Source organism: Parabacteroides sp. AF14-59, from assembly GCF_003479515.1.
Taxonomy (GTDB): domain Bacteria; phylum Bacteroidota; class Bacteroidia; order Bacteroidales; family Tannerellaceae; genus Parabacteroides; species Parabacteroides faecis.
The window spans coordinates 57,672-115,342 of record NZ_QUHH01000020.1; the positions used below are offsets into that span (position 1 = coordinate 57,672).

The following is a 57,671-nucleotide window of genomic DNA, read 5'->3' on the forward strand; positions in this document are numbered from 1 at the left end:
TAATCAAAGCTGCACGACCATTGGCACCTTCACCTGTCGGTTCTTCCGAAGAAAAATCAATTATTTTCCAAACTGTTCTGTCCAATTTCGGATATTCAGGGAAATTATCATCCAAAGAACCATCTCCGACATAATAGGTCGGAAACTTATCGACAGGAGAATCCAGTTCAAACTGATCCAATGCATCTTTTTCAGGTAAAAACATTGTTTTGTAATAGTACTCACCCCCTAATACATAATCGTCAATCACAGTCACAGTCTCCGAAGCCGGAATATCAATTGTTTTCTTCTCCCCGGTTTTATTCGTATAAGTAAATAAAATACCCGAAGAACTTCCGGCATCACCCCAATACAAATTGACTTTATCCGCCAATGCTTCCACTCTCTTAATTTTTCTGGGACTTAAAGTCGATTTATAAATATCCCCGTAAATAGTACCCGGTATTTCATATCCTATAGATAAACTATTATCCATCCCGACATGATACAAATTAAAAATAAACGTACCTTCCGGCATATCATCCAAAATATGAGTGAAATAACCGTCTTTATCTATTAAACCTCTGTCAATTGGGAAACTAATCGAATCCTGTTTATCATTCCAATAAATTTTACCTGAAGTAATACGCGGATCCGTATTTATTTTCCACATAAATTTGATCCGATTGATTCCTCCCATAGCAGTAGCGGAATCCGCTCGCCCGATATAATTTATTTCTCCCCGGTCCAAATATTCCTTAATATTATCATTCATTCCATCGCAGGCAAGCAGGAATAAAAATGAAAAGCAGTATAAAATAATATTTCTATTCATAATTCTTATTTAATTGGATAGTTCATTCTTTTATTTCACCCCAGAAAGAAATTTCCGAAATGTGCATCATATCACCTCCACTCCAGGTCGACTCTACTTCGAACCGGATATAGCGGATAGGGGGAGAATCCAAGGGGAATTCAAATTCAAATCCTTGTGCTGCATATTCTACATCTTCATTAGTTATAGGGCCGTCTTCACCCGAAGGTTTGAAACTATAACAATCCATCATATAATTCCAATCATTTTTAAATCCTCCCTGTACCCAATAACTGTTTTCATGGTTATCAAGCTTTAAACTTGTGGTACCATAAATCTTCCATCTTTTCAAATTATGATGCTTAAATTCATAACCGATTCTAGGCCATAATGTATAACGGCTTAATTTGGCAGTCACTCCCAAATCAATAGTAAAATACATGGGTGTTTTACCTGAACTGGTATGGAATCCCTGGTCACCGACAATGTCGTCAAACATTTTGTTGAATTCCCAACCACCGAGGTTTGTCTCATTATCACCCATCAGAATCTGGCGGTTAAACTTCGACTTATCCAGTTTCATTTCAAAATAAGGAGTAAAGAAACCTTTCAATGTATCTGAATAATTATCCCAACGGTCACGGATCACAGTTGCATATTCACGCTTGGAATCATCAAATCCGTGCAAAGAATATTTGCCTTCAGTCGCACTGGTATAAACAACATCCGCCACATTCAGATCGCCGACAGAATCAGCTGCAAGCACATAAATCGTCAAATCCGATTTATTTTCATTTTTCCATTTCAACTGTACGCCGCCAAATCCTTTTTCCATAGTCATTGACTGAAAAACCAACTCAACCGGAGGTGTTGTCGGATTAATAGTGACTTCTACCGGGTCGGATTGATTGTTACTGCGGTCTACACAGCATAATTTAATTGTTTGTGGATCTGTCGAACCAAACCCTTCTACCACTAATGAATTAGTATACATAGACGAAGTTGTATTTTTTTCCACTCCATTAATTGTATAATAAGCTTTTACACACAGTAGATCATCATCTTGCGGTAAATCATAAGTTATTTCAGCTCCGCCAGGCAAGTTCTCCACCCTAGGATTCCTGATCGACCCGGGAGCAACGTTATCAGTGGCAGGCTGTCCCACAAACTCTTCCTTACAGCCGTTAAACAAAACGACCAACAAGAAGGTAGTAACAATATATAATAAACGTTTCATTCTTGAATCTTTTAAATTTAGTGATCAAATTAATTCGAAGTTCCCCAGCCAAAATTCTGAATAAGATTAGGATTGACATCCAGCGAGTTTTGTTTGATCGGGAAAAGATAATTCTTAATACTGAATTGAGGTTGAGTCAGAACTTTCACTTCATAGTATTCAGTCGTATTTTCACCTTTCACATTCCATCCTGTAATCGGCTTCTTAAATTCACTTTCCGCTTCTTTCCAACGCAGCAGATCCCAATAAGGTTCGCCCTCAAAAGAAAGTTCGATCATGCGTTCACGATGTATAATCTCACGCATGCCTTCTTTTGTATTCACTTTAGATGAATTGGTTGAATACTTAGTCCAACTTTCTTTCACCCCTTCCAGTCCGGCACGTTTCCTTACTTCGTCAATCCAAAAATAAACGTCGTTATCGGGAGTGCTTTTCGACTCATTCAATGCTTCAGCATACATCAGGTAAAGATCGGCCAAACGGATTACTGGAAAAGAATAACGTTTGGAAGTCCAGTTACTCCCATTAATAACACTCTCCACTCCCACCAGTTTCTTGGGAAGATAGCCGGAAGCCGAATATTTCTCAGCAGCTGTCATACCACCAGTCTGTCCTTTTTTCATCTGGGCATAATTCAGTTTCGAATAGTCCTGATCACCAACAACACCATTACCATAAATGATACAACCATCGAAACTTAACGACGCATAAAACCTCGGTTCACGTTTCATATGAAGATTAGCAGTTTCATAACCTTCTTTCAGATAATAACGTTCCTCTTGCGATACAATACCTGTTTTATAACGGTTGGCATAGTCCCATGTTTTATCTTCCTCAATAGGTACACCATGGTTACTATAAAAACGCTCAGCAACCTGGATAGTCGGCGACATCATAGAAATAACAGGGGCAGAAGCCGGGGCATTTTGTAACCTTACGGCAGCCACTTGTTGCAGAAAATTATCATTCTTTGTGGAACCCCATAGAATTTCCTTATTCCATCTTTCCGTAACAGCACCGCGTACATTTAATTTTATACGAGTAGAGTCACTAATCGGATCAAATCCTTGATAATAATAAAGGCCTGCACCATGGCTTTCTGCAAAATCGATCGCTTGCTTTATTGCTTCGGCAGCTACAGTCCACTTTGCAGGATCATAAGATGTTGAAAATAGGCTACGTCCTTTATTATCTTTTATATTCGTATAGAAAGGATTGCCATTAAAAATGGGACTGGCACATAAAATCAAGGCTTTGGCTTTTAATGCCAATGCGGCAGATTTGGTAATTCGTCCCATTTCCTGTGTCTGATTTTGGATATCATCGGGAAGATCTTCCAAACAATCATCCAACAAATCTGCTATGTATTTGACAACATCGTCTACAGGTTCACGATATACGCGTACCTCTTCCGGGGTAGAAGAAACAGGTAGATTTTCATCCACGATTGGAATCGGTCCATACTTTCTCAATAAATAAAAATGATAATAAGCTTTTAAGAATTTGACTTCAGATACCCATCTGACTTTCTCATATTCTTCCAGATCGACCGGTTTGTCTATATTTTCAAGGAAAATATTACAATCACGTATAGCAATAAACAAATTACCGGCACCATTTCCTCCATCCCAGGAGTTTAATAGAGGATCGTTCGAATTCTGACCGTCTCTTGCTAATTTCCAGGCATATAGATTATTACTATTATCAAAATACCACCATCCTTCCGGAGCGATCCAACTTTCATATCCTCCCAATAATGCTTCATTTGCATTAGGATCAACCGGATTAGGCAAGTAAGAATAACAAGTAAACAAATATTTTTCCGCGTTAACCCGATTATTGAACGCATGGTCAATTGTAGGAATATTATCAGGAACCACATCCAGATAATCACTGCATGAACTTAATGTGGTTAAGCTTATAAAGAGCAATAATGCATTAATTATTTTCATATTTTACATGTATTATAAACTAACATTAATACCTAAATTTATAACCCGCTGAACAGGATATCCCAATCCGTTACCTGCCATTTCCGGATCCCACAACTTGAACTTACTGAATGTAAGCAGATTGGTTCCACTGACATAAACACGGATCATTCCTATATGAATCTTACGGGTAATCTCTTTGGGTACAGTATATCCTAACTCAGCTGATTTTAAACGGAGAAATGAACCGTTACGCATGAACCAGGTACTTCTCTGGTTATTATTGTTGACAACATAGTCAGACAAACGAGGCCAAAAAGCATAAGGATCACGATTATCTTCCGACCAATGACTTTTTGCAATTTTATCCAGTAATGCATTTTGAGAAACGACATTACCGTCGTCATCCGTATCAGCAAAAGGAGACAAGTTTTTCGTGTCGATCCAAAACGAAGAGCGGGCAGACCCTTGGAAGAATGCGGACAAATCAAAGTTTTTGTACCCCAGGGAGAAACCGAAACCATAAATAATTTCAGGAGTAGTAGGATAGCCGATAGGTACTTTATCCTGATCGTCAATAATTCCGTCCCGGTTAATGTCCTTATACTTGATATCACCGGCCTTATATTCACCATATTGTTGTACTGGAGAATTTTTTACGTCTTCATCATCGACAAAAAGACGTTCCGCGATCAACCCCCATTGTTGACCGAGACTCTGGCCAATATGTGAACGCCAGGGAGCTTTTGCATAATCTGGTTCTTCATACACCCGAAATTCACTGGTTGCATACGTAAAGTTTCCTCTGACCGAAGCCCAAAGATCTTTATTAAAAGACTCCGAATAGTCTACGGAAATATCTATACCCGAACCGAAGCTTTCTCCGATGTTTGATTGCGGACTGGCCTGAAGTCCCATTGTCGTAGGGATAGAAGAACGGCTCTGTAATATATTTTTTCTGTTTTCACGGAAATAATCAGCCTGAATCTCTAATTTCTCCAATAACCCCAGTTCAATACCATAATTTTGCTTATACGCTTTTTCCCAGGTAATATAAGGATCCTCATAACGGGAAATAGATATACCGTTTAATGAATATCCGAAATCAGTACCGAATGTATATCCCCGGTCGCCATTATCCAAATTCACGTTAGACAGATAAAAGAAACGATCCTTATCCTCACCGATCGCATCATTACCGACAAGCCCGTAAGTTGCTTTTAATTTCAGTTTACTGACAACTTTGCTAAATGGTTCCCAAAACTTTTCATTAGAAATAAGGTAACCAGCTCCCACCGAAGGGAAAAATCCGTAACGTTCAGAAGCTGCGAAACGTTCAGAACCGTTATAACCGAAGTTACCTTCAATAAAATAACGGTTATCGTATCCATAGGTAAGACGTCCTGCCAATCCTACATTTCGATAAGGGAGAGAGAGTTGTAAATCACCGGCATTCCCTTTTAATTCTTCCCGGGTTGTAAATACCAGCAATGCACTTGTCGCATGTTTCTTATTGAATGTCCTGTTATACTGGGCTGCAGCTTCAAAATAGATCGTACTGTTCACCTCTTTTTTCCCTTCAGAATAATCAAGATACTCTTTTCCTTCCTTCTCATTCAATGGCATAAGAACATAGTTGTCATTCTGTTTATCATACATCCCGATCTTATAATAAAATGGCGTATAATAGCGTGATACATCAAAATAGGAATACCGGGATGTGTTAAATAACCCTCTCACAGACAGACCTTCTGTAATAAAACTCAAATCCTGTTTCAACTCCAATTGAGCCAAGACCAGTGTTTTACTATAGTCTTTATAACCTTTCACCATATCGGCATACGGGTTGATATGTTTCGCCCCATCATAATTACCGAACAAAATATGCTGAGAATATTTATTCGCTTTGTCAGCAGGATAATAGGCTGGGAATAAGACAGGATTCGTTCTCATTACCTTATTATACAAACCCGAACCGCCATCTATTGGTCCTGTATAATCATCGAATGTCCCATGTAAACGGACAATCAACTCTGTCGTAGGAGTTACATTTATATTTACATTGGATCGTAGCAGATATTTCTTCAGGTCAATATTACTATTAAAATTATTTCGTTTATCAACCCGAAGTATACCGTTATCCTGATTGTAGGATGCAGCTACATAATAACGAGCAACTTTACCGCCCCCGCTAATATTTAAATTAAGCCGTTGATTAGTCGTGAAATTTTTGAACATTGTCTTTTTCCAATCAGTAGCAGGATATACATATGGATTAAGGCCTTTGCCCGTATTTGCTATTTTTTCATTCGAATAAGGCAATATACCCAGCGGATTACGTGTTCTAATAGCCTCATTATGCAATTGCATATAGGTGATCGGATCAGCCAACTCCACTTCACTTGCCGGAGAAGAAAAAGAATTCTCAAAGCGGACGGAAAATTTCGCCTTACCTTCCACACCTTCTTTTGTAGTAACCAATATGACACCATTTGCACCACGTGCTCCATATAATGCCGTAGCATTCGCATCTTTCATAATTGAAAAACTAGCAATATCGTCTGTATTCAAACGTGCCAGATCTTCTGAAGATAATTCAACGCCATCGATCAAAATAAGCGGATTCGCCTTCCCTGTACCGAACGTCGTAACACCACGAACAAAAAAATCGGCATTATCCTGTCCTGGTTCTCCGCTACGTTGATACGAAATAATACCGGACATTCTACCGGCAAGCGCTGTAGTAAGATTACTACTCGGTACTTTCAACTCAGAGGGTTTAACAGTCGTTACCGAAGCTAACACACTTTCTTTTTTCTGTTTAGCGAACGCAACAATAGTAACTTCTTCCAATTCATCGGTCTTTTCTTTTAAAGTTACAAATAACTGTTTTTTATTAGCAACACCCAATTCCTGATCCTGCATTCCCAAATAACTGAATACTAATATATCCGTTTCTTTTACATCGATAGAAAAAGAGCCGTCAATATCAGTTGTTACACCACGCGGTGTACCTTTCACCTGGATGGCCACTCCGGGCAACGGTTCCCCTAAATCATCGACCACTTTACCAGTAATCTTTTTTTGCTGTAGAGTAACCGGAAGATTTGTTTTTATTTCTTCTTTCTTATTTTTTTTCGTAATATAAATTTGCTTGTCTACAATATTGTAAGCATTATCAGTTCCTTCAAACAGTCTATCCAATATTTTATCGACCGTTTGATCTTTTACACTAATTCCAACTCGCTTACCGGCATCAATCACTCCTTCATAATAGAATATAACGAACTCACTGTTCCGTTCAATCTCTCTGAAAACTTCTTTTAGCGTCCTGTTGGTAAGATTCAAGGATATCTGGGTCTTTTGTGAATAGGCCAATTTTACAGAGAATTCCATGGCCCAACAAGATGTCGCAACCAGACATGCGACTACAATACACCATAATCTTCTAAACTCACGTATTCCTACGTTAATTATTCGTTTGTTTTTCATACATTTGTACTGATTTTTGATTTAACTGGAAAGAATTCTGCTAAAATTCTTTCTTTCAAAATTACGGCCGGATAATACCCACTATTATCCGGTTCTGTTTTTTCATTCTTCTTTTACTTCATAATTATATTATTTTTGAGGTTTAACAATAACTGATATATATTCTCTCTCTATTGTAAAATCGATAGGCATCGTCGATCCCAAGCCTGTCAATACTTTTATCATATCTTCATCCAGATTCAAGGAACCGGAACAACGCAAAGAACCTACTGCACCACTATATGTGATCTTTTTACCATAATAATTAGACAATTTATCCAAAACGATTGAAAAGCATTCATTATCAAATGTGTAAAATCCATCCTTCCAGGATATATAATTCTCTACATTCACTTTTTTTATATCAGTAGTACCCTTCTCATAAGTGAGCCGATCAGACGGATCCAACACTGTTTCTATAGAATTATCAGTCCGTACATTCACCTTTCCTGAAACCAGAACAACCGATACTTCCTGATTGGATTCGTACGTCGAAATATTAAATTTCGTCCCTAACACCTGAACATCCATCTTCTTTGATTTAACAATGAACGGTCGTTCCTTATCCGGATAAACTTCCATATAGACTTCACCGTCTACATATATTTCCCGTTGTTTTTCATCGAATGTAACCGGATAGACGACTCGTGTATTTGCATTTACCCAAATTTTTGAACCATCAGCCAACTCTAGGAAAGATCGTTTTGAAGACGGAACGATCAACTGATTGTAAACCGGCTCACTTTTATTATTAGAGTTTGTCTGCGGTTTACGTGACGTGTTCAACTTTTGAGTATTAATATGTAGCTCTCCCTCTTTATTATACTGTAAATGCGAATTATTATCTTCAATAGTAACTTTCTTTTCATCTGCCAAAATTAATTGGATTGTTTCTACCGGACATTCAGGTTTTTGCACTCTTTCAATCGCAGTCAATTCAGGGCTTTTATGATATTTAGCATAATAAAAACTTCCCGTTGCCATTAATAATAGAAATATTGCAGCAACAGAAGAATACCAATATTTACGTAATCGTTTTTTATTATTTGTTTTGGAAATACGCTTCCAAAGAAATTCTTTATCCTCAGAAGAAAAAGTGGATTTACGGTAAGGAACAGAACAAAGAATAACTCTCACATATACAATTTCTTTAGCAAGAACTTCATCTTTATGAGCTTGTTCTTGCCAAAAAGCTTGTGATTCATCAGTCGGATGAAAAAATGACTTCATAAAAAAATCATCTTCCAACAACTGTTCTGCCGAATAACCAGTATAGTCTTTTTCTTTCATTCTCAATTGTACCTAATAGGTTTTCCTATGGAGAATACAATCGAATGAAAATTTTATACTCAGCAAGAATACATTTTTTTGTATAAAATGAAGAAAACAACAAGGACGGGAAAAGACTCCCGTATTTTTTTAATCGAACGTTGTATGGAATTCTGTACCGATTGATAATTCATATCCATTAAAATAGCGATCTCTTCTATCGAAAGTTCTTCCATATAACGATAATAGATTATTTCCCGCTGCCGGTCGGTCAACATACTCAGAACTTTTCGAACTGTTTGTTGTAATTCTTTCTGATTTAATGTAACTGTAACCTGTTCTTCCGCACACGGATCCAGATATTCACCTTCTTCCAGATCGACTTTATCAAAAAACAATTCCCGCTTTAAAAGATTATACAGGTGGTTTTTCAAACAAGTAAATAAATAGAATTTGATATTAACCTCCGTTTTTAAACGTAGTCTATCATTATATAGTTTTACATAAACATCATGGATTGCATCTTTAACCAGAGACTCATTAGAGGTGAACTGAATACCATACCTAAACAAAATATCTGCATAGTTTTTATAGATGAGTTCAAAACTGTCATTATCTCCGTTTCTGAAACTCTTCCAAAGAATATTTTCTGATTTACTGCAATTCATTTCCATATGAGGCATCAAATTTAGGAAAACATTTGAATCCATCAATCCTCTGACTGGATAATAAATAAAAAGAGGCGTGAGGACTGTTGATATATCTAACATTGAGGCCTTCGACTGCCCTGCTCATTGATATAAACAACAGCTCACACCCTTTTATTTTGAATATTTCCATATGCAAAAACATAGGGATATAACAAAAACAAGCATGTGAGCGTTCGCTGTCTACTATCCAAAGAGCATGAAAGTGTCGAAGTTTCAATGTTAGGATAATATCATAAAAACGCTTCTCATAATAAATAAAATCACCTCATAGCTTAAAATGCCAGAGATTGGTTTACAAAAGTAGGAAGAAGCCTTTAGTTCCACAAATTATGAGAAACGTTTTTTCCTATTTAACTTCAGGCTTCTACAATCTAAATATTCCCATTAAATTCTTTTACCGCATCAAACATCGCGATAATATTCTCCGGCGGAACATCCGGTAGTATATTGTGTACGGTATTAAAGACAAAGCCACCTCCAGACGACATGATCTCCAAACGCTCCAGGACTTGTTCACGAACTTGAGCCGGTGTACCGTTATTCAGTGTACCGACGGTTTCTACACCACCACCCCAGAAAGTACAATCCTGTCCGAACTCTTTTTTCAGAAATCCGGGAGACATGTCCATGGCATTTGTTTGCACAGGGTTGAAGACTTCGATCCCTGCCTCGATCATATGGGGCATCAATGAAGAGATAGAACCACAGGAATGGATAAAGGTGTGCATCTGACTATGCGATTTTACATAATCACACAACTGTTTATGACGAGGTTTGAAAAGGGTTTTATAAGTATCAGGATCCATAAACGGACCGGTTGTCATCCCGAGATCATCCCCGAAACGGATAATGTCAACTATATCACCGACCGAAGCACAGACCTTTTCAAGTGTTGCCAGGTGACGTTCCAGTAACTCATCCAATACGCGTTCCACCTGGTCCGGATCACAAAGCAGGTCCATCAGGAAATTATCCATCCGGCGCAGGAAAGTTCCCCATTCAAAAAGATTGCAACCGCAAACGATCATCAACGCCTTATCCGTTGTCTCCCGCAAATGCAAAGCATTTGTTCTCAACTGTTCCCAGAAACCGTCATCGGCAGCATGATCCCAGGGACTGTGCACATAACGCGACCACAGGACACGCCCCATCTCTTCATCCAGGCCGTCATAACTATCAGGATAACCATCCACATAAGGGAAATAGGACTGGTCAAAGAATGTGGCACCTTTCGGCATCATTGCCAACAGGCGTTTACCGTCGGAATCATAACAATGCCAGGAACCGTTGGGTTGTTCTATGGGATTGAACCAGGCGGGATACAGAGCTTTATCGCCATTAGCCAGTATTGTCTCCTGCCAGTCAGACGCGTTCACATTAAACGTACGGCCGATATCGAGGACATCGATACCAAACTGATCGATCAACGACATATCCGGTTGTGCCAATTGCTGTACGACATCGTATATTTGTACCGGTAAGTCGGTCCGTCCCAACTGTTTCAACAAATTGGAATAGGCAATTGCCGAAATACCTGAACTGGGAGTTGCTCCCATATCGACCGGAACACGGTCGGACTCTTTATGAGCTATAGCTGATAAAACACGTTCTCTTGAAGTCATAATTTTCAATTCTCAATTTTTAATTATCCTCACTCTCCTCCACTCATTCCTATAATGAAAGAGGCAGCAACCAATACGACCAGTCCGGCATACATCCATACTTTTGTCTTTGTATCCGCAGCCTTCCATTCACCCCGGTACAATCCCCAAAGGGTAGCAAAAACAATAGTCAGCGACATCAATATTCCCCAAGCCGTAAACGAAAACTCCCCCATCCGGCTTTTCCCCATACCGTAAAAGATAAAGTTGACAAACCAGAGAAAACCCGCCAATCCGCAATACAGGTAGTTGCTTGACACTGCGATATCCTTTGTCTTTACAAAAGCCTTCAGGTTATTATTCTTTTTCGACAGGAACAAACACCAAAGTGCAGTCGCCAGAAAAGAACCACCGAACAACACGAAAAAGACAGGTAACGTCTGAAATAGCGGATCGATTCCCGAAGCGACCAAAGCGGATGAAATACCCGTACCCTGTTCTATACCCAGGGCTTGCGAAGCACCGGTTATTCCGACAAAGAAAACCAGCACCAGTCCTTTTCCGAAATTAAGTTCCGGGTTCGCCTCCGGTCCGGCACCTTTATCTTTCCGGTAACCGGCATATCCACTCAAGGCAATACCGACTGCGGCAATCAGCAAACCGGCTATCAACATAGTCCCTCCGGATTGTTGCAAGAGAATATTCAAACGCCCGTCGATAGCCGGAGGAATGATCGTTCCCAGTATCATCATCAATCCCAGAGAAAGCGAGAAGCCTAACGAAAGGCCCAGATAACGCAGGGAAAGTCCGAAAGTAAGATTACAAATACCGTAGATGATCCCCAGTAAAAAGATCCATCCCAATGTCTGTGCCGGGACACCGGACAGCACATTCATAAAGCCCGGGCAAAAAACATAACATGCCACCAGCGGTACGATCACATAAGCAAACAAACTATATATCAGCCAATAGTTTTCCCACGCCCAGTTACGGGTCTTTCCAAAAGGGATCGAAAAACTTCCCGACGAAAATGCCCCGATGGCTATCAGCCCGATTCCGAATAATAATTCAAATGTCATAACTCTTATTGGTTTTTTCTTCTAATATTCCGATATGCACAAGAGGCGCTGTTACAGGCTACGATTAATTCCAACCAGTTGATATTATCCTGCGGATCACGGGCATAAGCATCCGCCCCGATCCTCTGAGCAAAATCCGCATTTAACGGTGCGCCACCGACAACCACTTTGGTATCGGGATATTTTGCACGGATACTGGCGATCATCGGTTGCATATTGCTCATGGTTGTAGTCAGCAAGGCAGACATGCCGCAAACAGCTCCGGGATGCTCGTCCAATGCCTGGATATATTTCTCGGCCGGCACATCTGTCCCCAGGTCGATCACCTCCCAACCGGAACCTTCCACCATCATGCCCGTCAAGTTCTTGCCGATATCGTGCAAGTCGCCCATAACGGTACCGATAACAAATACACCTTTCCGTTTGATCTCTCCGTTCTGAAAATAGGGTTTCAGATGCTTCATGGCACTGTTCATCGCTTTAGCCGATAACAGCATTTGAGGTACGAATATTTTCCCTTCCGTAAACTTATTGCCGACCCGGTTCATTGCCGGTATCAAGGCGTCATTCAATACGGATTGAGGAGATAAGCCGCTCTCCAATGCTTCCCGGGTCAATTCGTCAGCACCCGGTTGTCCTTTCATTGCCGGTGGATAGGGCGATGCAAGACTGATCTTGCCGAATTCCACGCATTCGCCAAGTTTAATAATGATGTCGTTCATGTTCAATAATATTTAAAGCCTATTCTATTTATACGTTATTCAGTCTGTATGGAAAACCTCTTCCATAGCCGCCCACCATTCTCCGGGAGCACGGTTTTCTACCGGTTGCTGGCAGGGATCGGTGAGCTTCCACCATTCTTGTGTGACCGGATCGGCAGCCATTCGCTGCATATCCTTTTCATAATCATTTCCGATATATTCATAATAGCTGTACAACATTCCGTCTTTGTAATAAATAGAGTAATTGCGGATATTACATTCGCTGATCATAGCCAGCACCGCAGGCCATACAGCTGCATGTAATTGCTTATATTCTTCCAGTTTTTCAGGCTTTACGCCGATAACATTTCCATAACGTTTCATATTCTTCCGTCTATTAGATTAAGTATGAGCAAAAATAGCAGAAGTAAAAGAGTTGAAGTTTTCAATTTGCGTGGTTCTTTTGACTGTTTCCGAGATTTGAACAATACTATTCCTATAAAAGGATTAACTGTAAAAGAGGGAGTGACAGCGTATGACATCATAATGGCACAACAGTGCCACCCTATTGGCATTGTTGTGCCATAGTAGTGACACTGGAGTGCCAATACGGTGGCACTACCTTTAGCATAGGACAAAAGATTCCGTAAGTAGCAGACTTTCCGGTTTACAGCCCTACTTTATCTGTCATCTTAAAACGGAGCGTTCCCCCGTTCAGTAATTCATCGAAAGTAATATATGTCCGGTCGAGTGAACGATCATTCAACCAGACTTTCTCTACATAGATATTTTTATCGGACAGATTCTCGGCTGTTATGACAAATTGCCTGCCTGACGACAGGTTTATCACCGCCCGGTCAAATAAAGGAGCACCCAGTTCGTAACGACCGGATACTGGGTCCATCGGATAAAAACCTAACGAACTGAAAACATACCAGGCACTCATTTGCCCCGTATCTTCATTCCCGCAGATTCCCGTCGGAGTCGTATCATAAAGAGTTGTCAATACCTCATTGACATACTTCTGTGTCTTATGAGGGTACCCAACCTCATTATACATATAAATAGTATGGTGCCCCGGCTCATTGCCATGTGCATATTGACCGATCAGGCCGCTGATATCACCGGATACGGTTTCTCCTTCCAGCGATGAATGCATCGTAAATAAAGAATCCAGGCGAGAAGCCAGCACCTCTTTACCACCCATCAACCCGGCCAGCCCGTCTATATCATGTGGGACAAAGAATGTCCACTGCCAGGCATTCCCTTCGCAATAATCATCCGACCGGTGTTCCGAGCGCAGAGGATAAAAAGGTGTACGCCAAAGACCGTCTTTAGTCTTTCCCCTTGCAAGCAAAGTGACAGGATCGATCACATTCTTATAATTCAGGGAGCGGCCCCGGAACTCTTTACAAATATCGGGATGATTTGTCAGAGAGGCGAATCGGGCAATAGCCCAGTCGTCGAATGCATATTCCAACGTACGGGCTACCGACTCCATTTCCATATCACAGGGCACGTAGCCATATTTCTTATAATTCTCCAACCCGACAAAGTACCCCATCGAATAGCCGCACGTATCTTTCATGGCTGATTCGACCATTGCCAGCATTGCCAGTTCCGTATCAAAGTTCCTGACACCATTCATATAGGCATTAGTTATCAGGGGCATGGAATGGATACCCGTCATCTGGTAAGTCTCAACGCCTGCCAATGTCCAGATAGGTAACTGCCCGGCATATCTGAAATGTTCCAAAGCTGTCCGGATATAATCCTCCATCACGTCAGGACGCAAGACAGCGATCAAAGGACAAGCGGCACGAAACGTATCCCATAATCCGATAACTGCACCATAATAGGCAAAGCCATCCGTCTGATGTACCTGGCTGTCGGAACCACGAAACCGGTTATCCACATCAGAAAAAAGCATCGGATACATCATTACATTGTGTAAGGAGGTGTAAAAAAGTTCTTTCTTTTTCAAATCATTTGTCTCGACTTCTATCTGGCCCAATACCGGCGTCCAGCTCTCTTCCGCTTCTTTTTTCAAGGAATCGAAATCCTTATCCGCCGCTTCTTTCCGGTGATTATCCTCAGCACCCTTCATATCGACTGCAGATATACCTGTTTTAACATCCAGTATCTTTTCCGGATTCTCAAAGGTTAGGATCGCTTTCACATTACGTCCTTTCAGGGCAAAGGTCTCTTCTACACATTCGTTATCCAGGAATAACCGACACTCTTTTATCGGAGAAGAAAATGTCGTATAAAAATAAACATGTTGTTCCGGAGCCCATCCGTTAGTCAACCGGTATCCGCGGACCGTATAATCATCTACTTTTTCAAAAGACGCAGAAAAGACCGTATCCACATCGTGTTCACGCTGGATTGTACAAGCTCCCTGTGAGCCGTATTCCAGATCTATAATAACAGGGACGGAACCTGCAGACTTATATTTATATCGTTGCAGTCCACAACGTAAAGAAGCGGTCAGTTCCACATTCAGATCGCCGTTATAAAGATCAACCGAATAATATCCGGGTTCTGCCCACTCTTTCTCATGGGAAAAATCAGCCTGATAATACTGGGAATATAACTCCGTAAGGCTATCTGTCTTATAGTTCAGGGGAAGAGGCAGAAATAAAATATCCAGAAAGTCGCCACAGCCTCCGCCGCTTTTATGCACATGGCTGAAGCCGATCAGACTCGTATGGTCATAATGATATCCTGAACTGTTCGCATGTGTATCAGCCCCTATCTGTACCATTCCAAACGGGACAGAAGCGACAGGAGTGACACATCCGTTCAGTCCGGTTCCAATAAATTTGTTCACATACTGATTATTAGACTGAGGCTGCTCCGTTTGGCAGGAGAATAACAAGGTAACCAACAGTAGTGAGAATAATCCGTTTTTATTTAATTTATTCATAGTGCATTCATTTTATAATCTCCACAATATCATGTATTTTCAAGTCAGGGACTACAAAAGTAACCTTCCCGTCAACGTAATCGAACCGTAATGACCGTCCATCCGGTTGTAACAATACCTTCTTCGGTCTTTCTTCCGACCGGACTACGACGTTGAAATCTCTTAATTCAGGTATCTCATCAATGCCCTTCACACTCCGGTTTGCATGATCGCCGGATGTATTGACCAATTGGATCAACATACGTCCGTCCTTTTCCGACGGGATCACATGAACCCGGTGAGAACCTTTCACAGAAACCAGAGGTTCAGGGAAGAGGTTGCCGATCAGCTCTGACAGGAAGTCCCTGAATACAGGAGAAGTCGTTGAAAGATAAGATTCGCCGATATTCATATAAACACCGGCAACTTTGCCTTTACCGTATTTATGAATCGTTGCGGCACTACCTGATGGGAAACGGAAATCATTCGTCTGATACAGCTGGGCAAGTTCTTCAGTTCCCTGCTCACAACGAACCTCCCGGAATTTACCTTGTATATCGACAAAACGGTTATCAAACCCCAGGCAGGATGTCCCTCTTTCACCGACTCCCTGCACACCTAATATATCGTCAAAAAGAACGGTCGCCTCCGAACCTATAACGAGTAGATTTCCTCCTTTTTTCACATATTCCTTCAACCTGGAGATCATTTCCGGTTCCATAACCTCCCACTCGGGAACAACAATGACCGGATATTCTTCCATCCTTTTTTCCATGTGGTGGGTCATTAAAACCTCAACAGCCTGCTGACCGTCCAGAAGAGCATTCATAATACCTCTAATCCCATTCACACCAAAAGGTCTGTAAATATCATTCACCTTTTGTTTCCAACCTGCCGTAGAATAGAACAAGGCGATTTGCGGGATAGGTTTTATTCCTTTACAATAGTCTCTTCTCGGCAAGACAAAATCAGCAACTTCCCGCATAATATCAAATGATGCGGGTTGAAAAGACATATCCTCGTTTTGCCTGAAATACATCTGGCAACCGCCCCCCAGACTGATTACGGCTGCCGCCTCCTGACAGAGCTGTAAGGCTGTTTTAGGAACCGAATGACGGACAAAACTCCATGCCATCAGGTCGTAAGGCAATCCTTGTCCGGCTAAACAACGGGCATTCCAGTTGGCAGTGTTCAAGGCATCATCCGGATCATAATCGCCGGAGAGGAAGTCCAGTTTTATTCCGACCGGAACCGGTTCCGGCATCAAGGCACTAAAAGCCCAATTCGAGCATAACTGGAATTGCGGAGCTACTTTTTTCAATTCTGCCGTATAATGGTCTATATAAGCTATAAATTTCTTCCGGTTGAATTCCAGCAGTATCTTGTAGTTCGGGTCTTCCGGCACACTCGGCATATAACTCAAGCCAGTCACCTGTTTAAATTCCTCCTGAGCCTTCGGGTGGTAATCAGGATAAACCGCCCAGCTTTCTCCGTCGATCCATACACCATCCACTTTATATTTCAATGCCAGTTCCTTGAGCTGGGGGATCAATAAGCGGTCGGCATAATTACCCCAAAAGCTGGTATTTTGTCCATCCGGTTTACCGTCCGGTGCTCTTCTACCCTCTTCCGGATACAACCGTACATAGTTTATATCCATTACTCCTGAATGATGTACATACAATGCCACATTTCTTTTGAAGGTAACCTCCCGGATCAAAGCCAGAGGATCTTTATCATATCCGTCAGCCTGTTGTCCAACCACCGTCGGATAAGAAGAGACTCCCGGATGCCCTTTGCTATCCACCTGAATATAGTCAGGCCGCACGGCCTTTAACATGGAGTCGATCATTCCTTCGGTCAATGTTTTCCCCAGATGTTCATCCGTTAACTGGGAGTGACGGTCGAAATGAACACCCCAAAATGATTCAGAACGTGTTTTTATCTTATCCTGTGCGTTGAGCGGTAGAGTCAACGTTACAAAAATCAAGACATATATTATATTTTGCAGACTTCTCATGTTCTTTTATTTGATTAAAACAGACAATAAAAGGGCATCCGGGAACAGCAATTCCCGGTATGCCCTCATATACTCTATAAATTTTAATAACCCGGATTCTCCGGAGCCAGGTTCGGATTATTGGATATCCTACCCGGAGTAATCGGGAAATAATAGTGTTCTTCCTTAAATACGGAAGGTACACCCCCCATCGCATTTTCGTTCATTTCAATCCTGAACTTCCCGGTTTTCACATCATAGAATGTATAAATACCGGAGAAATTACGGGTTATGGCATCAACTGCCGTGTGCCAACGTCTCAAATCCCACCAGCGCTGGTCTTCAAAGGCAAGTTCCACTTTTCTTTCATGGCGGATCGCATCACGGGTTATATTCGTCAGCAAAGCGATACCAGCTCTTCCCCTTATCTGGTTTACAGCATCCAAAGCTTCAGAACTCTTACCTAACTCAAATGCTGCTTCCGCGTAGTTCAACAGAATCTCCCCGTAGCGGAAAACGATAAAGTCGACTTTTGTCTTGCCGGCATCTACCGGCACCAAACCGTCATCCAAATATTTTTTGACATTGAATCCGGTAATTGCTCCTCCAGCATATCCCGCAGCAGAGTAAGAACGCCCCTGAGCAGGTTTTCCCTGATAAAAGCCTGTTGTAACCTTGGTCCCGTTTTCCGTGATAATACCGCCCCAGTTCTCTACGGCTTCTCCTTTCCAGATAGTTCCTTCATAATAAACGGAAGCAAAGAAACGGGGATCTTTATTCTTAAAGAATTCATTCAAATCCCAGGGCTGACTCAGAGCCAAGACCCTGTCGAAAGTTCCCGGCGTTCCATCTATATTCTCAAAAGACTCTACCATTTCCAGATAAACGGACGTATTACTACCTCCCCATCCGGGACAGAACTGGAACGGAGACATGAACAAATCATAGTTGCTACCCACTTGTTCGCCTGTCAACTGTTTAGAGAATATTACTTCCACATTATTCTCATCCAGGAACAACTTTCTGAAATTCTCTGCCTTATCATTAGGTAACTGATTATATAACGCAAAAACATTCGAGTCGATAATCTCTTTGGATGCCTCGTAAGAGGCTTTCCAGAAACGTTCTGCCTCATTCGCCGGAATACCTACCAGGCCATCGATCTGAACTTTACCCCAGGTTGCAATACTGGCAGCATACATGGCAGCCCTGCTCTTCAATGCCAGTGCAGCATATTTAGTCGGATAACCGACCTCATCGCTACTATAACTCTCCGGCAGATCTTTTGCGATCTCATCCATTTCATTTATAATGAAATCATAAACATCGATCTCTTTATCCCTGGAAACCAGCAATTCTTCCATCGGAGCATCTATCGCCTGTGCCTTTGTAATAACAGGAATGCCACCGTACCTTTTTACCATGAAGAAATAGGTAATCGCCCTGGCAAAACGGATCTTACCGGACAACACTTTCTTTTCCGGTTCCGATACGGCTGCGGATGTCTCTATCTTTTCAAGAAATTCATTCGTTTTACGAATGGTTCCATAACGCCATTGCTCCAATAAACCGCCATCTTTATTCAGAAAACCGGCTTTCCATGTTGAATACAGAGGATGCCAGTCCCGCCCTTGACGTCCTTCGTCTGATAATCCGGAAGTAGGGTCTACCTCTTCATAACCGGAACCGTCACGGATCAGAAAATCCAATTCACTGTAGACTCCGCTGATGTATGAATTTATCAAAGCCTTATCGTTCCATACAGCCTCCTCGGATATGATATCCAACGGTGCCTTATCCATTATATCGCAGGAAAAACTTCCACAAAAAAGTAATAAGTAGATAAAATATTTTGCTTTCATAACCGTACTATTTAAAAAGTAACATTTAATCCTAAAGAGACTGATTTGGTGACAGGATATGACCAACCTCTGGTTGCATCCGGTGTTTCCGGATCCAGTCCGTATTTACGCAATGGATTTATTGCAAATAAGTTTATTCCGACAACAAACAGACGCAAATTCTCCATTCTTAAGTTACGTATCAGGCCCTTATCAAAAGTATACCCCAAAGTGAGATTTTTCAGACGCAAATAAGATGCGTTTTTATACCAGTAGTCAGAATTCCAGTTATTGGTGGTCTGACCGATCTTTTGTCGCGGGATAATTGCGTTCCGATCATTATTCTCAGGTGTCCAACGTTCATTCCAGATAACTTTGAAAGGAGTTCTTACGCCATCGATATTGATATTACCGGATTGCAGTTGCACATAATAATCAGCAGCTCCCTGTGCAAAGACACTCAGGTCAAATCCTTTGTATTTCATATTAAGATTGATACCGTAAATGATATGAGGAGTACCGCCGCTTCCAATAGTGCTGGCATCCCGCCAGTCTACTTCTCCGTCATTATTCAAATCGAGTATCTTTATGTCACCCGGACGAAGGGAGGTGTTTCCCATGCCATCCATATCATATTCCAGATTGTCTATTTCTTCCTGGCTCGTAAATAAACCGTCCGATTTATAGGCATTATAGACATCGATCCATTGACCGGACTTTTTCTTCAGACGGATGTCATCCGGATCTGTATAATCAGGTTCATCATAATGGATCCATTTCGAGCGTGACCAGGAAACATTTCCACTGATGTCATAAGAGAATTCTCCGAAATTACCCCGGTGACCGATCAGGACTTCAAAACCTCTTGTACTCTGGCTATTGATATTCTCACTCGGAAGAGTCGCTCCAAAGGTATTGGGTAATGACACGACACGGGTTCCTAACATATCATCCCGCTTTCTATAAAAGACATCGATCTCCGAATACAATTTATTATTCAATACGGATAAATCCAATCCTACATTATATAATGTCATCGTTTCCCAGGATATATTTGTATTGGCAATGCCAGTAGTTGTCAAACCGGGTACCTCTTTTCCTCCCAGTACATTATAGCCTTCAAACTTATACCCTGTAAGATACTGGAATGCACCGACGGAGTCAAAGCCTGTCTGGCTCACACCGGCACGTAATTTCAAATTATCGATCCAGGCCAGGTTATTCTTTATAAAAGCTTCTTCCGACATACGCCAACCGGCAGAAAGGCTGGGGAAGAATCCCCATCTTTTATCCTTCGGGAAGTTCGGAGAACCATCGTAACGAGCCGTGGCTTCCAACAGATATTTTCCCTGATAAGCATAATTCGCACGAGCAACGAAACTGGCTCTTCCGGATACCGAAGCACTACCGTTCGCCTGTTGATTGATGGTACCCCCTGCAAATAACTGGTCGATCGCACTTGTCACATAATTCTCCCTATAGGCCGAAAAGTTTCCATTATTATAATCTATAATCTCAACCAGTGCCAAACCATTTATTGCATGGTCTTTGTTAATCACTCTATCATAATTCAAAGAGAACTGGCCTGTTATAACCTGATTTTTATGAAACTCCTGTTTCAGGGATGTCGGCATCGACTTACCATATAAAGTATAAGTATCCGTTGCATAATCATAATCCCAGATATCATTTTGCTTCGTCCAGTTCTTCCGGTCGTAAGAGACCTGCTGATAGTTCAACTTCAACTTGGCACTCAATCCCGGAACAGGGCGCACTTTGTAATTAACCGTAAATGCTCCGTTCAATGTGTTCTTATATGTTTTATCATATCCACCCAAATCTTCATGTGTATTTATTATGGCATTGAACGGTCCCGGACCTATATGGGGAACCTTTGTCGGATCAGGAAATGAAGCATGAGAGGTCGGCGTACTATCGAAAAAGTCCATCCAGAACCACTCTTCGGAAGCAGGCCGGTTAGATTGACGGACATCGTCTTTAATCGCAGAAAGATCAAGAGAAAATGTCAGGTCGGAAGTCAGATTTACATCCAGATTCGAACGTACGTTGAATCTCCGGTAACCGGTATTTCCTCCTTTAAACATACCATCCTGACTGAGATAACCTAAGAAAGTATAATACTTAACAACATCGGTACCACCTCTGATCGTCAGATTATACTGTTGTTGAAGTGCTGATTTTTTCATAATCTCATCGTACCAGTTCGTACTAGGATACTGAGGATCGTTCCCTTCAAAATATTTTGCAATATCTTCTTCGGAAAATTTAGTCTGATTCTCAGGGATACCTGAATTGATCTGGGCCTCCCTGAAAAGAGTTGCATATTGGCCGGCATTAACCGGTTCCGGGAAATTCGTATAACTTTGGCTAGTCAACGTTCCGTTAAACGAGATATTCGGCTTACCAGACTGGCCGCGTTTCGTAGTAACCAGGATAACGCCGTTTCCTGCTCTGGCACCATAAATAGCTGCAGATGCATCTTTCAATATAGAAACTGATTCTATTTCATTTGCATCTATATTATTGAACGATTGTTCTACGCCATCTACGATGACAAGTGCGCTTCCGAAAGAACGGATATTTATATCCGCAGCGTCAAAACCGGGTTGCCCGCTTTTTTGCTTGGCTATTAATCCGGGCAGGCGTCCGACTAAAGCGTTCGTCGTACTTGCCACCGGACTTTTAACCAGCTCTTCATTCTTTAAGGTAGCAACAGCGCCCGTCACATTCAATTTTTTCTGTGTTCCGTAACCGACAACAACAACTTCATCCAATGATTGAGTATCTTCCGTCATCCTGATCGTAAACGTTTTTTGACCATTCACCGGTATTTCCTGGGTATTGAATCCTATATATGAAATTTGTAGGGTTGCTTTATTCGGAACTTCCAAAGAAAACTCTCCATCCATGTTGGTGATAGTTCCGTTTGTCGTACCCTTCTCCATTACATTGGCTCCAATAACACCTTCACCCTGATCGTCAATGACCTTCCCTGTTATTTTCACAACATCTTTCTGTTGGTTAACTGTTGCCAGAGACAAGACAACCTGATGGTTCGCTTTCAAGACATAGGAAACAGCAGCCTGTCGTGCAATCAGTTCCATAATGTCTTTAATATCACCGTTCTTTACATCGATAGATATGATTTTATTCAAATCCGATAGTTCATCATTATAAAAGAAACGATAATCACTCACTTTTTCTATTTCTTTGATTACCTCACGTACCGCCCGGTTCTTCATTGTGAGGGAAATCTGGCTTATTGCTGCGATACTTGAAGAAACAAGTAGTATTCCACACAAAAAAGCCCGTATTAAAAACTGCTTGATGTTACTCATTTTTAAGTGTTTTTTTAATAGTAAATGGATTATAAATAGTAACTTTACAAGCTAAAATCGGATATAAAGATTCCCACGCGGTCAACCCGCCAGTTGACTGTGTAATAAGTATGATTTATAAACTCCGATTTAAGCTAAAAAACTTTGTATAAGGGGCAGCTTTCATCAGAAGTTGTCCCTTTCTTTTATTCTCTTTATCTATCTCATAAGCAATTTATTTAAAGTTAACAATACTCCGTTAATTCACTCTATTTTCTCTCACTCAGGAGAATCGTGTCTCCAAGTGATTCGTACATGATCGGGGATGTCAGGCTGATGATCTCAAATACGTTATCCAGGCTATTATTTTTAATGACACCGGAGAAGCGGTACTGTTTGATCTTTTCTGACTTGAATTCGATCTGCACATTATACAAGCGGTTCAAACGTATAGCAATATCATTCAATGTTTCCCCTTTAAATGCCAGTTCATTATCCCTCCACATGCTTGCATAAGCTATATTCTCCGGACTATCAACTACCAATGTTTCACTTTTCCGGCTAAAAGCAACCTGTTGGGCAGGAGACAATACAGCTGAGTGTTTTCCTGCCGTTGCCCGAATACTACCGGAAAACAATGTGGCAATAACATCGTCATCTTCTTTATAGGCTTTTACATTAAATGTAGTACCCAACGCTTCGACATCCAGTCCTCCGGCTTTTACGATAAAACGATGTTCCTTATCTTTTGCAACTTCAAAATAGGCTTCTCCACGCAAATCGACAACCCGATCCTCCACACCATAATTAGTATTATATATTATTTGTGTATGAGAATTCAGCCAGACTTTCGTACCATCCGGTAAAGTAACACTTGCCCGTTGTCCTTTTTCAGCTTCTACCATATACTCTTTAACCTCCGCCATAGACTGCCGAGTATATAGATGAGAGGTTATACCGACTACTACACATAAAATAACAGCCGCCGCATATTGTCCCCAACGAAGCAAACGTCTCCTGTTTTGTTTCCGATCGTTCTTCTGCAGTACAGTCTTATCTGTATTTATCCGGTCTCTTATCTGATTGAACATCCGGAGCTGAACCTCTTCGGAAATCTCCTTTGTTGCAGATTCATGCCAGCGCTGGCGATAGAAAGTCAAAATATCTTCCTGAGAATCAACCTCCCGGAACCAGGCCAACAACTGTTGTTCTTCTTCCGGCGAAGTTTCTCCCCGCATAAAACGATCCAGTAATAATATCTTAGTGTTATCCATCATCTTCATTTTATATTGTATATCCTAAAATCGTACTGTTCCCTTACAAGGGATACAAAAAAAGGATGTCTTTAACATCCTTTAATCATCAAAAGCATCAATATCGCCAAATTAGTATCGTCCGAAAGCTTTTGTTTTATAAAACGCAGCGCTCTATACAATTGCGTTTCAACTGTTTTTTCAGAAATAGACAAACGGGCTGCAATCTCTTTATTCGACAGATGATGACGTCTGCTTAAATGAAAAATATCCTTTCTGGAAGGGGGAAGTTGTTCAACCAATGTATCGATATATTCCTTTAGTGAGTCTGCATCTATATTCTCTTCCATCAGTGATTCGGTCTCTATAGACCGATCTTTCAAAGCAATATTGACTTGTTCTGATTGCAGACGATTTTCTGTTTCTTTATATACCAGATTCCGGGCAATGGCAAAAAGATAGGAATCAAACCCCAGTTCAGGATCTATACTTGTGCGTTTCTCCCATATTTTCAGAAAAACAGTTTGCGTCAGATCTTCAGCCAGGGATTTATCATATAGAAGAGACTGGATAAAATTAAACACCCAGGAACTATATTTCCAGTAAACAACCTCAAACGCTTTTTCATCTCCCTGCTTCAAACGAAGCAAAACATCCGAGTCTATTGTGGCTATTGCGTGTTTTTTCATCTCTCCTCTCCGTTGACATTGACAAAGATAACATTTTATCCTTAGTTCATAAAGGACTAAGTCACTTTATATCTAACGAGGAAATTATATGAAAGAGGAACCATCTGAATTGATCATAAAATATCTGCAAGGGCAATTGGATGAACAAGGGATAAATGATTTCTATTCCTGGGTGAATGAGAATGCTGAAAACAAAAAAGTATTCTTTGAAACTAAGGCTATCTATGATGCCTGCCATTCCAATAAAATGCATGATGATATAGATTTAAGCTGGAACCGTCTTTTGAAAAAGAAAAACAATCGGCAGAAAAAAATCAAATGGCTTCAGTTTGGCAATTACGCAGCTGTTTCCTTCATCACGGTCTGTCTTACTTCGTTATTTCTGACTCTGAATAAAGAGGAAGATAAAATAGCTACACGATATATCGGTGGGGATGGCCTGAATGCAGACATCGTCGAACTTCCGGATGGAACACAGGTCTGTCTAGGATCAAAAACCGTATTCTATTATGAAAATGACTACGGCAAAAGGCAAAGAACTGTCTATTTGGAAGGAGAAGCCTATTTTGTAGTTGCCAAACAAAAGGATAAACCTTTTATCGTAAAAACGAAGGAACAGAATATTGAAGCATTGGGTACTAAATTCAATGTCACTGCCTACGCTTCCGACTCCCTGCTTACCACTACATTACTGGAAGGTGTTGTTCGCCTAACAACAGACAACATTTCCCATCGAACCGTATTAAGACCGAATCAACAATTTATCTATAACAGAAATACACATCTGACCGATATTAAAAAAGTGGATGCCAAACAATTCACAGCCTGGACAACAGGATATTACTATTTCCCGGAACAAAGTCTGGAAGCCATGTTATACCGTTTGAGCCATGTTTACGGCGTACAGTTCACTGTCGAATCTGATGCTCTGAATAAACGAACTTTTACAGGTACTTTCTACCGCGGACAAAGTATAAAAGATATTATGGAGATCATCAACCTTTCCATTCCAATCAAATACAAGATTGACGATCATCATATAACCGTTTCTGAAATATAAATAATAGCTAATCTTTAAATTATGATAAATATGAGTGAGTAAAGTGGTAAAAGAAAAAAGAAGAGAAAATCTTGCCGGATTCTCTCTTCTAAAACGTGTGAATCAATTAAACTCCCATTGCCGTGGGATCATGTTTAATCTTAAAACATTCAAAAGTATGAATAATCAACATATAGTTGTTTCTGTAAATCTGAAAAGAACTATAAAAATTATGAAATTAACCGTGTTAATGCTAACCGTTTGCCTGTCGCAAATGGTCGCCGCAACTTATGCGCAAACAACAAAACTGAATGTTTCCGCTAAAGAAGAAACATTAGAGAATGTACTGAAACAGATAGAAAAACAATCGGAGTTCCTGTTTTTCTATAATCTGGAAGAGATCAACAAAAATGAAAAAATCTCTATCAGTAAGAAAAATGCCAATATCCAGGATGTCTTAGAAACTATCGCTACAAAGACAGGCTTGAGATATACTATTAAAGACCGTCACATTGTGCTGACTACAAAGCATGCTTCAATGTCTGCCATCTCACAGCAATCACAGAAAGTAACAGGTGTGATTAGTGATGCTATGGGACCTGTCGCCGGTGCAAATGTCATTCAGAAAGGAACTACCAACGGTACAACGACTGATATCGATGGTAAATACTCTATTGACGTACCAGCCAATGCAACATTAGTCGTTTCTTTTATCGGTTATACACCGCAAGATGTAGCAGTAAAAGGCCAAAGTGTTATCAATATTCTTTTAAAAGAAGATACACAGGCTCTGGAAGAAGTGGTAGTTGTCGGTTATGGTACGATGAAGAAAAAAGACTTGACAGGTGCTGTAGCCTCTGTCAAGATGGACGATACCCCAGTCGGAACCGTTTCTACCGTCAGCCATGCTTTGGCTGGTAAAGCTGCCGGTTTGCAGGTAAGTACGATCAGTGCACAGCCGGGCGGTCAGTCTACTTTTCGTATCCGTGGTGCAGCTTCCTCCGATAAAGCAGGAAACGACCCATTGATCATTATCGACGGCTTCCCGGTAAGTGCACCGGATGGATTGGATAGTGGTAACCAGTATAAAGATGGTAACAAAGACAACATCCTGGGCTCTATCAACCCGAATGATATCGAATCTATCGAAGTTTTGAAAGATGCCAGTTCAACTGCTATCTATGGTGCACGTGCCGGTAACGGTGTGATCATCGTAACGACGAAACGCGGTAAAAGTGGAGCTGCTAAAGTACAGTATTCCGGTTCTGTGTCTGTTCAGGATATCGCCAAGTCTTATGAGATGCTGGATGCTTCCGGTTTTATGCAGGCAACAAACAACTATAACCGTGAGTTGTGGTTACGTACGAACGGTGTCGGTATTTATGGAGGAAAGTCTGAATCTGAAATCGGAACTCCTTTTGTCCCGACTTATACGGTTGACCAGATTGCCAATCCGGCAAACAATACAAACTGGTTTGACGAGATCTCTCGTTTGGGTTTCCAGACTTCACACAACTTATCGATTACAGGCGGTAACGACAATACAAAGTATTTGATTTCCGGAAACTATTTCAAACAGGACGGTGTGATCAAGAATAATGCAATGGAACGTTATTCTGCCCGTGTTAATCTGGATCAGAAATTGAGCAAATATGTGAAAATGGGTGTGAATCTGAATGTTTCACGAAATGAATATGACAATATTCCATTAGGAGACGGACAGAATGAAAATGCAGGTATTCTGGTTTCCGCCGCTCAATTCAATCCGGCATTACCAATCCGTGACGAAAATGGTGATTATTCGATGAACTCCGACGCTTCTTTCCTGCCGAACCCTGTATCTCTACTGGATATTACAGATAAGACAACAAAAGAACGTCTGTTAGGAAATGTATTCTTTGAAGTCCGTCCGATCCAGGATTTACTGCTGAAAGCAAACTTCGGTATCGATCGTAACTACCAGAAACGTAAACAGTACATGCCGACTACCACACTTTACGGAGCCAGAGAGAATGGTTCTGCATATGTAGCTCAGGCTGATAACTCGGATTACCTGATGGAATTGACTGCCAACTACTCCAAACAGATCGGTGAACATAACTTTGGTGTATTAGCTGGTCATTCATATCAGTTGTTTACGTACGAAATGTTGTCAGGTAAGAGCAATGACTTCATTACAGACGGTTTCTTATATAATAACCTGGGAGCAGGTAACGCCAAACGCCCGACCGTCGGTTCTAGTGCAACAAAATCCCGCATGGCATCTTTCTTTGGACGCGTAAACTACTCTTTTAAAGATCGCTATCTATTGACCGCTACGATTCGTACAGATGGTTCTTCCAACTTTGCAGAAGGAAACCGCTGGGGTGTTTTCCCATCTGTTGCTGCCGGTTGGAGATTCCTGGAAGAAGATTTTATGTCACCATTGAAAAACGTTCTGTCCAATGGTAAATTACGTTTAAGCTATGGTGAAACCGGTAACTCCAATGTAGGCGATGTGGCTTACAGCTACTATAAAGTTAAAGACCGCAATAATATATTCGGAGGTTCTATGATCAACGGTGTTTATCTGGATCAGTTGGGTAATGGTGCCCTGACCTGGGAAACAACACGCGAATGGAACGTTGGATTGGATTTGGGATTCTTGGACGGACGTGTCAATGTAACAGCTGAATATTATCATAAGAATATCTCGGATCTGCTGAATGAACGTACTTTGCTTTCTTATAACGAAGTAAACAAAATCATTGCAAACGTTGGTAAAACACAAAGCCAGGGTTTTGAATTGACTATCAATACAACGAATATCCGTAATAAAAATTTCGAATGGACTTCTGACCTGACCTTCTCTTTGTATCGTGACAAATGGAAAGAACGCGATCCGAACTGGAAGCCGAAAGCATATGACGAATATAACGGTTGGATGCGTTACTATTCCGGCTATCTGTCAGATGGATTAGTTCAGCCAGGTGAAACAATCGACCACATGCCGGGCGCATTACCTGGACAGGTAAAGATCAAAGACATCGATGGTTATGTATATGAAGCTGATGGTTCTATCAAAGTAGACGAACACGGTATCCCGATGAAGACAGGCAAACCTGACGGCAAGCTGGATGATGCCGATAAGGTGATTTACGGAAGTAAAGACCCGGGATACTTAATGGGATTCAATAATACATTACGTTATAAAAACTTCGATTTCAATATCTATTTCTACGGCCAGTTCGACAAATTATCTGCCGGCAGTTACAAGAAGACTTGGATCAGTAATAACGTAAACGACTTGCGTCGTGGTTATAACCAGCCGACTTCCATCAAAGATATCTGGAGTTCAGCAAACCCGAATGGTACACTGCCTGGTTATTTCCAGACAGAAAGTGCATATGGTACAGGTGATTATTATTACGAAAAGACCTGGTTTATCCGTTGCCGTAATATTACGTTAGGTTATAATATCCCGCTCAAGACCAGTAAACACATTTTGTCGAACGTACGTGTTTACTTTGATGTGAACAATCCGTTTATCATTACTCCGTACACAGGTCTTGATCCTGAAACCGATGTCTCAAGTGACAAGACCGATGCAGCACAGTTGCAATGGGCTTATCCGAACGTTCGCACATATAGTTTCGGTTTGGATATTACATTCTAATCAGTATAAACAGATAAAAACAAAGATAAAGTCATGAAAAAATTATTATATACAGTAATGTGCTGTTGCGCATTAGCCTCATGTACTAATTTGGATTCGGAGCGATACGATGCGATCAATCCGGACTTCTTCCCGACAAATGAAAAAGACGCAGAAGCCCTTGTTGTAGGAGGTGTTTATGCTCCTTTCCGTAGCGCGGAATATAGCGGTGTGTTCAGTACGGCTCATAGCTTCCAGGTTATCGGAGATATGTCAACCGATATTGCAGTCTGTTGCTGGGTAAATGACAGCTGGATTCCACTGACAACTCACAACTGGACTCCGAACCATAGTTATACTACTCTTAATTATACGGATTATGCGAAATACCTTGGTACAATGACATTGACATTGGATCGTGTTTCAAATGTAGAAATGAGCGATGAAAAGAAAGCATTACTGGTATCGGAAACTCATCTCGGCCGTGGTTGGCTGGCATTTTTACTATATGACTTCTACGGTCCTATTCCAATCCCGACCTTAGAAGATTTACAGAATCCGTTGGATGAGGTGATAGAACCGCGTGCAACCCAGGAAGAAATGACAAAGTTCATCGAAACAGAATTGACCGAATCCCTGAAAGGCCTGCCGACCCGTACAACACAATTCGGACGTTTCGACAAAGGTTTGGCATATACTGTTCTGATGAAATTCTATATGCATGAAAAGAACTGGGCGAAAGCAGAAGAATGTGGTCGTGAACTGTTGAAAGCTGAATACGGTTACGGATTAATGAGTAATTATGCAGACATCTTTACACTCGAGAACGAAGGTAATAAAGAAATTATCTTTGCTTGTACGGAAGAAAGAGGTACGAACCTACAGTTATGGCATGACCATGCTTTACCCGGTAACTATCCGACACAGAATACTGCTATCCAGAAATGGGATGGTTATAAAGTGCCATGGCCTTTCTATCGCACATTTGAAAAAGGCGATGACCGCTTGACTGTTTTAGTCGGTGAATACGTAGGTACCGACGGGGTCCTTTTCAATGAAGAATCTGATATCCAAAAACATGGAAATCTCTATTCGGGAGCAGTTCCCGTAAAATATGGTGAAGATCCCGAGTCTACGGGTGACGGCAGCCAGATCGACCTGGTTGTTTATCGCTATGCAGATGTCCTGACACTGCTTTCAGAAGCAATTGTCCGTAAAGGCAACGCTGTTACCTCAGAAGCACTGGATTTGTTGAATCAGGTCCGTGTTCGTGCCAAACTGAATCCATATGTAATGGGTGATGTGAAGGGTGTGGATGACTTCCTTCAGAAAGTATTGGATGAAAGAGGACATGAACTCTGGTTTGAAGGAGTTCGCCGTTCCGACCTGATCCGTCACGGACAGTTTATCCAGAATGCGAGAGACCGTGGCTGTACGACAACGAAAGATGAATTCGTATTATTCCCGTTGCCTCAGGCTGTTATCAACGAAGGCAAAGGTAAAATTATTCAGAACCCCGGATATTAATTCGCTGCTTTGAAGAATAAAAACTATATTTGCATTTTAAGAAAAGGCCGCTTTAACTGCGGCCTTTTTTTCTCTGATAAAAAACTAAATATCATGAAACATTTGTTTTATACATTTCTCTCCGGTTTACTTTTTATAAGTAATATACTGCCTTCCAATGCCCAGGACTATCCTCCCAATCCTTTGGAAAAAGAAGGATACCGTTTAATTTTCCATGATGAATTTGATGGTAAAGAAATTAATACCGATAAATGGATTCCGGAGTATTTGCCGTCATGGCCTAAAGACAGATCCGTTTGTACCCCAACTTATGAAATGAAGAATGGTATTATCAGACTTATCATTGACAAGAACTCAAAAAATGAATTTGATAACGGCATGTATATTTCCGGTTTCATGAGTGCCAGTCGAACCGGACTGCATCATTATGATCCAAAGAAAAAAGCACTTCACCAGATAAAAACCGAAGCAACTCAGATCAATCAGTACGGATATTACGAAATGCGTGCCAAGATGCAGGATGGCGGAGGTGTTCATTGTGCCTGGTGGCTCATCGGTTTCGAAGACGATCCGAATCAAAGTTGTGAAATCGATATATTCGAAATATTGGGAACTGATGTCAATCGTATTTGGGCTACAGTACATAGCTGGAAAGATTCTACCATTCAATATCATACGAAACATCCGTGGTTTGCCAATAAAAAACTGGCAGAAGAGTTCCATATATATGGCTTCGACTGGACACCAGAAGGTGTCACTGTTTATGTCGACGGTATAGAGGTAATGAAACACAAAGCAGCAATTACTTATCCGCTTATCCAGATCATTTCTTTCTATGATAATCGGAAAGCTAAAGATGGCTGGACAGGTACTTATGATCCGTCCGTTCCTTACCCTAAAAGTTTCGATATCGATTATATACGCATGTATAAAAAAATACCGGAAGGATATAATGCTGTTCCGGAGAATAACCTGTGCATCGCTTCTATAGAACCTGCCCGTTTACAGATAGCGGAAGGGGATGCCGTTCTACGAAACATTGACGGACACATTACCCGTGAGCTGTTATTTACTCCTTCATTTGTCAACGTACATTATAACGATGGTACTATTACACAACAATTTGTCGAATGGGAACCGTTAAGTGACGAAGCCTTCGGGAAAACTCAAAAAGAAGGAACTGTCATTATCGACGGTCGGATCAAAGGACTACCGGAGGCATTACTGAAAGGACAAAAAGCTACGCTAATCATTACTATTAAATAAAATTAATTCAATGAAAGTAATTCATCTCTTATGCTTACTGTTCATCACGGTGATAGCCGAAGCCACATCACCAGTCAAGGCTTTATTAGAGCGTATAGACAAAGGGGCTTCCGATAAATTTCTTATCGAACAGGTCAATTCTCCGGTCGATTTCTTCGAACTGGATCAGAAAGGAAACAAAGTCGTTATCCGTGGAAATAATCCGGTAAATATTGCGACGGGATTAAACTGGTACTTAAAATACTATGCCGGAATCCATCTTTCCTGGAATGGCATGCAGGCCACGCTTCCGGAAATTTTGCCTGCCGTCACCCAAAAGGAACGCCATGAAACAGAAGTGAAATACCGGTACGATTTTAATTATTGTACCTATTCGTACACTATGGCTTTCTGGGATTGGGAGCGTTGGGAAAAGGAAATTGACTGGATGGCCCTGCATGGGATCAATCTGCCGCTTGCTATGGTTGGAACAGATGGTGTCTGGTATAATGTGCTTAAAAAATTAGGATACTGTAAAGAAGAGATCGACGAGTTTATTGCCGGTCCCGGTTTTCAAGCCTGGTGGTTGATGAACAATCTGGAAGGGTGGGGAGGCCCCAATTCGGATAATTGGTATAAACAACAGATAGCTCTCCAGCAACGCATTTTAAAACGAATGCGTGAATATGGCATTGAACCCGTGCTCCCGGGTTATTCAGGCATGGTTCCTCATAATGCCAAAGAAAAATTGGAATTGAACGTATCCGATCCGGGATTATGGTGCGATTACCGCCGTCCGGCATTTTTGCTGCCGACCGATCCCCGTTTTCATGAAATAGCCTCGCTTTACTATAAAGAAATGAACAAGCTCTACGGCAAAGCCAACTTTTATAGCATGGACCCGTTCCATGAAGGAGGAAGTGTTGCCGGAGTAAACCTGGATGCTGCCGGAAAAGCAATCATGCAGGCTATGAAAAAAAATAATCCGAAAGCTGTTTGGGTCGCTCAGGCGTGGCAGGCAAACCCACGTTCTCAAATGATAGAGAACCTGAAAGCCGGTGATATGATTGTTTTGGACCTGTTTTCAGAAAGCCGTCCGCAATGGGGAGATCCTAAATCTACCTGGTATCGGAAAGAAGGGTTCGGACAACATGACTGGATTTACTGTATGCTGTTGAATTACGGAGGGAACATCGGATTACATGGAAAGATGAACCATGTGATCGATGAATTCTACAAAGCCAAGAAAAGTCCTTTTGGCAAAACATTGAAAGGTGTCGGCATGACCATGGAAGGAAGTGAGAATAATCCTGTCATGTTCGAATTGCTTACCGAACTACCCTGGCGTGCAGAAAAATTTGATAAAGACCAATGGATAAAGAATTATACGTTTGCCCGTTATGGGAAAACAAACAAGACAGTACAGGATGCCTGGATATTATTAAGTAATTCTATCTATAACTGTCCGCCCGAAAATGTGCAGCAAGGTACTCATGAATCTATTTTCTGTGCCCGCCCTTCCGAGCATCCGTATCAGGTATCCAGCTGGTCGGAAATGGAGGACTATTACGATCCGGAAGATGTGATACATGCGGCAGCTATGCTGGTTTCTGTGGCTGATCAATTTAAAGGGATTAATAACTTTGAATATGATCTGGTAGATATCGCTCGCCAGGCAATCGCAGAAAAAGGAAGGCGGATTGAAAAAGTGGTCGAAGCGGCTTATATTTCCGGTGATAAGTCTCTTTATAGAGCTTCCACAGAGCGTTTTCTGGCATTACTCCTGTTACAAGACGAATTGTTAGGGACTCGTCCGGAATTTAGAGTCGGTAACTGGATTCGACAAGCCCGTTCCATTGGTAATACTCCGGAAGAAAAAGATCTTTATGAATGGAATGCCCGGGTACAGATCACAACCTGGGGAAACCGGAATGCAGCAAATAACGGAGGGTTACGGGATTATGCCCACAAAGAATGGAATGGCATTCTGAAAGACTTTTATTATATGCGCTGGAAAACCTGGTTTGACCATCAACTTCAAAAGCTGGAAGGGAATAATCCTGCAGAGATAGATTTTTATGCATTGGAAGAACCTTGGACAAAAGCAACTAATTTTTATACCTGGAAACCGGAAGGAGACTGTATTCCAACTGTAAAACGTATCTTTGCGGAAGTATTTGAATAAAAACTTTTAATAATAACGCTATGCACTTAAGAAAAACACTTCTTCTATCCTTTCTGACTGTATTTTTTACATTATCATGTTGGGCCGGAAGCAAATACGAATCAAAAATCGCATCTTTAGAAGGTGAAAAATGGTGGGGAGGTATGGTTGCCTTAGGATCTCAAATGCCTTTTAAAGACAATCTCCGTCTATTCGATCTTGCCTCTGAAAACCTGAACAATCAGAATGTTCCTCTTCTTTTATCTTCTGAAGGAAGATATATCTGGAGTGAAAAACCGTTCTCTTTCAAGATAGAGAATGGCAATTTACAAATCTTTTCAGAGTATGAAAGCTTGGAACCTGTATTGGCTGGTAATACATTAAGAGATGCTTATCTGGCTGCCTCAACCAAGTATTTTCCACCTTCGGGTCAATTGCCGGATTCTTTGTTTTTCTCAATGCCGCAGTATAATACATGGATTGAACTGATGTACAATCAGAACCAGGAGGATATACTGAAATATGCAGATAACATATTGAAAAACAAATTTCCGGTAGGAGTTTTTATGGTAGACGATAACTGGCAGAAACATTATGGAAATTTTGACTTCAAGCCGGAACGTTTTCCCGATCCGAAAGGAATGATCGACCAATTGCACAAAGACGGATTCCGCATTATGTTATGGATCTGTCCGTTTGTAAGTCCGGATAGCCCCGAATTCCGTGAATTGCAGCAAAAGGGATATCTGATCAAGAAAAAAGGTACCCAGCAAGCAGCGATAATCCCCTGGTGGAACGGGTATAGCGCTTGTTACGATCTTAGTAATCCGGGAGCGGCAGAACATTTGAAGCAACAGTTACGCAATATGCAGGAGAAATACGGTGTCGATGGTTTTAAATTCGATGCAGGCGATATAGGTCATTATAATGATCCGAATCTGGAGTTTTATGATAAAGCAGCTACATCGGTCGATATGTGTGAATACTGGGCGAAAATAGGATTGGATTTTCCGTTTAACGAATACCGTGCCGGTTGGAAAATGGGAGGACAGGCTTTGGTCCAGCGTTTAGGAGATAAGGATTATTCCTGGAATGCTGTAGGGCTTCTTATTCCTGACATGATTGCAGCCGGCTTATTGGGATATGCTTATGCTTGTCCGGATATGATTGGCGGAGGCCAGTTCGGTTCTTTTTTGGGTGTCGATCAAACCAAACTGGATCAGGAACTGATCGTTCGTTCCTGCCAGGTCCATACATTAATGCCTATGATGCAGTTTTCTGTAGCTCCCTGGCGTATTCTTGATGAGAAACACCTGGCTATTTGCCGTGATTATGCTCATTTACATGAAAAGATGGGAAGTTACATTCTGGAACAAGCCCGCCAATCAGCTCAGACAGGCGAACCGATCCTCCGCCATATGGAATACGCATTTCCACATCAGGGATTTGCGGATTGCAAAGACCAGTTCATGCTGGGCGATAAGTATTTGGTAGCCCCGATCCTGACCAAAGAACATACCCGCAAAGTTATGTTGCCCAAAGGACAATGGAAAGACGATACAGGCAAAAAATTCCGTGGACCGAAAACGATTGAGGTGGAAGCTCCTTTGGAGAGGTTGCCTTGGTTTGAGAAGATAAAATAATCTGTACTATACAAAATGAGAGTGATTGGATACCGAATCACTCTCATTATACATTTTACTCATTATACGCTTCTACAAGTAAATGGTAATTTCCCTTTTCTAATAGAGTTGTATCAAATTCGATATCAATATCTTTTGTCTCACCTCTCAACAGAGTGAAATAATTATCATTCATCATTATTGGAAGGATACGTTCCCCATCACCTGAGCGGACAGGAGTGACCCTGACACAGAAAGCAACGGAAGAACCAACATTTTTTATAGTTGCATGAATAATATTTTTTTCTCCCTTTTTTTGTTTTTTTGATTTTACCGCTAATTTTGCTTTAGGCAAGTTATTCAGAGCCCGGTAATCTCCTTTTTCAGTCCCTTTCCAATAAAAATTATCCGAAAGAACTATACCCTTATTATCTGTCAGTTTCAATTTAATAAAATAGACGGGGGACAAGTCCGACTGTTGTTTTTCGGTTGGCAGCAAGAGATTAAAAGCGAGCGATGCCGTATTGGAAGGAGAGTTAATATCTGCTATCCGATTATATGTTTTTACCAGCGAACCATTCAGGTTATAAATCTCGGCAATAGCTTTTAATCCTGTATAATTGTAAGAACTACTATTGATTACTTTTACTGAATTATCTACCGGACTCCACTGGATATGCAAAGGTTCACAAGCTTTTTTCACGCCCCAGTAAGCGCCGTTCAAATCATAATAGTAATCATATGTCTGCCAGACGAATGAAGGGTAAGCTGATTGGCTCATCCATGTCAATATTCCGGAAGCATCTTCCCACATATGATGCTGCCAGCCTTCATACATCGCTTTGTTTACTTCGAGGTTAAGAAGTTGTGCCTTCCGGCAGAAATCTTTTATACCGGTAGCATCGCCATAGTTTTCATTTACAGTAGAGAAATATTTGTCAGGGCTGGCATTTCCTGCAGATGGTCCGAAGAAATGTTTATTCCACATTTCATTTCTAGGCCACCAATACTCTTCCGGTATGAATTTCTTGAAACTTTCAAATGTAGTAAATACAGCGGTTCCTATTTCCGTACGGAATCCCCATCCTTTCTGCGCATGGTCCCCAAAACCTCCCGGATATTTAGTGAAATACCATTCAGGTGTCCCATTAGTCCATGGACCGCTACCCGACAAGTCGAATTCGCGCGAATTAGCATGATAATAGCGGTCGTTACCATCATAGACTGCCACGTTTTCCTTTAACCAGCCATTTAACGGAGGTAAAGGAACTCCCTCATTATCCCCACACCAGACGGCTATACAAGGATGATTCCTCAAACGTTTGATTTTTTCTACGGCATTTTTATTGAATGCAAATACATCGTCCGGTAGATTCGGATGCGAATTTAACCAAAAATCATCCCATACCATAATACCATATTTGTCGCATGCCTCATAAAATTCCTCATCAGTGGTGGAGCCAATCCAGTTGCGTATCATATTATAGTGCATATCTTTGTGTAACTTGACTTTCAGGTCATATTCTTTCCCACGGCAACGAAGCATATATTCGCTCATGCCCCAGTTTCCACCTTTGACATAAATACGGGTCCCATTTACAGACAGATGAAATACACCACCTTCGTTGTCGTAGGAATATTCCCGGATACCGAAACTAAACTCCTGTTGGTCAGAGACCTTATCATTTATGACATATTGAAGATCACAAGTATATAAGTTCGGTTCTCCATATCCGTTCGGCCACCAGAGTTCAGGTTTGTTTATATGCAGCTGTTCGCACCATTTACTATCTATTTGAAATGTCCGCTGTTTACCGGCATCAATATTAAACTCCTGAGAGAATTTAATATCGCCAGGCTGAATAACACCTTTCAATATACCTTTTTGCTTTTCTCCCGTATGATTTTTTAATTCAAATTGCAATGACAGGTCTGCTTCATCCGGATTAGGGACCTTTGTCCGGACCCACGGATCGATTAAGGATACCGGACCGGAAGTCGAAATATATACATCATCCGTTATGCCGCTTAATAATCCGGGGACATAAGGCATCCAATCCCAGCTGGCACTCGATATATAAGTCGGACTTGCATAGTTTGGAATTGGTAAAGTCGGCCAGTATACCAGAACAGCCAAAACATTATTCCCTTCTTTCTTCAACAAATCAGTAATATCAAATTTACCTCTCTCCATAAAACCATCGAGTTCTCCAATGCAGTTTTCATTAAAGAATATCTCAGCCTTTCTATTTATCCCTTCAAAATTTAGCCAGATTTTTTCGCCAGCCGGTAATGAAGAAGTTGCAAATTCAGTTCTGTACCAGAAATTTCGGTCGTACTTGGACTTATCCACATTATAAGCATTATCTGCATAATTAGGATCTTTTTCCAGTCCGACTTCCACATACGAACCGAACACTGTTCCCGGAACAATCGCTTTTACCCAAGAGGAAATATCATACCCTTCTTTATAGATGGAAATACTGTCTTTTCCTATTTCTACTTGTGCTTTAACACGCCAATCGGCTATTTCTGCGGCACTATTAAGTGATAGCTTATCGGCTGTTGCCCCAGCTGAAAGTAGCGGGAGCAACATTCCGATAAAACCAAAGAGATGTTTTATCATATAAATGAATTGATTTTATTTTTGTGAAAGAGAGAAAGGGCGGTCGCTCAATGCAGTACCTCGGTTCTTTTCCGGCTGGTTGCTCATTTCCAATTTGAGAACACCGCCATTGGTTATATCACTATATTTGATAAAGTTGCGCGTATGATTATTACCGTTCAGGCTTGCACTTCGGATATAAACATTATCTTTACTATTGTTATTAGCCTCTATTATGAATTTATTCTCATTTTCCAAAGTAATCGTTGCTTTTGGAAATTTTGGACTACCTAATACATATTCATCTGTTCCCGGGCAAACACTGTAAATACCTAAAGCACTTAGTACATACCAGGAAGACATGCCACCCTGATCTTCATCGCCGGGATAACCATTCTCCGTCCCATTATACAAACGGTCCATCACCTGACGAATCCAGTATTGGGTTTTCCATGGCTGACCAGCATAATTATAGAGGTAAATCACATGTTGAATAGGTTGATTCCCTTGTGCGTACTGTCCCATCTTTGCTAATTCCATCTCCAGCATTTCATGTATTTTCGTGCCATAAGTACCATATTTTATCGTATTAGGCACAGAAAATACAGAATCGATCTTTGCAACAAACTTTTCGTCACCCCCCATCAGATCTATCAGCCCTTTTACATCATGAAATACAGACCAGGTGTAATGCCAGGCATTTCCTTCACAGTATGGACCGCCCCATTCGTACGGATCGAAATCGGCCCAGGAACCGTCAATCTTTCGTCCGCGCATGAATCCGACTGAAGGGTCGTATACATTCTTGTAATTATACATTTGTTTACCGAATATATCCTGGTAAAATTTGTTTCCTGTCATTTTAGCCAACTGATAACCACAGAAATCATCATAGGCATATTCCAATGTCTGTGCTGTTGAACCCATGGATTCCGGATAAGGGATATAACCGATCTGATAATATTCTTTCCAGAGAAAACGTCCGTTGGCTCCCCCCCAAGGACCTTTGTTCATCGCTTCGTGTGCATAAGCTTTCAGAGCTTGTTCAGGATCGAAAGTTCTGATTCCTTTTGCCCAGGCATCGGCAAGCAAAGAAATAGCATGGTTACCAATCATACCGCCGGTTTCACTGGGTGCTGACCAGGATGGTAACCAGCCACATTGTTCTTGTGCGTCAAGCAATGCTTGCATATAGCGTCCTTGCATGGTTGGATGGAGAATGTTCGTCAGAGGGAACTGGGAACGGAATGTATCCCAAAAGCCGTTGTCTGTGAACATATATCCATCGTGAATCTTAGAATCGTAAGGGCTGAAATAGTAAGGTTCTCCATTCTCTTTTTCTTCATAGAATTTGTGAGAGAAGAGATTGGCACGGAACATACAAGAGTAAAATGTAGTCATATCTTCTTCTGTACCACCTTCTACCAATACACGATTTAACAAAGTATTCCATTCGTTCCTTGCAGCCTTTTTCGTATCTTCCAGCGATTTGTGATTCCCTAATTCACGTTGCAACGTAACCATAGCCTGTTCATGGCTAATATAAGAAGAGGTAACTTTAACCTGCACTTTTACTCCTTGCTTGAACTGGACATAAGCACCAACACCCGCACCAGAAGCAGCTAACTGACCACTTACAGTTTGATTGTCTTTATTATTCCATGTTCCGTATGCCGTAAAAGGTTTATCGAACTGGATAACAAAATAGTTCATGAACTCTTTCGGTACAAATGCACCATTGTTCACATAACCGGTAATTCGTTTGTTTTTCGGGTCTATCTTTACATCACTCATTTTCGTATAACCATCCAGAACTACATAAGCATCACCTGTAGAAGGATAGGAAAAGCGAAAATGGACAGAACGAGTTGTCGGAGACATTTCTGTAGTTATGCCATTATCAAATTTAACCTTATAGTAATGCGGACTACCTACCTCATTTTCGTGTTTGAAAGATAAAGCACGTTCTTCTTCACCAACAACCAGCTTTCCTAATACCGGCATTAAAGAGAATACGCCATAATCCCCCACCCACGGGCTACATTGATGAGTTTCCTGAAATCCACGTATAGTAGTAGCAGTATATTTATATTTCCATCCGTCTCCATTTTTACCTGTCTGTGGCGACCAGGCATGCATAGGATATGGTACGGCTGTTGTGGGATAGGTATTTCCCCAGCTAAGTTCATAAGTAGAGTTTGTTCCTTGCAATGTATTGACATATTTTACCAGATCTTTCTGTGCCGATACTTGCGAGGATATGCTTATTCCTGCAATCAATATGAGTGCTGTAAATAATCTTTTGATATTGGATTTGTTGTTTTTATTCATTTCGTATAGTTTGATTTTATTAATTATTACATGACCTGTTTATTTTTCAGTGAGACCTTTCCATGAATCCGTACGAAACGGAGAAGCGAGCAGTCCGTCACTATTTACCAGGTTATTGTCTGCCGGATTATTAGACCATCCATAACGGACTGCGACCGGTTCTTTGATTTCATCGTTGAAGACAATAACTTTCCCATCATGTATATAGGCCTGTGCCCATACAAATTTCCGGTCTGATCCGGCAATAGTAAAACCGTTGATATAGCTATATCTATTTTTATCACTGGTCGATAATCCTTTACCGACATTGGAGAAAGAAAGTATGATTTTATTTCCTTCCTTTTTCATTGACTCAAATACAGGACCGGCTCCCAAAACATCTTGCCCATAAGCAATTTTCAAGGCATTCTGAGCCAACCGCTTACCTACATCCTGTTTGTTTCTTGGATGAATGTCAAAAGCCTCCCCTATATCGGTAATTACAGCTTGTCCGGTTTTGTGCAAGCGTAAAGTCATATTTTGTGCTTCACGTAACTCAGCCCATTCACTTTCCTGAGGTTGTGCCTCTATAGCCATAAAGTTAGCTAACTGAACCCAGATAAAAGGGAACTCGTACCCCCATTGTTTACGCCAGTCATTAATCATTAGCGGAAACAATGAACGATATTGCCAGGCATGAGCAGCGTTATTTTCACCTTGATACCAAATTACCCCTTTAATGTTGTAACCGACCAAAGGACGTATCATGCCATTGTAAAGCAAAGACGAAAAGCTGTTAGGTCCGGAACCTGTGTTTGAAAAACCATAGGATGAACTAAGAACAGATGGTTTGTAACTCCATTCTCCCGCTAAAGGATATTTACGTCCAGCGACTTCCAGAAAAACCTCCTCATCTTTTGCAGACATGCCACCGATAGTACCTGTATCTGTCATACGCAAGGTAATTATGTTTTTTCCACTTTTCAATATACCGTCTTTAATGTGGTAGTTTCTGTTTGCAAACCAGAAATCAGTTCTTCCGACCTCAACACCATTCACATAGGTGATATCTCCGTCATCAATTCCACCCAACTGGATGTGGCCTTCCAAGCCGGCAGCTTCATCCGGCAAGTCAATCTCTGTTCTAAACCAGACTACCCCATCTTCATTTTTCAAATCACCGGACCAGATAGATGGGATATGAACCTTTTCCCAATCGGTCGTTTTCATAGTAGGAGCATACCATTTTTCGATCAATCCTTTATCTTTTTCCAGAGCCTTTTTGAAGCGTTCGATATCTTGCATAGAATAACCTAATGCTTTTTCCAACGTTTTGCCTTTATAAGAGGCGTATACAGGGTTCTCCATAGCGGCCTCCCAACTTGTCCAGGTTTCAATATCGGTACCTCCCCAGGAAGAATGAATTAACCCGACAGGGACATCCAACTCTTTCTCTAAAGCTTGTCCGAAGAAATAAGCGACAGCAGAAAATGTAGGGCTTGTCAATGGGTTACATTCTTCCCATGAAGTTTCTTGTATATCGTCGCACTCATTCGTTTGTATCGTTTTAGGAACTGTAAGCAAACGGATTTGCTTATTTTCCGACTGTCGAATAGCCTCTTCCGCATTATGTGCTCCACTCAGATTAAATTCCATATTGGATTGCCCGCTACACAACCAGACATCTCCAATCAGAATATTATCTAATGCAATAGTATTATCATGCCCTTTCACCGTCATACTAAAAGGACCTCCATATCTCATAGAGGGTAGTTCTACCTGCCAGCGACCATGCTGATCTGCTTTTGCCGTTATACTCGTTCCGTTGAATGAAACAGTAACGGTTTCTTTTTTATCCGCTTTTCCCCAGATATGAATAGGCATATCCCGTTGAAGTACCATATTATCGGAGAAGAAATGCGGCAGGCTGACAGTAGCCTGCATAAAGCTGCTGAACAATAAGCCTACAGCTAATAATGATGGTTTGATAATCTTTCTCATATTTATCGTTTATGTTATTTGTTGCTAATTTATTCCCCATTCTTGATTAGGAGCAGCTCCTACTTCTATTTCTAAAGCTCCTCCTGCTATTATTTCCTGATAGTCGATGTGGCACTTTGTATATGTTTTGCCATTTAACCGTGCGGATTGGATGTACACGTTTTCAGGTGAATTATTCCGCACCTGAATTGTAAACGTTTTACCTTTCCCAACCTGTATGACAATATGATCAAATAATGGCGTTGTAATTTCAAAACGAGTTTCTCCAGGGCAGACCGGATGAATGCCGCAAGCAGTCAATACATACCAGGCAGACATTTGGCCAACATCTTCATTTCCAACTAATCCTTCGACAGCATTTTTATAGGCTTTTTCGCAGATAAAACGACTCCATTTCTGAGTTTTCCAGGGCTCTCCCAGACGATTGTACAGGAAGGGAACATGATGTACCGGTTCATTTGCATGGTTATAATAACTGTTCCACAAAAAATCGGGAGGTGTTTTTTCAAACATATTATCGAGATCTGTAATCACAACGCCTCTTCCTCCTTTTAAGGTAACCAAACCCTCGATATCATGTGGAACAAACCAACCTTGTTGTAATTCGTTACATTCCATGCAGCCATACCATTCCTGTAAATATCCTTCTTTCGGCCATGCAACAAAAGAGCCGTCTTCTTGCCGGGGGCGAAAGCTTTTCTTTTCAGGATCATAGATGTTGCGGTATGCCTGCGAACGTTTACGATACTTCTCCTGGTCCTCCTTTTTCCGGAGCTGACGCGCCAATTCCGACAGACACCATTCTGTATATCCGTATTCCAATGTTTTGGATATTCCTATTGGGTCTGGTGTATATCCCAGTTCCCCGTTCCCAAATTTTTCAGAAGAGTTAACGGCATATCGGTAGGCCTTTTCTATATCATATTTCCGGATACCTTTCGCATAAGCATCTGCCAATACTGAAATGGCCGGATTACCCAACATACACCCGCTATAAGCATTCAATAATTCCCAACGTTCGTAATATTCCTTTCCACTTTGTTCTGCTAACACAATTAATGAATTTAATAAATCATCAATTAATTGTGGATTGATAATCGTCTGTAAAGGCATCTGGCTACGGAAAACATCCCATCCACTGAATATAGTCCGTTTGGTAAATGAATCGGAAATATAAACTTTTCCATCTGCTCCCGGATATTCTCCATTTACGTCGGAAAAAATACGGGGATCAATCATTGTATGGTAAAGTGAAGTATAGAAAATTGTCTTTTGTTCTTCGTTTTTACCTTCTACTGAAATTTTATCTAATGCCTTATCCCATAAAATACGACTATTATCATATACCTGACTAAAATCCCAATCCTGTATTTCAGCTTTCAGATTCTTTTCAGCGCCTTCAGGGCTGGTAAAAGAAATCCCTGCCTTCAACAATATCTGTTCATCCTTTTGCGTTTCAAACTCGGAGTAAAAACCCAGATGTTTTCCTTTAAATTCTTTTACGCCCGGTATAATTTTTGCATCAGCAATCAATTGCTGATATGCATCACTTTCTATGTTTTCCCTTTTGCGGGGTTGATCATCGGGTATATCGGCACTCCATACTCCATAGTTTTTTAACGGTTTGGAGAACTGGGCATAAAAGTATACGGTATAATTTGCTTTCCCTTCTCCATTACCCCAGCCTCCGCCATCCGGCGTACATATCATTTTTCCGGCAATTGTATGTTTATCCAACACCTTCACTTCCTGCCAGGTAGAGGTTCCGCCTACACGGTGCGCCAGGTCGATCTGGATACGCGACTGCTTATCAGCAGGGAAAGTAAAACGAAGCATTCCGCTATGTGGAGCGGCTGTTGCTTCCGTACGAATATTATAATCGCTTAGAAGAACCGAATAATATCCCGCTTTTGCCTGTTCTGATTTTTTATCATAACGGGAACGGTAACCTGCATCCGGATTATCCGGTTTACCGGAATTAGTTTTCAATGGTCCGGTAGTAGGCATTACCAGAAAGTTTCCCAGATCCCCGAACCAGCCAACCCCGCTCATTTGGGTGAAGGCAAAGCCTTCGATGCTCTTATGTTCATAACTATATCCTGAACCGTTATCCCCTCCGGTAATCGTGTTGGGACTTACCTGAACCATACCATAAGGAGTCGTTGCTCCCGGAAAAGTTTTTCCTAGCCCATGATAAGCTCCCGCCGCATCTACATTCGTACTAGCCCCGACAAACGGGTTGACATAATCCGATAGATGCAAAGATATTTCCGCCTGGTTGGCTACAGAGTTACAACCGACCAATGCGGTACTGACTAGAATACCTAATAGTTTATACATCTGAAGGTCTATTTTTATTATTGTTTAATTCTGAATGTCTTAATCCCGAATTGAGGAATATCAAAAGACAAAATCTGCCGGTTCTTATCTTTCCGGTAAGAATAATCTTTTATCTTTTCATTTTCCAGATTTATTTCTTCAACAGAAGCCGGAATAAACGGTAGTATAAAGGATTTCATTCCGCTTGTCCCCTCATTATAAAGACGGACAATAAAATTATCCCCGTCGTAATAAGCAGTACTCAAAAGTAAATCCTTATCCGGTATACTTAATAAAGAAGCAGATGGTTTATCCGAAGTCGCATACAAGGCAACCAATGGTTCTCCCCTTCTGGCATTTTCAAAAGATATATAGGCTTCATTCCACATACCTCTATGAGGTAGAAAGCTGTAATTGATTTCCGTCTGTTCCTTTATGGCATAATCCCGTCCCCACAGTCCGCCACCAGAATACTGGACAGTCAGTCCCAACGGATAGTCTTCTCCATGCAAATAGCTGGTTGTATGGTCTGTAAACAGACAGAAAGCCTGATCATTCTGTTTGTCGTACAAATCCACCCAATTCAGGATGACATTATTCTTTATACTGTCCCAACGATTGAAAAAAGTATTTTTCAATTTACTTTCGCAGACATCGAAGGGAGCATTTTTGTAAACCTGCTTATGCCCCGGAAGAACGGGGAAAAGCAGATGTAATTTATAACGATCATCATAATAAGTCTTGCGAGATTCCTGCATTTTGCTGGTTTCTTTCCGTTCTCCAATCCTGGTATTACCTTGCCAACTAATTATCAAACGACAATCAATCCGAGGGTCTCCTTTCTTTAATGTCAAATATTGTGTAAACGGATGTCGTCCTATTTTCCCTTTGATGGAAACAGTCGTTATCAGAGCCCCATCCACTTCTACAGATACATTGGCCGGAGTTGAGGAGGAAGATAAAAAGCCTCCTTCTTCATAAAAGTTACCACGCAGTTCGTTGAAAGCATAACCTGCCTGATTGTCTATCCATTCTTTCTTTTCTTTTTTACTGTAGAGAGATGTGATTGTACCACCTTTTTCCGGGTCAATTTCTATCCGATACAAATCATTCTCTACAAGTAAGTGGTTATTTGCTAACCTTTTGGTTTGTATCTCTTTACTCTTTGAAACCTTACCTTCTTTCAGGGAAAAAGAAGTATATCCCATTGCGGGGACATCCGCCATAAATACGATTTCATTTTTTGATATTTTCTGATAAGGAACCGTTTTACCAGAAATATTTTTCACAACAAATGGAATGGAAGTCCAGGGAGTATTTAATTTACAATGGACTAACTCCTTACGATTTATTCCAGCCGTATTATATATTTGTATCGTTGAGTCATCTCTTTGTTGGGGAGCAATCAACTGATCACATATGTTATTACTTTCAGTTGTATATAAACGTACGTTCTCCGCCCAGGTTTTTCCAGTACTTCCCATGTTATTGTAAGGTACAATCCAGCAATCGTGATGTTGTGACATCAATAAGTTACGCCATGCCCTGTCGAGCGCTTTATTATCCCAGGCTTTCCCATCGTAAAACCTCTGTAGAGTAGCTATTTTTTCGGTCTGTATCAGTTTTTGTTCGGTAACTCGTATTTCCTGCGACAGCTTTTGGAGCACCTGGCTTCCCCACATCAAAGAAACCAGCACATCCTCCTGGCTGACTCTCCAGTCCTTAGCAGGAAGTCTGTCTGTTACCTTGTTTAAATAATCAGTCCATAGAGTATAAGTTCCGGAAGATTTTTCAGGGGCTCCGAGCCAAGGTCCGTTTTTCCATCCGGCATCCTGATAACACATACCTATCGGATATGCTATACCACCTTCTTTACAGGCATTCAGGTATTTGGAGGAATTGTTCCATGCGGTTGTCTGCCAAGTGGAGTTATCTTCCAGTTTTTCCACACTATAACGGGGAATGGTCAGCATTTGAGTATTGTCCGGACCGATCCAGTTCACTAAGTCATCTCCGTAAGCTACCATATATCCTCCATAGCAAGTATCCGGATTCTTCAATACAGCATACCGGAAACCAAACAAACGGAGTATTTGTGGCAACGCACTGGTGAAGCAGGGCTCTTCCACGGCATATGTGTGGAATGAAAGTGTAGGAAAATGAACCCTCAACAGGTTCATACCATAAGAAAACTGCCGTATCAGGCTTTCCCCCGAGATATTGTAACAATAAGGTTGTGAATAGGTGGGGTTAGTGAATTCAATAAGCCGTCCGTCTTCTTTCGCCAGGAATTGTTGAAACTCTCTATATGTATCCGGTACCCAAACTTTAACAGAGTCAAATGTTTCCGGTTCCAATTCCAGATTAATCCGCCAGCCCGGATATTCTTTCAGTTTATCCATCATGAATGCAGTTTGCCATTTAGGGTAATGTCCGAACACACCTCCGTGATATCCGTCGGCAAAATAGACAGACTGGGCATGTAATCCTCCTAACCCTATCAGGGTAATAAGTGATGATACGATTTGCTTTCTCATGGTACTAACTGTTGGTCTGTTTTCACTTTTACATCTGTATTAATTCAATTCTTCTGATTTTGGGCTGAGCGATCGAATAAATCATGTTTACAAGTACCTCCATTTCTTTATTCCATGCTTCGCGTATTTCAGGATGCATCGCTTTGGTGAAATTATCAATATGTCCCTGCAAGAAAATATTGGCATTCAGATTGGCTCGAATAGAATCCATCGCTACATGATTATCGGCAAACAGAAGTCCTTTATCTTTCAAAATAGCAAATTCAGTCCAGGCATATTCTCGAAAACGTTTTTCTATTTCCCAACGTTCTTCGTTCAGATGCATGATTTTTACTGCTTGTTGATATTGGGGCGTCTGGGTCAACTCCGCCATATTGATACCTTTAGCCAGGTCTTCCGCTGGAAAAGTTGCCATTTCTTCTCCGTCAATTTTCAGGGTATAATTGCCTTTCAAACCTTTAACGCGCAACACTTCCTGATTAATATCCTGTATAAGAGGTACATATTGAGAAGCCATCGACTGACTCCTTTTTTTACCCCAACCACGTGGTACCGTGTCTAAAGGATAAGGCAAAGCTTTTGCCAGGTAGTTAAAAGAGAGGTTGCCGTTTTGGTTTTCCACATTACTAATGTAACAATTGTTTTGCGTTTCTACTCTTTTGTTTGTAGCATTTACACAAATTTCAGCGACTGGCTTTCCGGCAAGTCCCTGTGATTTCAGAAAGAAATAAGCCATCAGCATATTCCCATCGTTATCCGGGTGGATACGGTCTCCCTGCATTAAAGTGAACTCAGGATTCTTCGCTTGTTGTTCTGCGTTGATTTGTAAAATGGGGTTATGGAAATCAACGAAGGCCCAGTTGTTTTTCTTCGCAGCATCAATCTGCATGCCTATAATTTTCCGAATTGTTTCATTTTTGTTCGGGAACGGTTTATTATCCGCATTTTTCCAGGTTTCATCGTAAGGAGAACCTCCTATCAAAACCACCTCCGTTTCCGGATGTCCTTTCATTATTTTCTGCATAGCCTGAAACGTGGTATCCACTCTTTGTAGTTGCTTTTCAACAAACTGAACTGCATCATCCCGGAAGTATTCATAATAACCGCTGTCATTCATCCCAAACGTCAAAGTCAGAACAGTCGGCTTTTTTGCATACGCATCTTCTTCCAGACGCTTGAGCATATCCCAGGATGCGTCCCCTCCGATACCTGCACTATACATTTGCATACGCTGATCCGGAAAACGGGTCATATAATATAACCAGATATAAGAATGGTAATGTCCTCCTTCGGTAATACTATTTCCAACGAAGACCACCCGGTCGCCAGCTTTAAACGGTTCCGAAGCTTTTTGGGCAGACAAAGATTGCACAGCCAATAAAGCTGAAGCTATTAATACTATTAATTGTTTCATTTTCATTAAAATTCTAATTGTTTGTCGGAAACTGCAACAGCTACAAATGAGTCTGCACAGCCGTAATATAGATACCATTTGTTTTTATAATATACCAGCCCTTCGATAAAAACAGTTCCTGCTGGGTACTGGCCACTTTTTTCAAAATCATCCGTAGGTTGCAGGAATGGTTTATCCAGGCGGGCTATTACTTTTGTCGGATCTTTCTGATCGAACAAAACCTGACCTGCACAATAAGAGTTGGCTGGATAAGCGGTGTCCCCTTCGGTTCCGGCTCTGTTTTTCCCGTTGTATAATAACAGAATGCCTTTCTTGGTAAGGATGGCGGGAGGACCACATTCCGTTAAATGGCTATCAAATTTACCTGGACGGGGAGAGAATAGCTTCAACAAATTACCATCTTTATCTACAAGTGGTTCCCAGTCCGTCAGATTATCGGAGGTTGCAGCATATACATTCTGTTCTCCCCAATACATGAAATATCTGCCATTGATCTTTGTAATAACTTGTTTATTCCCCTTTAGTGTGGTTACGATAGAGGCAGATTTAGACGGTTCGTCATAAAATCGACCTTCATATGCTTTGCCAAATGCCGGCCCGTGTTTTGTCCAGTTTACTAAATCCTTGGATGTCGCAACTGCAAGACGGGGTACTTTTCGGTTCCATTGTGTGTATAGTAATACATACGTACCATCTTCAGTCATTGCTACACGTGGATCTTCCGTTCCTCCAGGACACTCATTCGCTTCTTGCGAATCTTTCGCAGGGTAGAATGCAGGGGTAGTTTTCCTTGTAAAATTAAGCCCATCAACAGAGGTTGCATATCCTAAACGAGATGTTCTGGAACCAATCCCCTGTGCCGAATTATCCTCTGCACGGTAAAGAACGACAATTTCATTCTTGTAAATAGTTGCGGCCGGATTGAATGTGTCGCTTTCTTCCCAGGCAACAGAGTCTTCCCGCATCGGACAGTAAAACTTTGTACTTCCCTGCGGAGAGATAATCGGATTCTTACCGGCTGGGCGTTCGAAACCATCCAGACACCAGTCTGTAGTGTCTACAGCGACAGTTTCTGTACTTTTCTTTTTCATTTCGCATGAAGTGAATGCTATTGCCAGCAGTAAGCCGGCAGAGATAATCATAATACCTTTATTCATGGATATCTTTCTTTTATTTAATTAGTAGATAACAGATACAATTTATCACACAACTGTTTTTAGACTTACAATATTATAATATATATCTGTTATTAAGCCTCTACTCTTGACCTTCTTCGTGTAATTGTATCATTTTTTCTTTCTTATGACAGGATAGACTGCTTAATTTCCAAAAGAAGGTGGAGTTACTGAAGTTCCCCATGCCTTATTCGGTTTCGGGGACAGCGAATATTCGAGTATTCCGCCATTTTTAATGTCATTCCAGTCAATCCAAGTCGAATCAGATCTTTTCCCGTTTACTTTCAAAGCCTGTATATATTCTTTCCTTTCGTCCCCACCTTTTATCACTAAATCCCCATCTGCCAAATGCAATATAATTTCAGGGAAGAAGGGACTGTTAATGGAAAAACCTCCAACTCCGGGTATTTCAGGGAAAAGACCGATATTGGCAAATACATACCAAGCCCCCATCGAACCCAAATCATCATTTCCGGGAAGTCCATCCAGACGGCTATTGTACTGTTCATCCAATACTTTACGGATGATATGCTGTGCTTTATAAGGTGCCCCCACCCAATTATAAATCCAAGGAATTTGGAAACTGGGTTCATTACCCGAAGCAAACCATTCATTTCCATAACTGGCATCCAGGCGGTGAAATAATTCGTCCAAACGTTTTTCTCCTTCTTGTTTGCCTCCGATTATTTGAAGCAATCCTTCCAGATCGTAAGGAACCATCCAGAAATAATTTTTGTAAGTAGATTCACGCCAATCGTCACCCTGTTTCTTCCAGGAACCATCTTCGTTGCGGGAACGGAGCCAATTAGTTTCTTTATCATACAAATTCTTCCATTTCATGGCACGGTTGGTATAATAATTGCAGACAGGTTCATCGTTGCAAGCCTGGAGCGCATATCTTCCAATCGCAAAATCGGAAGAGGTATATTCCAGCATGGCAGAAGCATCATAATACCCTTTTTCAAGATACTGTTCGAGACCGGGACGGGTCAATACACCCTGTGAATTGGCTCCCGGCACTTCTGCTCCATAACGCATCGTTTTCAGTATACTGCGTGTATCGTAATTTCTGGCACCGAAAGCATAAGCATTCGCAATCAGAATTGGTGTAGGATCTCCTTGCATAATACCAGTCTCAATATTTGCCAGAACCCAACGAGGAAATCCACCTCCTGAACGAATGGCAAATAACTGATGCGACATGACAATATCGGAAGTAACATCCGGAGCCAGCATGGCGATCAACTGAGTTTGTGTGCGGTAAGTATCCCAATTACTGAAAGAGGTATAATATTTACGTTCGGATTTATAAACTTTATTATCTGAACCCATATATTCACCGTTCACATCACTACAAACGTTGGGATGGATAAATGAATGGTATAAATGCGTATAGAATTGTGAGACACGGTCTTCGTTATTTCCCTTTACTTCAATTTTTCCCAAATACTTATTCCATTTATTGGCTGCCGATTGTTTTACAGAGGAAAAGTTCCACGCCGGATTTTCTGTTTTCAGATTTTCTCTTGCATTTTCGACCGAAACATAAGATACTCCGATCTTATATAAAACCTCTTTCTTCTTATTAAGGTCGAAAGTGAAATAAACCCCGGAGTTTTTCCCTTCCGCAAATTTCTCCCCCGGAAGTAAGCGTTCATTTTTCCATACACCTAATGAAACGGAAGGAACATCAAATTCTGCAACGAAATAGACTTTATAGGGAGTAGGAAATCCGCAAAAAGCGCCCCCGTCAGCATAACCTTCGCAGGAAGTAGGAGAAGTTATTGAAATGGCAGCAACCTGAATCGGCGTTGCTGCTACACCACCACCTATAATAATCGTTCCTCTATTTTCATTTGCTGAAAAAGAATATTTAGCCATTCCGGTTCTTTCCGTAACCGTTAATTCAGCCTGTATACTGTCGTTGACACAGGTTGCATAATATCCTGCCGTACCTTTTTCTTTGGTGAGAGATGCCCGCAGATTTATAATACTGTCCGGAGATGTCCTCAGTTCACCGGATAACGGTAGAGTCGGAAAATTACCCATATGGTCGCAACCTGCCCCACTCAACTGGTTGATAACAAATCCCAGTTGCTTTGAGAAATAAGTAGGCGTAAATTGTACCATCCCGAAGGGATAAGTAGCTCCCGGATACAAATATCCCGAAGACCAGCCATTTCCCTGAGTTCCGATTAAAGTATTTACTTTCCCGCTATAATCCTGCGCCTGTAAAACAGCCGGCCAAAGAGATAAAACCTGTATTGCAACAGACAGGAAAAATGTATATAACTGTTTTCTCATGTTATTTTTATAATAGAAAATCGTTTTACTTAGGAATATACCTCCCCGGTATCCGATGTTTCCATAGGATACACAGAGAGTGTATATTTTTGTAAGTGAATAAACTAAAACCTATAAACCTTTCTGTTTATTTTTCTATAGTAACTTTAACGGGAACAACTGTACTGTAGTTCACTTTGCCGTTTGTAGTTACACCAATACGGACAAAGATCTGGCTTCCGTGACCCAAGATAATGGCTTTGTTATCTTCTTTGTTGAAGTTCGCATTATTGGTAAGGTCAATAGATTGGGTCAGTTCTGTGTTTAATAACTGATTATCATCCGTCCCTTTACGGTCGAGAGTATTCATATCCATAAAATTACCGGTAACCTTATCTATATACGGACTGATATGCCAGGCTAGAAATGTATTTTCAATCTTGTAATCAGCTTTACTTCTTGAAATCTTATAAGTCACGTTCAGTTGTTTGTTCTCGAAAGTAGCTCTTACATCACTAATACGGGCATAAGGAGTGACTAAGATATCTTTTTCTGTAATGCTTCCACCTCGAAGAGATACATCTATTGTATCGACCGGATAGAAATTAGTTTGTTCAAAAGTCAATAGATAATCCGTACTGAACGCCCAGCTATTTTCATAGGTTCCATCTATTTTTGCATAGAAAGAAACCGGAAGTTCCGAATGATCCCGGTCTGTAGAATAGAAACGGTCTTTTTCATACAGTCGCAACCTTACGCCATTGTCTCCCTGTACCGGCATAGGGACAAGTTCCGATGTCTCTGCATCAATAAAACGACCTTTGATTCCAGAATTGGGTTCATCGTAGTTGTCATCCTGACAAGAAACCAAGGAAAGGGAGCCAAGCAAAATGGATAATATGCTATATATAATTTTTTTCATATTTAGAATATTTTTTAATTAAAAACCAGGATTATTAGGACCTAACATTGGATTACTACTCATGTCATCGTCCTTGATTTTTACATAGTAATTCCTTGTCTGGAACACTTTATTGGGCTTCGGAGCTTTACCGGTAGTAAAGATGTATTTATTTTCGCCCCATACAAACCAGGGGTATAAAGCATTTGTCGGAAAGTCAGCCAATACGATATGGGCAGTTCTCCATCTTTTCAAATCCCAATGGCGATGATTTTCGTAAGCCAGTTCGACACGGCGTTCGTTGCGGATACGTTCCAGAGTTACCTCACCACTCAGTTCACGTATGTCGGCACGTCTTCTGACTTCATTCAATGCAGCTTCAGCTTCGCCGCTTTTCCCTAATTCCATAGCGGCTTCAGCCTTGTTCAGATACATTTCTGCCAAACGGAAGATAGGCCAGGGTGCTTCAGAATAATTCCCAACAATGTTTGTAATCGATTCATCCGAAAACTTTTTTGTATAGAAACCGGTCTTACCAACGTCTCCCGTATCCCAAACACCGTCTTTACCCAAGATTTTCACCTGGCTGTTTTTGTAGTATTCATCTTTATTGCCGGAAGTAACGAATTTGTCATTTCCTGCAATAGACGGGTCATAAATACCTCTTCTGATTTCAACGATACCACCACGACAGTTATCAAACGGGAGATAAAATGTAGCTCTCAGGCGCGGGTCTTTATCCTTGAACAGATCCAGCGGTGAATCATACTTAATGAAGTTGCCAGAGTTATCTTTCAACTTCAGTTTACCGGAAGTTCCATCTTTATATTCATATGCTTCAATTAAATCTAAAGTAGGATTTTGTCCGCAGCCATATCCATTCTGAACAAAGCTAAACGGGACATTCAGTAAGTCCCAGGAATGTCCTTTATCTACAGCCTGAAATTCTCTATAGAAAATGAACTCTGAACATCCTCTCTTTTCGAGGAACATTTTTTGATAATTTTCAACTTTATCGGAATACTTATTATATAAACTATATTGATTGGAATTAATAACACTATCTGATGCGGTGATGGCTTTTTCCCAGTATTTATCGGCGTCTCCGTTGTTGACTCCAACGATACCATTTAATTGAACTTCTCCATACTTGGCGATGGAGGCTGCATATAAAGCTGCTCTGGACTGTAAGGCTAAAGCTCCGTAACGGGTAATACGAGTACGGCTGTTTGCGTCTCTTGAAACCGGAAGTTCGGAAGTAATTTCATCGACTTCGTTGATAATGAAATCCCAAACTGCCTGCTCTTTATCTCTCGGTACTTGCAAAGCTGGCAGATCTTCCGGGCCTGTATAACTTTGTACATCTGTTACGATAGGTACACCACCGTATCGTTTTACCAGGTTGAAATAATGGAATGCACGCAAGAAACGTGCTTCTGCATTGTAGGCATTCTTCAGTTTTTCCTCCATAGCAGATGCTTCCAGCTTTTCAAGAAAAACATTACAACCACGGATACTTTTATAAGTATCTGCCCAAAGCCCAAACCATTCGTCGTTAAATGTAGCTCTTGCCACATCGCCTGTTCCAAGATCACCCGCCTGAAAAGCTCCGGTTCCTTCATCGGAAGCAGTTGTTAAACTCACATTCCAAACATCCCAACCTTCAAAATAAGCAGAATTTTGTTCCACCTGTAATTTATCATATAAATTGGCAAGTGCACCTGTAACCAACGTTTCATCTTTCCATACATCTTCTTCTGTTAACCTGTCAGTAACAGGAACATCGAAATCGTTACATGAAGACATGCCGACAAGGGATGCGAAAATAAAACTATATACTAATCTTTTCATATATCTTCTTTTTAAAAACCAATATTAATACCGAATGAATAAACTTTTAATTGCGGATAATAAAAACTCATCCATCCTTCCACAGCTTCCGGGTCCGTATATTTCACGTTAGTAATCGTCAACGGGTTATAAGCATTGAAGTATACACGCAGGTTATCCACCCCGACCTTGCTCAGTAATGATTTAGGAATAGAATATCCCAATTCGATACTCTTCATACGGACATAATAAGCATTGGTCGTCCAGTATGTAGAACTTCTTGAATTGTTATCATTATTATCGATACGCAAAGAAGGAAATTTACCCGGTACCCACTCGCTATATGGGTCATCATAGTCTGCTTTATGCCATCTGTCCGTCCAAATTTCAAAACCGTTCCCTTCACCCGGACCTCTGAACGGATTTTTACAAGCATTCAGCATCTGGGTATAATTGGAAGCTCCCTGAAACAGAATGTCGAGATCAAAGTTATTCCATGCAAATGTCAGATTCAACCCAAAGTTCAGGTCAGGAAATGCCCCCTTACCAATAACCTTCTGGTCATTATCGTCGATGATGCCATCACCGTTTAAATCCTGGTATTTGATATCACCCGGACGTAAAGAAGAATTCGCCTTACCATCCTGAATAGGAGATTTATAGATTTCTTCATAAGACTGGAACTGACCGATAGCTTCATACCCCCATGTTTTGTTGGTATACCGGTAACTTCCATTATCACGCCAGTTCTTATATTGGTTTAACGGCGCAGCTTGTTCTTTATATAAATCTTTTGCTCTGGAATAAGCGACATTACCTTTAATACGGAAATCTACATTACCAATGCGTTGTGCTGTTCCCAGGGTTAATTCGAAACCACGATTATCGCTGCTGTTCAGGTTTTCCTGTGGAAGAGGAATACCGGCTGTTGTCGGTAATGAAGTTTCACGAGTTGCATATAACCCTGTTGTTTTACGGTAAAAATAGTCAAATTCAAAACTCAATTTTCCATTCCAGAAAGAGCCGTCGAAACCAATATTGGTTGTTTGTACTTTATACCAGAAGATATTCATATTTGCCAGATTAGCTTCTGAAAGTCCCTGAGTAATAGATGCTCCGTTGTTACCCCCGAAAATGTAATTACCTGACGGATATAACCAACCGCTAACAAAGTTGTTTGCATTCAACGAATTGTTGTTTCCGATCTTACCCCATGAGCCACGGATTTTGAAATTGTCCATAGCCGGAACTGCATCTTTAATGAACGGTTCTTCAGATAGTCTCCAACCGGCGGATACAGCAGGGAAGAACCCCCAGCGGTGGTTAGGAGAGTTCTTGAAAGAACCATCATAACGAAAACTGAATTCTGCCATATATTTACCGGCAAAATCATAGTTGAAACGACCTACATAACCTCCATATTTATCAACGGATGAGTTTCCTGAATTCTGCATATTATCCTTATCTCCCTTATCCAGTTCAGGTATAGCAGAAGTCATGCTGAAATAACGGCGTGCGTCAAACCAGTTTGTTTTAACTTCTTTCCACTCAAAAAGCAACAAACCTTCTACGTTATGTTTCTTTCCGAAAGTATTCTTATAGCTTAACGAATACTGCTGAGTAGTTTTATAGTAAGGCTGTGTTCTCTGATACAATTCGCCTTGTGCCACTTTGGTAATCGGATTGTATACATCCTGTGTCTGATCGTAGGTATAAGATTTGAAATCTTTCTTCAATTCTTTCTTCATTTCACTTGTGTAGTCGTAAGCCAGGAAAGCTCTTGCTATAAAACCTTTCATAATTTCATAGCTTAAAGACATTTGACCATTGAATTCGAGATAACGTTTATCCTTATAACCGGTTGCTTCCCGGTCGAGCATGGCTATCGGATTCAATTCGTTGTTGTCGGAATTATAGTAATATGCCGGATTGTTGTTGGCATAAACCGGGACGTTCGGTGCATTTGACTTAATTGCAGAAAAGACCTTGACACCTTCGTCACCCAGGTAATAAGGATATTTGTAATCTTCCAAACGGCCACCCAAACCTACTTCTGCTTTAAGTTTCGGAGTAATATCCGCTACAATATTTGATCTGAAGTTATAGCGGTCGAATTCCTGTGAAGATTTCAGTATACCTTCCTGATTCAGGTAACCAAGAGAGAAAAAGTATCTGATTTTTTCAG

The 57,671-nt window shown here is 41.0% G+C and carries 33 protein-coding genes (2 of these 33 cut by a window edge); 6 read left to right on the forward strand and 27 right to left on the reverse strand.

Annotated elements, in window-relative coordinates; genetic code table 11:
* From DWW23_RS19125 to DWW23_RS19200, 16 genes are all read right to left on the reverse strand, one after another.
* Positions 1-814 carry the 5' portion of a DUF4998 domain-containing protein gene (locus DWW23_RS19125; RefSeq protein WP_122355130.1) on the reverse strand. The gene continues 350 nt to the left of window position 1, outside the view, so only the first 814 of its 1,164 coding nucleotides appear in the window; it begins with the start codon at positions 812-814; its stop codon lies beyond the left edge, outside the window.
* Positions 815-836: 22 nt separating this feature from the next.
* Positions 837-2,030, reverse strand: coding sequence for a DUF5000 domain-containing lipoprotein (locus DWW23_RS19130; protein WP_122355132.1), 1,194 nt, complete (start codon positions 2,028-2,030; stop codon positions 837-839).
* Positions 2,031-2,059: 29 nt separating this feature from the next.
* Complete coding sequence (locus DWW23_RS19135) at positions 2,060-3,982, reverse strand: RagB/SusD family nutrient uptake outer membrane protein (RefSeq protein WP_122355134.1); 1,923 nt, start codon at positions 3,980-3,982, stop codon at positions 2,060-2,062.
* Positions 3,983-3,994: 12 nt separating this feature from the next.
* Complete coding sequence (locus DWW23_RS19140; protein ID WP_233564391.1) at positions 3,995-7,453, reverse strand: TonB-dependent receptor; 3,459 nt, start codon at positions 7,451-7,453, stop codon at positions 3,995-3,997.
* 129 nt (positions 7,454-7,582) lie between these two features.
* Complete coding sequence (locus DWW23_RS19145; protein WP_122355138.1) at positions 7,583-8,782, reverse strand: FecR family protein; 1,200 nt, start codon at positions 8,780-8,782, stop codon at positions 7,583-7,585.
* A gap of 59 nt (positions 8,783-8,841) precedes the next feature.
* Positions 8,842-9,435, reverse strand: coding sequence for an RNA polymerase sigma factor (locus DWW23_RS19150; protein ID WP_158583212.1), 594 nt, complete (start codon positions 9,433-9,435; stop codon positions 8,842-8,844).
* Between the two features lie 407 nt (positions 9,436-9,842).
* On the reverse strand, positions 9,843-11,093 hold the full coding sequence (locus DWW23_RS19155; protein WP_122355142.1) for a uroporphyrinogen decarboxylase family protein: 1,251 nt from the start codon (positions 11,091-11,093) through the stop codon (positions 9,843-9,845).
* Positions 11,094-11,122: 29 nt separating this feature from the next.
* Entirely contained in the window at positions 11,123-12,151 is a 1,029-nt protein-coding gene (locus DWW23_RS19160) for an L-rhamnose/proton symporter RhaT (RefSeq protein WP_122355144.1), read from the reverse strand.
* Positions 12,152-12,156: 5 nt separating this feature from the next.
* Complete coding sequence (locus DWW23_RS19165) at positions 12,157-12,873, reverse strand: B12-binding domain-containing protein (RefSeq protein ID WP_122355146.1); 717 nt, start codon at positions 12,871-12,873, stop codon at positions 12,157-12,159.
* A 39-nt stretch (positions 12,874-12,912) separates the two neighbouring features.
* The gene (locus DWW23_RS19170; protein WP_122355148.1) at positions 12,913-13,236 is read right to left on the reverse strand and encodes an L-rhamnose mutarotase; all 324 of its coding nucleotides are present in this window, start codon (positions 13,234-13,236) and stop codon (positions 12,913-12,915) included.
* 283 nt (positions 13,237-13,519) lie between these two features.
* Positions 13,520-15,781 carry a GH92 family glycosyl hydrolase gene (locus DWW23_RS19175; RefSeq protein WP_122355150.1) on the reverse strand — a complete coding sequence of 754 codons (2,262 nt, stop codon included), beginning with the start codon at positions 15,779-15,781 and terminating at the stop codon, positions 13,520-13,522.
* Between the two features lie 7 nt (positions 15,782-15,788).
* Positions 15,789-17,780: a beta-galactosidase trimerization domain-containing protein gene (locus tag DWW23_RS19180; RefSeq protein ID WP_122355152.1), complete on the reverse strand. Its 1,992-nt coding sequence runs from the start codon at positions 17,778-17,780 to the stop codon at positions 15,789-15,791.
* Positions 17,781-17,863: 83 nt separating this feature from the next.
* Positions 17,864-19,621, reverse strand: a complete 1,758-nt coding sequence (locus tag DWW23_RS19185) for a RagB/SusD family nutrient uptake outer membrane protein (protein WP_122355154.1) — start codon at positions 19,619-19,621, stop codon at positions 17,864-17,866.
* A gap of 11 nt (positions 19,622-19,632) precedes the next feature.
* The gene (locus DWW23_RS19190; protein ID WP_122355156.1) at positions 19,633-22,959 is read right to left on the reverse strand and encodes a TonB-dependent receptor; all 3,327 of its coding nucleotides are present in this window, start codon (positions 22,957-22,959) and stop codon (positions 19,633-19,635) included.
* 248 nt (positions 22,960-23,207) lie between these two features.
* A complete protein-coding gene (locus DWW23_RS19195; RefSeq protein WP_233564392.1) occupies positions 23,208-24,215 on the reverse strand; it encodes a FecR family protein in 1,008 nt (335 codons plus the stop codon).
* A 68-nt stretch (positions 24,216-24,283) separates the two neighbouring features.
* Positions 24,284-24,880: an RNA polymerase sigma-70 factor gene (locus DWW23_RS19200; protein WP_122355160.1), complete on the reverse strand. Its 597-nt coding sequence runs from the start codon at positions 24,878-24,880 to the stop codon at positions 24,284-24,286.
* 88 nt (positions 24,881-24,968) lie between these two features.
* Here DWW23_RS19200 and DWW23_RS19205 point away from each other — a divergent pair, with 88 nt between their 5' ends.
* The 6 genes from DWW23_RS19205 (at position 24,969) to DWW23_RS19230 (ending at position 36,132) form a co-directional block, all read left to right on the forward strand.
* Complete coding sequence (locus DWW23_RS19205) at positions 24,969-25,940, forward strand: FecR family protein (protein WP_122355162.1); 972 nt, start codon at positions 24,969-24,971, stop codon at positions 25,938-25,940.
* 157 nt (positions 25,941-26,097) lie between these two features.
* The gene (locus DWW23_RS19210; RefSeq protein ID WP_122355212.1) at positions 26,098-29,574 is read left to right on the forward strand and encodes a TonB-dependent receptor; all 3,477 of its coding nucleotides are present in this window, start codon (positions 26,098-26,100) and stop codon (positions 29,572-29,574) included.
* Between the two features lie 33 nt (positions 29,575-29,607).
* Positions 29,608-31,080, forward strand: a complete 1,473-nt coding sequence (locus DWW23_RS19215; RefSeq protein ID WP_122355164.1) for a RagB/SusD family nutrient uptake outer membrane protein — start codon at positions 29,608-29,610, stop codon at positions 31,078-31,080.
* Positions 31,081-31,173: 93 nt separating this feature from the next.
* Complete coding sequence (locus DWW23_RS19220) at positions 31,174-32,346, forward strand: family 16 glycosylhydrolase (RefSeq protein WP_122355166.1); 1,173 nt, start codon at positions 31,174-31,176, stop codon at positions 32,344-32,346.
* Between the two features lie 10 nt (positions 32,347-32,356).
* Positions 32,357-34,510: an alpha-N-acetylglucosaminidase gene (locus DWW23_RS19225; RefSeq protein ID WP_122355168.1), complete on the forward strand. Its 2,154-nt coding sequence runs from the start codon at positions 32,357-32,359 to the stop codon at positions 34,508-34,510.
* A 20-nt stretch (positions 34,511-34,530) separates the two neighbouring features.
* Entirely contained in the window at positions 34,531-36,132 is a 1,602-nt protein-coding gene (locus tag DWW23_RS19230; protein ID WP_122355170.1) for a glycoside hydrolase family 31 protein, read from the forward strand.
* A 55-nt stretch (positions 36,133-36,187) separates the two neighbouring features.
* Here DWW23_RS19230 and DWW23_RS19235 read toward each other — a convergent pair whose 3' ends face one another.
* The 11 genes from DWW23_RS19235 to DWW23_RS19285 form a co-directional block, all read right to left on the reverse strand.
* Positions 36,188-38,737, reverse strand: coding sequence for a sugar-binding domain-containing protein (locus tag DWW23_RS19235; RefSeq protein WP_122355172.1), 2,550 nt, complete (start codon positions 38,735-38,737; stop codon positions 36,188-36,190).
* Positions 38,738-38,752: 15 nt separating this feature from the next.
* Positions 38,753-41,047: a GH92 family glycosyl hydrolase gene (locus DWW23_RS19240; protein WP_122355174.1), complete on the reverse strand. Its 2,295-nt coding sequence runs from the start codon at positions 41,045-41,047 to the stop codon at positions 38,753-38,755.
* A gap of 39 nt (positions 41,048-41,086) precedes the next feature.
* Entirely contained in the window at positions 41,087-43,027 is a 1,941-nt protein-coding gene (locus tag DWW23_RS19245; protein WP_122355176.1) for a sialate O-acetylesterase, read from the reverse strand.
* Positions 43,028-43,051: 24 nt separating this feature from the next.
* Positions 43,052-45,367, reverse strand: coding sequence for a GH92 family glycosyl hydrolase (locus DWW23_RS19250; protein WP_122355178.1), 2,316 nt, complete (start codon positions 45,365-45,367; stop codon positions 43,052-43,054).
* Between the two features lie 17 nt (positions 45,368-45,384).
* Complete coding sequence (locus tag DWW23_RS19255) at positions 45,385-47,883, reverse strand: glycoside hydrolase family 38 C-terminal domain-containing protein (protein WP_122355180.1); 2,499 nt, start codon at positions 47,881-47,883, stop codon at positions 45,385-45,387.
* Between the two features lie 28 nt (positions 47,884-47,911).
* Positions 47,912-49,297 carry an SGNH/GDSL hydrolase family protein gene (locus DWW23_RS19260; RefSeq protein WP_122355214.1) on the reverse strand — a complete coding sequence of 462 codons (1,386 nt, stop codon included), beginning with the start codon at positions 49,295-49,297 and terminating at the stop codon, positions 47,912-47,914.
* Between the two features lie 5 nt (positions 49,298-49,302).
* Entirely contained in the window at positions 49,303-50,454 is a 1,152-nt protein-coding gene (locus tag DWW23_RS19265; protein ID WP_122355182.1) for a glycoside hydrolase family 130 protein, read from the reverse strand.
* 162 nt (positions 50,455-50,616) lie between these two features.
* A complete protein-coding gene (locus DWW23_RS19270) occupies positions 50,617-52,776 on the reverse strand; it encodes a GH92 family glycosyl hydrolase (protein WP_122355184.1) in 2,160 nt (719 codons plus the stop codon).
* Positions 52,777-52,903: 127 nt separating this feature from the next.
* Positions 52,904-53,677, reverse strand: a complete 774-nt coding sequence (locus DWW23_RS19275; protein ID WP_122355186.1) for a DUF3823 domain-containing protein — start codon at positions 53,675-53,677, stop codon at positions 52,904-52,906.
* A gap of 18 nt (positions 53,678-53,695) precedes the next feature.
* Positions 53,696-55,507, reverse strand: coding sequence for a RagB/SusD family nutrient uptake outer membrane protein (locus DWW23_RS19280; RefSeq protein WP_122355188.1), 1,812 nt, complete (start codon positions 55,505-55,507; stop codon positions 53,696-53,698).
* An 11-nt stretch (positions 55,508-55,518) separates the two neighbouring features.
* Positions 55,519-57,671 carry the 3' portion of a TonB-dependent receptor gene (locus DWW23_RS19285; protein WP_233564393.1) on the reverse strand. The gene runs 1,249 nt beyond the window's last position, so 2,153 of the gene's 3,402 nt are visible here — the last part of the coding sequence; the start codon falls outside the window, past its right edge — the gene reads right to left on this strand; it ends in the stop codon at positions 55,519-55,521.

Excerpts from the sequence above, each read along its gene's own strand:
- DWW23_RS19265 (WP_122355182.1), bottom strand. The coding sequence starts at position 50,454 with ATGAATAAAGGTATTATGATTATCTCTGCCGGCTTACTGCTGGCAATA.
- DWW23_RS19145 (WP_122355138.1), bottom strand. The coding sequence starts at position 8,782 with ATGAAAGAAAAAGACTATACTGGTTATTCGGCAGAACAGTTGTTGGAA.
- DWW23_RS19130 (WP_122355132.1), bottom strand. The coding sequence starts at position 2,030 with ATGAAACGTTTATTATATATTGTTACTACCTTCTTGTTGGTCGTTTTG.
- DWW23_RS19240 (WP_122355174.1), bottom strand. The coding sequence starts at position 41,047 with ATGAATAAAAACAACAAATCCAATATCAAAAGATTATTTACAGCACTC.
- DWW23_RS19160 (WP_122355144.1), bottom strand. The coding sequence starts at position 12,151 with ATGACATTTGAATTATTATTCGGAATCGGGCTGATAGCCATCGGGGCA.
- DWW23_RS19200 (WP_122355160.1), bottom strand. The coding sequence starts at position 24,880 with ATGAAAAAACACGCAATAGCCACAATAGACTCGGATGTTTTGCTTCGT.
- DWW23_RS19245 (WP_122355176.1), bottom strand. The coding sequence starts at position 43,027 with ATGAGAAAGATTATCAAACCATCATTATTAGCTGTAGGCTTATTGTTC.
- DWW23_RS19280 (WP_122355188.1), bottom strand. The coding sequence starts at position 55,507 with ATGAAAAGATTAGTATATAGTTTTATTTTCGCATCCCTTGTCGGCATG.
- DWW23_RS19275 (WP_122355186.1), bottom strand. The coding sequence starts at position 53,677 with ATGAAAAAAATTATATATAGCATATTATCCATTTTGCTTGGCTCCCTT.
- DWW23_RS19190 (WP_122355156.1), bottom strand. The coding sequence starts at position 22,959 with ATGAGTAACATCAAGCAGTTTTTAATACGGGCTTTTTTGTGTGGAATA.
- DWW23_RS19140 (WP_233564391.1), bottom strand. The coding sequence starts at position 7,453 with ATGAAAAACAAACGAATAATTAACGTAGGAATACGTGAGTTTAGAAGA.
- DWW23_RS19155 (WP_122355142.1), bottom strand. The coding sequence starts at position 11,093 with ATGACTTCAAGAGAACGTGTTTTATCAGCTATAGCTCATAAAGAGTCC.
- DWW23_RS19225 (WP_122355168.1), top strand. The coding sequence starts at position 32,357 with ATGAAAGTAATTCATCTCTTATGCTTACTGTTCATCACGGTGATAGCC.
- DWW23_RS19215 (WP_122355164.1), top strand. The coding sequence starts at position 29,608 with ATGAAAAAATTATTATATACAGTAATGTGCTGTTGCGCATTAGCCTCA.
- DWW23_RS19220 (WP_122355166.1), top strand. The coding sequence starts at position 31,174 with ATGAAACATTTGTTTTATACATTTCTCTCCGGTTTACTTTTTATAAGT.
- DWW23_RS19165 (WP_122355146.1), bottom strand. The coding sequence starts at position 12,873 with ATGAACGACATCATTATTAAACTTGGCGAATGCGTGGAATTCGGCAAG.
- DWW23_RS19135 (WP_122355134.1), bottom strand. The coding sequence starts at position 3,982 with ATGAAAATAATTAATGCATTATTGCTCTTTATAAGCTTAACCACATTA.
- DWW23_RS19270 (WP_122355184.1), bottom strand. The coding sequence starts at position 52,776 with ATGAGAAAACAGTTATATACATTTTTCCTGTCTGTTGCAATACAGGTT.
- DWW23_RS19195 (WP_233564392.1), bottom strand. The coding sequence starts at position 24,215 with ATGATGGATAACACTAAGATATTATTACTGGATCGTTTTATGCGGGGA.
- DWW23_RS19175 (WP_122355150.1), bottom strand. The coding sequence starts at position 15,781 with ATGAATAAATTAAATAAAAACGGATTATTCTCACTACTGTTGGTTACC.
- DWW23_RS19180 (WP_122355152.1), bottom strand. The coding sequence starts at position 17,780 with ATGAGAAGTCTGCAAAATATAATATATGTCTTGATTTTTGTAACGTTG.
- DWW23_RS19235 (WP_122355172.1), bottom strand. The coding sequence starts at position 38,737 with ATGATAAAACATCTCTTTGGTTTTATCGGAATGTTGCTCCCGCTACTT.
- DWW23_RS19210 (WP_122355212.1), top strand. The coding sequence starts at position 26,098 with ATGAATAATCAACATATAGTTGTTTCTGTAAATCTGAAAAGAACTATA.
- DWW23_RS19170 (WP_122355148.1), bottom strand. The coding sequence starts at position 13,236 with ATGAAACGTTATGGAAATGTTATCGGCGTAAAGCCTGAAAAACTGGAA.
- DWW23_RS19230 (WP_122355170.1), top strand. The coding sequence starts at position 34,531 with ATGCACTTAAGAAAAACACTTCTTCTATCCTTTCTGACTGTATTTTTT.
- DWW23_RS19205 (WP_122355162.1), top strand. The coding sequence starts at position 24,969 with ATGAAAGAGGAACCATCTGAATTGATCATAAAATATCTGCAAGGGCAA.
- DWW23_RS19250 (WP_122355178.1), bottom strand. The coding sequence starts at position 45,367 with ATGTATAAACTATTAGGTATTCTAGTCAGTACCGCATTGGTCGGTTGT.
- DWW23_RS19185 (WP_122355154.1), bottom strand. The coding sequence starts at position 19,621 with ATGAAAGCAAAATATTTTATCTACTTATTACTTTTTTGTGGAAGTTTT.
- DWW23_RS19150 (WP_158583212.1), bottom strand. The coding sequence starts at position 9,435 with ATGGAAATGAATTGCAGTAAATCAGAAAATATTCTTTGGAAGAGTTTC.
- DWW23_RS19255 (WP_122355180.1), bottom strand. The coding sequence starts at position 47,883 with ATGAGAAAGCAAATCGTATCATCACTTATTACCCTGATAGGGTTAGGA.
- DWW23_RS19260 (WP_122355214.1), bottom strand. The coding sequence starts at position 49,297 with ATGAAACAATTAATAGTATTAATAGCTTCAGCTTTATTGGCTGTGCAA.